The sequence below is a fragment of the Ruegeria sp. AG1 genome (genome assembly GCF_056541705.1).
The window spans coordinates 115,344-164,352 of the sequence record NZ_JBQFYU010000013.1; the positions used below are offsets into that span (position 1 = coordinate 115,344).

Here is a 49,009-nt window from a genome sequence, read left to right on the forward strand (position 1 = left end):
GGGACAGCTGTTCCTCGGGAACCACAACTTCGATCTTGCCCGCTTCTTCGTCCAGAACCACCTTGGAAACCTCGGCGGGCTGCAGCGCGTTCACCAGGAAGGTCGGCTGATCTTCGTTCCACGGAATGATGTCGATCTTTTCGCCCTGCAACTCGTTCACAACGGCCTGCACGCGGCTACCGCGCATACCAACGCAGGCACCCACAGGGTCAATCGAGCCATCATACGAGATCACGGCGATCTTGGCGCGCGAGCCGGGGTCACGGGCCACGGCCTTGACCTCGATGATGCCGTCATAGATTTCCGGCACTTCCATCTTGAACAGCTCGGCCATGAATTCCGGCGCGGTGCGCGACAGGAAGATCTGGTGGCCACGAACCTCGCGGCGAACTTCTTTGATGTATGCACGCACACGGTCATTCGGGCGATAGCTTTCGCGGCCGATCTTGTCATTGCGGCGCAGAACCGCCTCGGCACCGCCCAGATCGACGATGACGTTGCCAAATTCTTCACGCTTGACCGCGCCGTTGATGATGGTGCCCGCGCGATCCTTGAATTCTTCGTACTGACGATCACGTTCGGCCTCGCGGACCTTCTGCAGGATCACCTGCTTGGCGGACTGAGCCGCGATACGGCCCATCTCAACCGGAGGAACTTCCTCAACAAAGACGTCGCCAACCTCGGGCGATTCCATGTACTGACGTGCCTGCTCGACGGTCATCTCGGCCTGGTAGTTTTCCAGTTCGTCTTCCTCGACCACGGTGCGAACGCGCGTAAAGGTCGCCTTGCCGGTCTTGCGGTCGATGGAGACACGAATGTCCATTTCCGCGCCGTAACGGCTCTTGGCCGCACGGGCGAGCGACTCCTCCATCGCTTCGACAACCAGACCGGGGTCGATCATCTTTTCGCGGGCCACGGCCTCGGCGGTCTGCAGCAGCTCCAGCTGGTTGGCTGAGGTGATTGCCATCAGTTCGTCTCCTCTTCGGACCCTTCGGTCTCAATCTCGTCGAAAGCGTTTTCGTTCAGGGCACCGGCGTCTTTGCGCTGGCGCAGCATTTCCTTGATCAGGTCATCGGTCAGGACCAGCTTGGCGTCGCTCAGCCAGTCGAATTGCAGACCGATAGTGATCGTCTCAGACCCCTCGGGGATGTTGATCAGAACCTCATCCCCTTCGATCCCGGCCAATTCACCCTTAAAGCGGCGGCGACCGTCGATCAGCTCGGCAGTTTCGATCTTGGCCTCATACCCTTCGAAATTCTCAAAGTCCTTGAGACGGGTCAGAGGGCGGTCAATACCGGGGCTCGAGACCTCTAGCGTATAGGCGTCAAGGATCGGGTCCTCGACATCCAGCGTGGCGCTGACGGCGTTTGAAATCTCAGCGCAGTCATCCACTTCGATACCGCCATCGGGCTTGTCGGCCATGATCTGCAGCGTGGTTTGCTTGCCGCTCATCAAACGGACGCGGACGAGTTCATACCCCAGATCTTCGATCACGGGGGTGATGATCTCGGCAAGTCGCCGGTCAATGGCCGCTTTGGCTATCAGGTCGTTTGTCATCAGGTTCTCTACCCTATCGATCGGGCACAAAAAAACGGGCGCGCGGCCCGTCGAATTTTCCGGTGGAGCCTTGGACCAGAAGTCCAACGCGCCGCTGTTGCAACTGCATATACGCAGGAGTTCCCGAGTCTGCAACCCCCGGCGCAATTCGTGATCGGATTTACGCCAACCACCACCGTTCTGCGATACGACCATCATCCAGCGTCGCTTTGCCGATCTGCCTCGGCATCCCGACCTGAGCCGCCACCGCCAGTGCCATATCCGATTCGCTCGGGTAGTAGCGCAGCCCCCGCTGGGACTTAAGTTCGCCCCTTTCGGGCAGGGCGGCAATGTCCACATACCCGTCGCGCAAAGCTTCGGCCCGAACACGCGCATCGGGGATCACGATGATTTCGACCGTATCGACCCAACCGGCCTGACCGTCCTTGTAATGGCCGGCAACTTTGCGGCCCAGGAAATGACGCCCATCCTCGGCCCGCTCAACCCGGTAGCATCCGGTCCCGTTGGCCGCATGCAAAGGCGTAACCGCCTGCCCATCGCGGGTTACGACAAACCGGCTGTCGGCCAGCAGGAAAGGAAGACCGGGATCGGCCTCGGCCAGTTCCAGCCGCACGTGATCAGCGGCCAAGGCCTCGGCCTGACCAAGTTCGGCCAGAACGGCCACAACATCATCAGCACGCAGCACCGTTCCATCGTGGAACGAGACGTCTTGGCACAGATCAAACCGCCAGACGCGCGCGTTGTCTTCGGTCTGCCACCCTGTCGCCAACTCTCCGCGCAACGTGCCATCCGGTGCAATCTCGGTCAGGGTATCGAACACCGCCCCACGGGCCAGCTCCTCCAAACTGTCATCGCGCGGAACCGCCAGCCGCAGCGCGCCACCTTTCTTCGGAGTATCGGCCAAAGACGCCCCCGTGGCCGCAAGCAACGCAGCGGCGGCACCCGAGGCGAACAGAGCACGGCGGTCCATCCGGGTCATGCCACCCCCTCGGCCACGCGGTCCATGATTCGAACCAGTTCGGCACTTATTCCGGGTTCCGACAGGGCATGGCCCGCATGGCGGACCATCTTCAGTTCAGCATTGGGCCAGCGCTCGGCCAGGGACCACGCCGCCTGAGGCGGACAGATCATGTCATAGCGCCCCTGCACGATATGTCCGGGGATATGCGCGATGCGATCCATCTGATCCAGAATCTGCCCATCCTTTTGTAGAAAGGCATTGTTGATGAAATAGTGATTCTCGAGCCGCGCAAAGGCCCGCGCGTATTCACCGGGGCTTTCGCCCGTCGATCCGTTCGAATGGATCGACGCCAGAGCGTTCTCCCACGCCGACCAAGCGCGCCCGTAAAGGACTTCGGTTGCCCGGTCGCCCGAGAACAGGCGCTTGTTGTATGCCGCAATCGTATCCGACAGCTCTTCCTCGGACAGCAGGGCGGTGAATTTGGCCCACTGCTCGGGCCAGAACTTGCCCGCGCCGCCGCCGTAGAACCAATCCAGCTCTGCCTGTGTGGCCAGAAACACCCCGCGCAGAACCAGACGGCTGACCCGATCCGGATGCGCCTGCGCGTAGATCAACGCCAGAGTCGCGCCCCAACTGCCGCCAAATACCGTCCATTCGTCGATATCTAACAGCGACCTCAGCCGCTCAATATCCTCGACCAGATGCCACGTCGTGTTGTCCTCGACCGAGGCATGAGGCCGCGATTTCCCGCAGCCGCGCTGATCGAACAGAATCACCCGGAAGACACGTGGGTCAAAGTACCGCCGCATCGCAGGGCTGCAGCCACCGCCCGGCCCCCCATGCAGCACAACCACCGGCACCCCGTCGGGATTGCCGCTTTGCTCCATATAAATCTGGTGCCCATCGCCCACACTGACCAACCGCTGATCAAATGGATCGATCGGCGGGTAGAGATATTGCACTGCGCGCTTTTGGTCCGGGTACTTGTCCATTATGGCCCTATATAGTCCTTAAGACGTAAAAGAGCACACGGAGACAGGAATGCAAGCGCATCCGAACACGGTCGACCCATCCGAGATCGCTAAATTCGAGGCGATGGCAGCGGAATGGTGGGACCCGCATGGGAAATTCAAACCTCTGCACATGCTGAATCCGTGCCGTCTGGACTATATCACGCAGCAAATTGCGGGTGAGTTTGACCGCGACCTAACCGCGCCTATGCCGTTCGAGGGCCTGCGCCTTCTGGATATCGGCTGCGGTGGAGGGCTGCTGAGCGAACCCATGGCCCGCCTTGGGGCCGAGGTCGTGGGGGCCGACGCCGCAGCAGGCAACCTGCCCGTCGCCCGCATCCATGCCGAACAATCGGGGCTTGAGATCGACTACCGCCACACCACCGCCGAGGACATGGCCGCCGCGGGCGAGCAGTTCGACGTGGTGTTGAACATGGAAGTGGTCGAACACGTCGCCGACCCGTTAAGCTACCTGACCGCCACACAACAATTGCTGAAACCCGGCGGGTTACAGGTGTGTTCGACCATCAACCGCAACCCAAAATCCTATGCGATGGCCATCTTCGGGGCCGAAGTCGTCATGCGCTGGCTGCCACGCGGCACCCATGAGTGGAACAAGTTCATCACCCCCGATGAGCTGTTCGACCTGCTGCGCCAATCCGGGCTGGAGCCGGTGGACCGCAAAGGGTTCGTGTTCAACCCGATCCTCTGGAGCTGGTCGATCTCGGACCGGGATTTGAGCGTGAATTACGTGACCGCGAGTGTGAAGCCAGGGTAGTCTCAGCACAAATATGCGACCGATCAGCAACTGGACAATTGGATGGTTCCTTCCGCTCTATGATCGAAATCCGCTTGTAGGAAGCGTTTTGGGCTTAGCGTGCATATTTTTTGCGCTCATTGCGATTGGTGTGTTCATGCTTGCGATCAAAGAGAACGCCGGAACTCCAATTCCGACAACCGGGCTGGTATAGGCGCATATTGTCATCATGCTGTTGAAACCAATGTCGATGGTTATATGCCTAGCGTGCGAATTCCTATGGCGGAATTTTGGCGTATATTCTCTTCTGAGAGTTAAAGGTTGCCCCATTCGCGAAAGATATGAACCTGCAGACTTGAGCAAGGTCCTCTCGCGCCCTCAAGAATCCATTACTGGTGCAGAGTGGCATTTCTCACCGCTACTCCCCCTCCAACTGCAACCGCAAATCCCTCAATACGGGCAGCGTGCTGCGGACGCGCTCCAACCCCAGCTCTCCAACCACGCGGTTGATCAGCGGAGCAATCGAGGAAATCGCCTGATCGCGCGCGCGGCGGCCAGCGGGGCTGATCGCGACCATCTTGCGGCGGGCGTCGTCCCAGTCGGGACGGATGTGGATGTAGCCGGCCCATTCCAGCTTGGCCAAAGTGTTGGTCATTGCGCCTCGGGTCACGTGGAAGGTGCTGGCGAGTTGCGCGGGCGTCCGTTCTCCTCCGGCATAGGCCAGATGGTTCAGCACCGAGAAATGCGAGATTTCCATGCCCTTGGGCAGCACCCGGCTCAGCCGGTTACGCAATAGCTGGTCGGCGGTCAGGATCTCGCTGAAAAGCGTGACCGCAAGGGCATTGGTGTCGTCTGTCATGGTCCGGTTCTGGTTCAGGGGCCGTCAAAAGCCCGCACATGGGTCAATGAGGGCACGCGACGGCGCGCCTCGGACACAGAACTATCATTCAATTCGAAAAAGTGAATGCCCGGATCGGTCCCTGCGTCGATCAGAACCTCTCCCCAAGGGGCGACGACCATGCTGTGACCGTGGGTGTGGCGGGTTTTGCCCCGCGTTTTGGGATGGGCGCCGGTTTGCGCGGGGGCCAGAACCCAGCAGCCGGTCTCAATCGCGCGTGCGCGCAGCAGCGATTCCCAATGCGCGGCCCCTGTGACAGGCGAAAACGCCGCCGGGACGGTCAAAATCCGCGCCCCGGCCTGCGCCAAAGCGGCATGCAGATGCGGAAAGCGGATGTCATAGCAGATGGTCAGGCCGACCTTGCCGAAATCTGTCTCGGCGATGACGGCCTTGTCGCCGGGGCGGTAATTGGCCGATTCGCGGAAGGTTTCGGTCTCGGTCACCTGCACATCGAACATGTGGATCTTGTCATAGCGCGCCACGATCTGCCCTTTGGGGTCGATCATGAAGCACCGATTGGCAAAGCGGCCATCCGCATCATGGGTCTTGATCCCCAATGATCCGATCAGCAGCCAAACACCCAACTCAGCCGCCTGCGCCCGCAAACCGGCCAGAGTGGTGTCGTCTTCCTCATGCTGCAACACCTCGCGCTGCCGGGTGGTGCTGTTAGACACGCAATTCGTGACCTCGGGGGTCAGGATGAACTGCGCGCCCTGCTCGGCGGCCTCGGCCATCATGGCACGCACCATTTGCAGATTCGCAGCCGGATCGTCCGACGAGGTGATTTGCAGCAGAGCAGTCTTCATCACGCCGCCAGAAGACGGTCCAGCTTGCCTTGGCGATCCAGCTCATAGAGGTCATCACAGCCGCCCACGTGATCGGGGCCGATGAAGATCTGCGGCACGGTGCGTTTGCCGCCGGCACGTTTGATCATCTCAGGCTTGCGCTTGGGGTGCATCAGCACATCGATTTCCTTGAACTCGACCCCCTTTTGCTTCAGCAGGCGCTTGGCCGCGTGGCAGAAGCCGCACAGAGGCGATGTGTAGATTTCAACAGGTTTCATAAATCCGTCCCTTCGGGTTTCACACAATCTTGTGCGAATTAGGCATCCTTGGCAACGCGCGCCAGCACCAACACGAAAATATGATTTGCCCCCGCGGCAAGACATGCGCGCGTACAGGCTGCGAGCGTCGCACCCGATGTCATCACGTCATCCACCAAAAGGATATTGCGCCCTTTGATGCGCTGATCCCGTTTGGGATGCGTCGCAATGACCCCATCCAGTGCCTCGGCCCGTTGAGCGGCGGTCTTGCCGTCCAGAACCGGGGTGCGCGCCGTTCGCACCAGCAGGTCTGGGCAGATTTCTAACCCTGTCTCGCGCCCCAGATGCTGTGCCAGAAGCGCCGATTGGTTGTATCGCCGTTTCACCAGACGGGACCAGTGCAGCGGAACCGGAGCGATCAACATGTCGGGCTTCAGAACCTCTCGGCCCGCCTGCGCCATCCAGCGCGCGGCGGGTTTGGCCAGTTCGGGGCGGTCGCCATGTTTCAAGGCCAGGATCATAGATTTCGCCCGCCCCTTATACAGCAACGCCGCGCGCCCGTCCTGCCACGGACGCGGCGTTTTACGGCAATCGTCGCAGTCGATCCGAAAGCCGTCCCTTTCGCCGGGGACGGGCATGCCGCAACTGTCGCAGACCGTGCCGCCGATGAACGGCGTGTCCCGCCAACATGTGGCACACAGGCCAAAGTCGGATTCGGTCAGCTCTCCGCAACTCATGCAACGTGGGGGATAGATCAGGTGCAACGCTGTTTGAACTCGGGGCCAAATGCGATACCTGCGGGGTATGAAAATGCCTGCGTCCAATGCACCCTCTCTGTTCGACCGAGCCACCCTGCGCCACCGCCGCGCGCGGGCTAAGGATGAGGCCCTGTTCCTGCACCGCGCCGCTGTCGACGAGGTGCAGGATCGGCTGAGCATGGTTAACAGAACCTTTACAGCGCCCGCGATTGTGACCCCGTTTGCGCATATCTGGCAGGATGCCCTGACCGGCGCGACACTCGTGGCGGATGAGGAAACGCTGGAGCTTACGCCCGGCACGCATGATCTGGTGGTCCACGCGATGGCCCTGCATTGGGCCAATGACCCGGTCGGCCAGCTAATCCAATGTCACCGCGCCTTACGCCCAGACGGGTTGCTTCTGACCGTCTGTCTGGGCGGAGAAACCCTACATCAGCTGCGCGCCGCCCTGGGGCAGGCCGAGATTGAGGTGACCGGTGGCCTCAGCCCCCGAATCGCTCCGATGGGAGAGCTGCGGGATCTAGGCGCTCTGCTGCAACGCACGGGGTTGGCGCTGCCGGTGGCGGATGCGGTGCCTATGACGGCGGAATATCGTGACCTGACCCATCTGATGCAGGACCTGCGCGCAATGGCCGAGACCAACGTGCTGACCAACCGATTGAAAACCGCGACCCGCCGCAAAGTGTTCGAACGCGCGCAGAGCATCTACGCAGAACATTTCGCAACGCCTCAAGGCCGCCTCCCCGCCACGTTCGAGCTGATCTGCCTGACCGGCTGGTCGCCCGACGATAGCCAACCCAAACCGCTGCGCCCCGGATCCGCCCGGATGCGCCTTGCCGAAGCCCTTGGTACAGATGAAGGTAAACTGTCCGATTGACGACCGGACATTTCCCCTTATCTCAGGCCAGACCTAGAAAATGCAGGAAGACCAAAATGTTTGACGCCACACGCCCCGTGCATGCACCAGCCGACCACCCCAAGGTTAAATTGGGGCGCGTGGGCATCCTGCTGGCCAACCTAGGCACGCCCGATCACTACAGCTATTGGCCAATGCGCCGCTATTTGAACGAGTTCCTCTCGGACCGCCGAGTGATCGACTATCCGGCGTGGAAATGGCAGCCGATTCTGCAGGCGATCATCCTGACCAAGCGTCCCTTCAGCTCGGGTGAGGCTTACAAGTCCATTTGGAATCACGACAAGGGCGAAAGCCCGCTGATGACGATCACTAAGGAACAGACCGCCAAGCTGCGCGGTGCGATGCAGGCTCGCTATGGCGATCAGGTGATGGTCGATTTCTGCATGCGCTACGGCAATCCGTCTACCAAATCCAAGGTCCGGAATATGGTGGCGGAAGGCTGCGACCGCATCCTGTTCTTCCCGCTCTATCCGCACTATGCCGGGGCCACGACGGCAACGGCCAACGATCAGTTCTTCCGTTGCCTGATGGAGGAACCGTGGCAACCTGCCAGCCGTACGGTGCCCGCCTATTACGACGAACCCACCTATATCGAGGCATTGGCCCAATCCGTCGAAAGCGCCTATGCCAAGATGGAGACCAAGCCTGATGTTCTGGTCTGTTCCTACCATGGGATGCCTGAACGATATCTGCAACAGGGCGATCCCTATCACTGCCAATGCGTCAAGACCTCACGATTGCTGAAAGAGCGGCTTGGCTGGTCGGACGATCAGCTGGTTTCAACCTTTCAATCGCGCTTTGGCCCTGAGGAATGGTTGAAGCCCTATACAGTCGACCACGTGGCCGATCTGGCGAAGCAAGGCAAAAAGAACATCGCCGTGATTGCGCCGGCCTTCTCGGCCGATTGCATCGAGACGTTGGAAGAGATCAACGAAGAGATCAAGGAAAGCTTTGAAGAGGCTGGCGGTGAACACTTCACCTATATCCCCTGCCTCAATGACCATGATTCGCATATCGCCGCTTTGGGCAAGATCATCGAAGACAATCTGAACGGCTGGCTGGACTAACCAGCCCCGACAATTGGTCATGAAAAAAGGCGGTGGAAAGCTCCACCGCCTTTTCTCTGGATATTGCTCGTCGAATTAGCTTGCTGCAACAGCTGCGGCAACTACAACCAGCAGGATCAGCGGCAGGATGATGCCCTGCGATGTGCCCTGGGTTTCTTCAACAACAACAGGTGCCTCAACAACCGGCTCTTCCAGGTTACCGGCATAAGCGGTCGAAGCAGCAGCGGTCAGTGCAGCGGCGAGAACGAGTTTTTTCATATTAACCTCCAGAATCTGCACGGCTCCAGTCCGCGGAACCGCACATCTAAGACTTACCTCGTGATATTTTTCTAATCAGCAAAGCGGCTGGAATGCAATTGCAACTTGCCGATTAATCGAGTCGGTGAGCGAAAATGTCGTCAAATTAGCAACACTTGCGTGCCGACCTTCGCCATTGAGAACAGCTCGGCGATGTCTTCGTTGAACAGGCCGATGCAGCCATTCGAAGATTTCCGCCCGATCTTGCGCGTGTCATGTGTACCGTGGATGCGGTAATACTTCCATCCCAGGTACAAAGCGTGCGTTCCCAATGGATTATCGGGGCCGGGCGGGATGTAATCGGGCCATTCGGGGTTTCGTCTCTTCATCGACGGCGTCGGAGACCAGCTTGGCCCCTCAACCTTGCGAATGACGCTGGTGCGCCCGCGACGGGTCATCTCCTCGGTCAAAGGAACCGAAGAGGGGTATAGTTTGTATACAGATTGATCATTTGACCAATAATGCAGCGCTCGTGACGTGGTATCGACCAGAATGGCCCCGTTTCTGGTGTTCGAGAAATAAGGCCGCCAGTCCTGAGCGCGGAAACCTGAGACATTACGCCGGACCGGCGCTTCGGGTTCAGGTGCAGGTCGCAGCGGGTCGCCCGGGATGTACTGCGCGATCGCAGGCGAGGCCAGCAGAGACGAAGCTCCGGCCAGAAACCCCCGGCGGGTCGAAAGAGGAATGTGCTTTTTAACCATGACAAAAGGTCCTTCGTTATGGCGAAATGGAAAATCTGGCCCATTTTATTGCCAGAATGCTTCAGTCGCAAACCAAACCGGCAGAATCATGCAGGGTATGGTCATTGTGCGTTTGCTCAAGACAGCCTAGCGCGTTATGCCCGTTAGCGACACAATAATCAGGTCGATCATGACGCGTATCTTTTCTTTTCTGTTGATTTGCCTTGTCGCCTTGGCGGCATGTACCGACACGGGGACCACGGCGCTGGGTGCCGACGGTCGCCCCTTGCCCTCAGTTTACAAAATCCGTGGCAACCCCGAGAAGCTGCAGTTCCGCATGCTCGATTCGGTGAATGCATTGCGGCAAGCGCAGGGCTTGCAGTCCGTACAGCTGAACTCTCAGTTGAACGCGGCGGCCGCGACGCATTCCAAGGATATGGCCCGGCAGAATCGCCCCTGGCACTTCGGATCGGATGGCTCTTCCCCGATCGACCGTGCGGCGCGTGTTGGATATTTCGGGACATTCCTGGGCGAGGCGATCTCGGAAACCTATGAGACGGAAACCGAGACACTGGCCGCCTGGATGCAAGAACCCGGCCCCCGTTCCGTGATCCTGGACCCAAAGGCGACGCAGATGGGCTTTGCTTGGCATCAGGAAAACGGCGGTAAGATCTGGTGGACACTGGAAATGGGAACCGGCGGCTGACGCTTAGCTCTTTCCAACAACAAAAAAGCCCGCGGTGTTCGCGGGCTTTTTTTTTAACTACGCCTTAGGCGGCTTGCATGGACTGCGCTTCGGTCAGGATCGCATATAGCTTGACCGGATCGGGGTTCGCCCGCAGCTTGGCGCAAACCGAGCTGTCGCGCAGGGTGCGCGACACCAGTGCCAAAGCCTTGAGGTGATCCACGCCCGCCTCTTCGGGCGCAAACAGCGCAAAGGCGATATCCACCGGCTGGCGGTCAACTGCACTAAAGTCGATCGGCTTTTCAAGCATCACAAAAACGCCCGAGACCGACTCGATCCCGCCCAACCGCGCATGTGGCAATGCCACGCCATGACCCACACCCGTGGGGCCGAGGCTTTCGCGCTCCAGCAGGCAATCCACGACGACCTGGGTATCCAGGTCCAAAGCACCGGCAGCGACGTCGCCGATTTCCTGAAACAGCCGCTTCTTACTAGACGCGGCAGATAACACACGTACTGCTTCGGGCTTGAGAATGCTCGAAAGCTCCATGATCATGCTCCATAGCGGCCTTTGCGTGCTAAGGCCGATCTCTCTCAACTTGCCTGTTTAAGGATCAATCCAGCCGATATTGCCGTCATCGCGGCGATACACGACATTCAACCCATCCTTGTTCTCATTCCGGAACACTAACACCGGCGCTCCGGCAAGTTCCATTTGCATTACGGCCTCACCAACGCTGAGCGATGGGATCTTTGTTTCCATCTCAGCCACAATCATGGGCTGTAGCGATTCGGGTTCATCTGCCGTGTTCGATTCGTCAGAGGCGAGGATATAAGAGGACGCCCCAAAGAGTTCAACAGGCTCAGAACGATCCTTGTGATGGTCCTTCAGGCGGCGCTTGTAGCGGCGCAACTGTGTTTCCATCTTGTCACAGCATGCCTCGAACGCTGCATAGATCTCGGTTGCGTGGGCCTTGGCCTGAGCGGTCAGGCCGGTGGATAAATGTACTGTAGTTTCGCATACATATTCATGCGCCGAACGGGAAAAGACGACATTGGCGTCGGTCGGGCGCTGGGCGTATTTGCCAACAACTTCGCCCAGTTCGGTCTGCACGTGGGTCTGCAGGGCCGCACCGATGTCGATCTGTTTTCCGCTGATTTGGTAACGCATGTGATCTCCTTCACAATTCACACCCATTCTGACGTTGCGTCACGCAACATGCTTGTTTTTATCGGGTGGGGGATATCGACATTTTGATCGGTTGCTGCCGTCCCAGCCCTTCAGTGAAGGGGTATCGAGATCCAGACTGGAACCGAATAAATGCCATACCCCAATTGAGACAAGAGGCGGCGGAAGAGTCAATCAAAACAGAGGTGTATATACGCGATTTCCGCGAAGCGTCCGGCGAAGAATCGCCCAACCCTATGAAATACGGAAGTTTTCACCCAGATAAACCCGGCGCACGTTTTCGTTCTCAACCACTTCGTCAGGTGTACCTGACATCAGGACCTGCCCGTCATGCAGGATATAGGCGCGATCCACGATCTCGAGCGTTTCGCGTACGTTGTGATCGGTGATCAACACGCCGATCCCACGCTTCTTCAGATCAGCCACCAGATGCCTGATATCCCCCACACTGATCGGGTCAACGCCCGCAAAGGGTTCGTCGAGCAGCAGATATTTCGGATCGGCGGCCAGACAGCGCGCGATCTCTACCCGGCGCCGCTCACCACCGGACAGGGCAAGCGCGGGCGCGCGGCGCAGGTGTTCGATCGAGAAATCCGACAGCAGCTCCTCCAACCGCTCTTTCCGGCGATGGGCGTGCTTGACGGTGATATCCAGAACCGAGGCGATATTGTCCTCGACGCTCATGCCGCGAAAAATCGACATCTCCTGCGGAAGATAGCCGATCCCAAGACGAGCGCGGCGATACATCGGCAGCGTCGTGACATTCTGCCCGTCTATCGTGACCTTACCGGCTTCGGGGAAAACCAGCCCGGCGACGGAGTAAAAGGTCGTCGTCTTACCCGACCCATTCGGACCCAGCAGTGCGACTACTTCGGACCGGTCGAGCGTCATGGACACATCCCGGATCACAGTTTTTTTCCGATAGGATTTGCGCAGTTTCTCGATGCGCAGGCCTGCGCTTCCTTCCGCGACAGACAAGGTTGGGGCAGCCATCAGTTTCCGCCACCCTGCTGAAGAATGGTTTTGACGCGGCCCGTCATCGTTGCGGTGCCCGAGGTCAGGTTCGCAACCATCTGGTCGCCGCTGATCGTGCTGGGCCCCTGTGTCAGCAGCACGTTGCCCTTCATCACGATCACACCTGTGTCTATGGTGTATTCCGCCTGATCCCCTTCGGCGGCATCCGGAGGGCTGACCAGAACGACATTCTCGGTCGCTTCCATCCGTTCGATGGATGAGCGATCCTGACTGTAGATCACCAGAACCCGCTCAGCCGACAGGCGCATTTCCCCCTGAATCACGATCACATTGCCGAGAAACTCGGCCGATCCATCCTCTTGATTGACGTTCAGTGAGTCCGAGGTCACCTCGACCGGCAGGCTGGGGTCGGCCTTGACCGAACCGAATGCAACCTGCGCTTCCTGTCCGATGGCAGAAACCGGGCCCATCAACAGAGCCATGCAAACAAAGAGAAATCGAAAATAGATCACAGGTTATCTTTCTGCTTTTGTTGGCTCATATACCAACTTCACGCCGTCTGTAAAAAGAATATGGACCGGTCCGTCCTTTTTTTCAGTGCCAAATTGCATACGACCGGCAGAGAATGTGCCGATGACGCCGGTGCCATCGACCTGACCGGGAGTGTCGCCACGTATTTCTTCCAGCGATGTATTCAGCAGATCGGTCGTGACCTGAATGCCGTCCGAGGTGGTAATCACCACATCGCCAACAAAGGTCGCCGTCCCCTTGTCGGGCCGGATCAGGCCAGAGTTGGAATCCAGTTTGATCTCACCGCCGTTCAGCATCCCGAACCGCCCGCGAAACTGCGATGCCGTCGGCTCTTCGCCCTCGGACCCTTGGACCACCCTGGTCGACTCAATCTGGACCTCTTCGCCCTTTTTGGTAGTGCCGCGGTAGTTGGGTTGCGTAATAACCTGCCCAGCCAGGCGATCTTCGATATCCTCCTGCGAGAAGGGCACCGAGACATCAGTCTCGATGCTGCGCGACAGAAGGAAAACGGTGGACAGCAAGACAATAGCCGTCAGAGGCAACAGCACCTTGAGGAACTGAACCATGCGGGAATAGCGGTCCACCGTATCACTCCCTAACCCAGACCGACGCGCAGGCAATCGTGGATATGCAACAGACCCTGCGCCTGCCCATCCGCGTCGGGATCAACCACGAACAGCGATGTAATCTTGCGGTCATTCATGATGCCCACGGCCTCTTCCGCCATGGCGTTGGGTGCGATGGTCAGGGGATCGCGGGTCATGACCTCATCCGTGGTCTTGTTCAAAAGCCCGTCCATATTGCGGCGCAAGTCGCCATCCGTGACGATGCCCAACAAACGACCCGCATCATCTGCTACACCCACCACGCCAAAGCTCTTCTGGCTCATGACCAGCAGCGCCTCGCTCATGGAGGTGCCGGACTGCACCACGGGCAGATCGGCATGCATGAGGTCGCGCACGGTAGAGAGTTGCGCGCCCAGTTTGCCGCCAGGGTGAAAAGCGCGGAAATCCTCGGGCTTGAAATCGCGGTGTTTCATCAGCGCTATCGCCAGCGCGTCGCCCATGGCCAACGTCAGCGTGGTCGAGATCGAGGGCACCATGCCGAACCCGCAGGCCTCACCCATGGACGGGATCAGCAGATGCACGTCAGCCTGTTTCATCAGCGTGCTTTCCGGCTTGCTGGACAGGCCGATCAGCGGAATGCCAAAGCGGCGCGTAAAGGCCAGAAGGTTGACCAGTTCCGGCGCCTCGCCGGAATTCGAGATCGCCAGAACCACATCATCCTTGGACACCATGCCCAAATCACCGTGGCTCGCCTCGGCTGGGTGGACGAAATAGGCGGGCGTGCCGGTCGAGGCCAATGTGGCCGCGATCTTGTGGCCGATATGGCCCGACTTGCCGATGCCGCTGATGATGATGCGACCGGTGGCCTGCAGGATCAGCTGCACCGCTTCGGCGAAATCCTCGTTCAGGCTTTCGGCCAGCGCGTCCAGCGCGCGGGCCTCATCGGTAACAACCTGACGGGCGGTTTTCAGGAATGCGTCGGTATCGGTCATGAGTGCGCAAAAATATCAGTTTCGGGCCAGCCTGCGAGGTCGAGTTTCGCACGCATCGGCAGGAAGTCAAAACAGGCCTGCGCCATCTCGGTCCGGTCTTCGCGAGCCAGCCGTTTGTTCAGCTCATCCCGCAGACGATGCAAGTACAACACGTCCGAAGCCGCATATTCCAGCTGGGCCTCAGACAGAGTCTCGGCGCCCCAATCGCTCATCTGCTGTTGCTTCGAGATATCGACGCCGATCAACTCCTGACACAGGTTTTTCAGCCCGTGGCGGTCGGTATAGGTGCGCACAAGGCGGCTGGCGATCTTGGTGCAATAGACCGGTGCAGCCAATGCCCCAAAGGCGTGGTGCATCGCGGCGATGTCGAAACGTCCGAAATGGAACAGCTTCAGCACATCTGCGTCTTCTAGCATCGCGCAAAGGTTCGGAGCCTCGGTTTGCCCCTTTTCAACCTGAACGATATGGCTGTCGCCGTCGCCGCCGGACATCTGGATCACGCACAAGCGATCCCGATGCGGATTCAGTCCCATGGTTTCACAGTCGATGGCCACGATCGGCCCAAGGTCCAGCCCGTCAGGCAGGTCGTTTTTATACAGGTGGTTTGCCACAGAGGTTTCCTTTGTGCGGTCTCGACCCCGAGATAGGCGGTTTATAGGGCAAACTCAACGCTGAGCCTGTAGCCGGGCATTCTGTCGCTGGATGGGCTTGCTATTATCCCCATGGGGGGGATATGGATATATCATGACCAATCACACGCATGAATCGCACCCGCAAATCACCGCCCGCCTGAAGAGGGCGCATGGGCATCTGGCGAAAGTCATTGCCATGCTCGAAGATCAAGCGCCCTGCTCCGACGTTGCCCAGCAGCTTTTTGCGGTCGAAAAAGCAATCACCAATGCCAAGCGGGTTCTGATCCACGATCACATCGACCATTGCCTGACATCCGAGGACGGATCGGCCATCGAGGATTTCAAAACCATCACAAAGTACCTCTGACCCATGCTGAGCATCCTGCAAAACCGCACATATCGCCACCTTCTGGCAGCTCAGGTCGTTGCGTTGACGGGGACCGGGCTGGCGACGATCGCGTTGGGCCTGCTGGCCTATGATCTGGCGGGCGAGGCTGCAGGGATGGTGTTGGGTACGGCTCTGACCATCAAGATGGTCGCCTATGTGGGGATCGCGCCATTGGCGGCGGCGTTTGCAGAGCAGCTCGACCGGCGCAAAATGCTGGTGGTGCTGGATCTGATCCGGGCTGCGGTCGCACTGTGCCTGCCTTTCGTATCCGAGGTCTGGCAGGTCTATGTGCTGATCTTCGTCCTGCAATCGGCCTCGGCCGGGTTCACCCCCGCTTTTCAGGCCACGATTCCCGACGTCCTGACGGATGAGCAGGACTACACGCGCGCGCTGTCCTTGTCGCGCCTTGCCTATGATCTGGAAAGCCTGCTCAGCCCGATGCTGGCGGCCGCGTTACTGGTCTTTGTCAGCTTTGATACGCTGTTTTGGGGAACCGGAGCTGGGTTTATTGCCTCTGCGCTGCTGGTGGTCTCCGTAGTTCTGCCCTCGCCCAAACCCACAGAGCGACGCGGAATATACGACCGGACAACGCGCGGCATCCGTATCTATCTATCGACAACACGTTTGCGCGGCCTTCTGGCACTCAGTTGGTCTGCAGCCGCGCTGAGCTCTATGGTGATCGTCAATACGGTGGTCCTAGTGCGTGCGGATCTGGGTCTGTCCGAAAGCGCCGTGGCCATTGCTTTGGCCGGATTCGGCGGCGGCTCGATGATTGCGGCCTTCGTGCTTCCCTCTCTGCTGGATCGGTTCAAGGACCGCCGGGTCATGCTGACCGGGGCGACATTTGGCGCGCTGGCCATGGCCGGAGCAGCCATGACATCCGGAGCACTCTCCCTACCGCTGCTTACGGCCTTCTGGGCCTGCGTGGGCTTCGGCTATTCAATGACCCTGACCCCCTCGGGCCGATTGCTGACCCGTTCCGCCGCGCCCGAGGATCGGCCCGCCGTCTTCGCCGCCCAGTTCACGCTGTCACATGCCTGCTGGCTGGTCCTCTATCCGCTATCAGGGTGGCTGATGACCCGTTTCGGCGCAACCGTAGTCATGACCACCACGACCTGCGTATCTGTCTTGGGGATCGCTGCCGCACTGTTCATCTGGCCGCGATCCGACAAAGCCCCCTCGGCGCAGAAGCCTTGAGCCTGCGGGCGCTTCTGCTCTACACCAAAGCGACCCTGCCGGAGGCCCCATGGATCAGCTCGACCGCCGCATCATCACCGCGCTGCAGCACAATGCCCGTGAATCGACCACGAATATCGCGGCTAGGTTAGGCGTGGCCCGAACCACCGTGCACGAGCGGATCAAGCGCATGGAAGAGCGTGGCGTGATCGCAGGCTATTCTGTTCAATTGCACGCCACCGACGATACCCCGCGCGTGCAGGTGATCGTGATGCTTGAAGTCCAACAAAAGGAAACCACCCGCATCATCAAACGGCTTGAGGCCTATCCCGAGGTCAAACGCTGCCTGTCGATCAATGGCGAATTTGACCTGCTACTGTCTGCCGAGGCCCCCCGGATCGAGGATCTGGATATTCTGGTCGATGAACTGGCCAAAATCCCCGGTGTTCTGCGCACCAATACCAGCGTCGTGTTCGGCCGTCGGATCGACCGAAAATGATGGGGCGATAACCCTCTGTAAACCGATGACTGGCTAGCTTGGCCCGGAATGACCCGAATCCCGGACCGGCAGAATGCCCCATCGTTTCGTCTCAATTGTCTTTGTGCTAACGCTTGCGCTGATCGCGCAGGCCGGGCGTGCCGTGCCGGATGCCCGAACGGGTGATATCTGCGATCAGGCCGCACGCCGCGCGGCACTGTCCGAAGGCGTGCCACTGGACATCCTGCGCGCCATTTCACGGGTCGAGACAGGACGCACCCATGACGGGCGGCTTCGACCCTGGCCCTGGACCATCAATGTCGAAGGGCAGGGCTATTGGTTCACCTCCGAGGTTGAGGCAAAAAACTATGTTTTCCGAATTTTCAAAGCCGGCAAGCGCAGCTTTGACATCGGGTGTTTTCAGATCAACTACCGCTGGCACGGCAAGGCCTTCCGCTCGATTGACGCGATGTTCGACCCGCAGGAGAACGCCACCTACGCCGCAAAGTTTCTCAAAGACCTCTATGTCGAGCTTGGATCCTGGCCCGCCGCCGCCGGGGCCTATCATTCGCGCACGCCATCTTTGGCCGAGGCCTATCGCGGTCGGTTCCAGACCGTCCTGGCCCAGCTGGACGGGTCCGTTCCGCCACAAACTCACGTCGCGTCGCGGGACCCATTCACCGGCGCCGCAGCCCCGCTGATCCCGGCGCAACCGGTTGAATCCAATGGCGGGTCTCTTGGGTCTCTGGTTCCGGCGGCGGGTGCTGCCACCGCCTTCATCGCATTCAACTAGGAGGTCAGCGTGCCCACCATAAACGCCCGGTCCCTGTTCTCGCCCACCGTCCTGTTGGCACTGGCGCTGATGACCGTCATCGTGATGATGATCCTGCCGATGCCCGCCTGGGTGTTGGATGTGGGTCTGGCCGCCTCCTTTGCGCTGGCTATTCTTATTTTCACCCTGACGCTGTTCATCGAACGCCCGCTGGATTTCTCATCCTTCCCGACAATCCTGCTGGCCTCGCTGATGCTGCGGCTGTCGCTGAACGTCTCATCGACCAAACTGATCATCGGTCAGGGCCATACCGGGCCAAATGCGGCGGGCAACGTGATCGAAGGCTTTGCCAATTTCGTGATGGGCGGCAGTATCTTTCTGGGCCTCGTGGTGTTCTGCGTCCTGCTGATCGTGAACTTCATGGTGATCACCAAGGGCGCCGCGCGGATGGCCGAGGTCGGCGCGCGCTTTGCTTTGGACGGGATGCCGGGCAAACAGCTGGCCATCGACAGCGACATGTCCGCCGGGGCCATCGACCACCAGCAAGCCAAAGAGCGGCGCGAACGCGAACAGCAAGAGACGACCTTCTTCGGCTCACTCGACGGTGCGTCTAAATTCGTCAAAGGCGATGCGGTTGCCGGGCTGTTGATCACGCTGTTGAACCTTGTGATGGGGCTGGTCATGGGTGTAATCGTGCATGGCATGCCGGTCACATCCGCCTTTGAAACCTACGCCATTCTGACTGTGGGCGATGGTCTGGTCTCGCAAATCCCGGCGGTGATCATCTCGATCGCTTCGGCGCTATTGCTCGCGCGCGGCGGCACACAGGGCGCGACCGACAATGCCATCTTCTCGCAACTTGGCAAACACCCGGCCGCGCTGGGCACGGTGGCTGTGTTGATGGTTCTTTTCGCGCTCGTCCCCGGCCTGCCCTTCCTGCCCTTCATTCTGGGCGCTGGCGTGTTGGGATACGCGGCCTACAGGGTCCATCAAAAGCAAAAGGCCGAGGCGCTTCAAGCCCGGACCCCAGCCCCCGAAGCGGAAACCCCTGTTTCGCAAGCAATCGGAGATATCCTGGATCTGGACGACGTACATTTGGAGTTCGCGCCCGACCTTGTCAGCATGGTGCTGAACCCCGGAACCGGGCTGGACGCGCGCATTGCGAATATGCGGACCTATGTGGCCTCGACCTTTGGCCTCATCCTGCCCGAGATTCGCCTGACCGACCGCGCTGATCTGCCCACCGGCACCTATGTCATCAAGGTGCAAGGCGTCGAACAGGCGCGCGGCGTCCTGAACCCTGATCTGGTGTTGGCGCTGGTGCAGGACGGGCATGAGTTTCTGCCCGACGGCAATGACGTGACCGAGCCTGTCTACGGCGCCCCTGCTCGTTGGATTCTGCCGAAAGATCAAGAGGATGCCGCCCTGAACGGGGCCACCATCGTCTCACCGCCCGAGATTCTGGCGACCCATCTTCTGGAGATCATCAAGCAGAACTTCTCACGCCTGCTGACATTGAAATCCCTGCGACGTCTGTTGTCCGAAATGACCCGCCTCAGCGACCCCGTCCGAGCCGAGGCGAACCGCAAGCTGCTGGATGAGCTGATCCCCGACAAGGTGCCGATCGACACGCTGCACGCGGTTCTGAGGTTGCTGCTGGATGAGCGTGTCTCGATCCGCAACATGGCCCTGATCCTTGAAAGCGTGGCCGAAGCGCGCCTGACCACCACCCAGCCCGAAGGCATTTGCGAACTGGTCCGCCAGCGGCTGGGCTTTCAGCTGGTGGCCGAGATGAAGCGTGAGGATGGCTCAATCCCGCTGATCCAACTGGCCCCCGAATGGGAAGATACGTTTGGCAGCTACCAGATCGACGGCCCCGCCGCCGGGCTGGACGTTGCGTTGCCCCCCAATCTGTTCAACAAGCTGGCCGACGGTGTGGTGGACAGCGTCGCACAATCCGCCGATCACGGGTTGTTTCCAGCCGTTGTGACCTCAACCCGCCGGCGTCGCCTGTTGCGCTCGATCATGCAGGCGCGCGGGGTGTCCAATCCGGTTCTCTCCTTCGAAGAAATCGGGCTCGAGGCACGCCCCGCCCTGGTCGGAACCGTACCCGCATGATCGCCCTGCCGCCCGAGCTGTTGGGGCAACTCAGCACGGGGCTGTGGCATGTTTTTGCCGTTTTTTTGAGGGTGTCCGCGTTGGTCACCCTCTTGCCCGCTTTTGGCGAACGCAGCATCCCGGTCCGGGTCAAGCTGGCGGTCGCGTTGGCCTTTACCCTGATCGTGTTGCCTGCGGTGCCTTCCCCGCAATCCAGTCCGGGTCTGCTACCGATGGCACGTCTGGTTGGCACCGAGGTTCTGATCGGCATGGTATTGGGCATGGGGTTGCGCCTCTTTGTACTGGCCCTGCAGACCGCCGGGTCCATTGCGGCGCAATCGACATCGCTGTCTCAGCTTCTGGGAGGCGCGGCCGCCGACCCGGCCCCTGCGTTGGGGATGTTTCTAACCTTGGCCGGGCTGGCCCTTGCAGTGCTATTGGGGCTGCACATCCGGGTTGCCGAGTTCCTGCTCCACAGCTACGCGATGTTCCCGATGGGGCAGGCCCTTTCTGCCCCCGACCTATCACAATGGGGCGTCAGGCAGGTCGCCCACAGCTTTGGGTTGGCATTTGCGCTGGCCACTCCGTTCGTGATCGCCTCCTTGATCTACAACCTCGCCCTCGGGGTCATCAACAGGGCGATGCCGCAGTTGATGGTTGCCTTTGTCGGTGCCCCCGCGATCACCTTTGCCGGGCTGTTCCTACTGTTTGCCGGAGCACCTCTGATCCTGTCCGTTTGGGCGGACGCGTTGTTTTCATTCACCCTCAACCCGCTGGAGTCCGGTCGATGAGTACCGATGACGACAGTGAAAAGTCCTTTGACCCGACGCCTCAGAAGCTGCAGAAAGCGCGCGAAAAAGGTGAGGTTGCAAAGTCCAACGATCTGTCCGTTGTTGCCGCCTATACCGGGTTGCTGATCGCGCTCCTGACGGTCGGCAAGTTCACGGTCGATCAAATGGGATCGCTGTTTGTGGTTCTGATCGACCAGTCGGATGACATCGCGCAGCTTGTTACATCGGGGCCTGCAACGGCACCGGTCGCCGGAATGCTGAAAGCTGCGCTATTGCCGGTGGCCCTTCTGTTTGCGCTTCCGACGACGGCGGTTCTGCTGAGCCTCATCGCCCAGCGTGCGTTGATTTTTGCACCCACCAAGTTGCAACCCAAGCTCTCGCGGATTTCACTCCTATCCAACGCCAAGAACAAATTCGGGCGGGGCGGGCTGTTCGAATTCGCCAAGAGCTTTGCCAAACTGGTAATCTACGGCACCTGTCTGACCCTGTTTCTAAAGGCCAACCTGACCGAGATCGTTTCCGCCAGCGCGGCCCCGGCCCATAGCTCGATCTTGCTGATGATGAACCTGCTGTTTCGCTTTCTGTTCATTGTAATCGCCATCGCGCTTGCGATCGGGGTCGTCGACTACGTTTGGCAATATGCTGAACACATGCGCAAAAACCGGATGTCGCGCAAGGAAATCCAGGATGAGACGAAGGACGCCGAAGGCGACCCGCATGTCAAACAACAGCGCCGCGCGCGGGCGCAGGAAATTGCGACCAATCCGATGATGGCTGATGTGCCGAAAGCCGACGTCGTGATCGTGAACCCGACCCACTACGCGGTCGCTTTGAAATGGTCCCGGGCAGCTGGGGCGGCCCCAGTCTGTGTAGCCAAGGGTGTCGACGAGGTAGCCGCCGCAATCCGGTCGACTGCGGGCGAGGCTGGCGTTCCCATCCGATCGGACCCGCCAACCGCCCGCGCGCTTCATGCAACCGTCGAGATCGGGCAGGAGATCGCCGAAGAACACTATCGCCCGGTCGCTGCTGCGATCCGTTTTGCCGAAGCCATGCGAAAGCGCGCGAAAGGACGGATTGGATGAAACGTCACGAACTGCCCGCCCTGAAATCAGTCACCGAAGCGGTCTATCAAAGCGAATATCAAAAGCTGCGCCCCGTGTTGGAGGCCGAAGCGCGTGTGCAGGCGCAGTTGGCGCGTCTTGACGCTCAGGTTGTGCAAACCCGACAAGACAGTGCGGTGACCGATGGGTATCAGATCACCGGAACCGATGTCTTGTGGAACGGGTGGGAGGCCTCGAAACGGCGGCAATTGAACATGGAATTGGCGCGATGCCGGGCACAGAAACTTGCAGCCATGCAGCAACTGCGTCAGGCCTTTGGGCGAAAACAAGCGGTTGAACGCCTGAATGACACCCTCAAGGCCGAACAGAAGCGCGCGCGGTCACGGCCTAAACCGTGACGGCCTCAGGTATCCTGGCGACTGACACTCATGATCAGGACCTTCGAGACATCGTCACCCAGATCCTTCTTCGCCACCTCAAGCAGAGATTTTCGCAAGGTGCCGAGGTTGTCGGAATGCGTGAAAGCACCGTCGAACCCTCCGGTATTGGCGTGATCGAACAGCACTTGCAGAAAACCGTCCCGCAGCTTTGGTTCGATCGCGTAGAAGGTTTCGGTGATGGCCGAGTTTGCCTCAAGGCTCAGGGACATGGTGACGAGGGCTGAGATCTCCTCATCCTCCACGATCGGCACAACAAATTGCTTGGTGAGCTTCAGGTATTCAAAGCCTCCACCTTCACCCTTTTTCCCCTTGTCTTTGTCATTGCTCTTGGACTTGGCGGGTTTTGCCTTTGTTTCCTTTTCAACCTTTTCAGTCCCCTCGGCTTCTTTCTTCGTTTCACCGGAGCCAAGGAAGGTCCCGGCGCCGATGCCGGCACCCGTGCCAACGACCAGAAAAATCACGGGGAGCAGTTTCTTGATCATAGGAGCCCCTTAGAACGGCAAAAGGGTATCGAGGATCTGCTGGCCGTAGCGCGGCTGTTGCACATCCGTGATCTGCCCGCGACCACCATAGGACACACGCGCCGAGGCGATCTTGTCATAGGTGATCTCATTCTTGCGCGAGATGTCCTGCGGGCGCACATAGCCTGCCACCAGCAGCTCTCGCAGTTCGAAATTCACGCGCAGTTCTTGCGCGCCCGAGATCGACAGAACTCCGTTCGGCAGCACGTCAATCACCGTCGCGGCCACGCGCAGGGTCAGTTTCTCATTCCGTCGCACCGATCCGCGACCGGAACTTGAGGCCTCGGATTCGATCCCGACGGCCTCATCGAACGAAGCCCCTTCGGGCAGTTTGTCTTGTGCCCTTTGCGGCAATCCGAATAGGTTCGGCACTGACAGATTTTCAGATCCTGACCGCGACCTGTTGGTGTTGTTGGAGATCTCAGCCTCTTCGTCCAGCTCAATCACGACGGTCAGGATATCGCCTTTCTTGATGGCCCTCTGGTCACCAAGCAGCGATTGCTGCCCCCCACTCCAAAGCGACGACCGATCCACCGTTCGCTGCGGTTGAGTATGCAAGGGCAGGCCGGGCCACAGCATCGCCACCTGTTCCGGCGAATCTTCGGTCGGGGTGAAGCTGGGCGGTTTGCCCAGGTGATCCAACCGCCCGCAGGCAGAAATCGTAAGTACCGCAAGAAGAAGGGGTTTTGACAATCCAGACATCATTTTACCTCGATTTGACCATCAGACCGTATCCGGCCCGTCACTGTTGTCCGCGAGGACAGGTTCATAACGCGAATTCGGTCCCCCACCGCGCCCCGGCCCAGCGCGCGGCCTTCGGTTGTGATCGACAGCGGTTGGCTGCTGAACAACAGAACGACCAGATCATTGCGATCCACAAGCGCGGGCGGACCGACATCCGCCGCGCGAATGGGGCGGCCAGGATAAAGCGCGACACGGGCCTCCTGCCCGATCAGTGCATTCGGATCGGTCACAGCCCCCGGCAGGTCGCGCGGCTTTGTCTCAAGATCCGCATGCGAGATGATCTCTTTCGCGCGGATCGTCCGGGTCGGCACCACAATCTCGCCAAGGGCCCCAACCGGCGCCATCAGGGTCAGGCCAAGCAATAACACTCGCATCAGCGCACCTGCGTCGTTGCGCTCATCATCTGATCGACGGCGGTGATGACCTTGGCGTTCATTTCATAGCCCCGCTGGGCCTCGATCAGTTCCGTCACCTCGCGCACAGCATCGACCGAGCTGTCCTCAAGATACCCTTGCCGCAACGTGCCCAATCCGTCCTCTCCCGGTACGCCCTGTACCGGTGCGCCGGAAGCCTCGGTCTCTTTGAACAGGTTGCTGCCAATGGCCTCCAGACCCTTGGCGTTTGAGAAACTGGTCAAGGTGAACTCGCCCAATCGTTGGCCTTCGGGGGCATCGTCGAAATAGGCATAGACCTCACCCGACGCGTTGATCGAAATGGACCGAGCGTCATCTGGGATTGTGATCTCGGGTGAGACGGCGAACCCGTCTGATGTCACGATCAGCCCTTCAGCCGAGCGTTTAAGGCTGCCATCGCGCGTAAAGGCGGCCTGACCGTTGGGCAGCGTCACCTCAAGATAGCCGCGCCCTTCGATGGCCACGTCCAGATCATTGCCCGTCGCCGACACGGCCCCTTGTGCCAGCTGCACCGTCACAGCGGCAGGGCGAACGCCCAGACCCAACTGAATACCCGTTGGTAGCACCGTCCCATCGGACGCATTGACCGCCCCGGCCCGCGCCATCTGTTGGTAGTGCAGATCCGCGAACTCGGCCCGGCGCGCATTGTATCCGGTAGTGTTCATATTCGCGAGGTTGTTCGAGATCGTCTCGACCCGCATTTGCTGCGCGGTCATACCTGTCGCTGCGATTTTCAATGCCCGCATGGGATGTCTCCTTTCTTAGCGCATCAGCGCCTTGAGCGCGCCGCGTACCCGTTCATGTTCGGTTTCGAGAAAGCTCTGACCCAATTCGTAGGAGCGCTGGATTTCGATCAGCCGGGTCACCTGAGCGATGGCGTTGACATTCGACCCTTCGAGAAAACGGTGCAGGACAACAGGCTCATCAACGGGGTCAATATTGCCCGTGGTACTGAACCGCGTATTGCCCTCACGCACCAGATCCTTGAGGTCTTCGACGCGGTAGACCCCGATTTGACCCAGCAATTGCCCCTCGACGCTGAGCGTCCCGTCACTGCCCACATCAATCGAGGCCGCATCGGGCGGGATAAAAACTGGCGAGCCATTGCTGTCCAACACCCGCGCGCCATCCGGGGCGACCAAATCGCCCTCGGCATTGGGAGAGAAGCTACCCGCACGGGTCAGGCGGTTGCCTTCGGGTGTTTTCACCATGAAGAAGCCATCGCCTTCGATAGCAAAGTCGAACTGCCCTCCGGTTTCGGTCAGGACCCCTTGCTGCTGAGAGGTATTGCGCGCCTCGGCCCGGCTCATGGACAGGGACGGATTACCCGGCATGTCGCGGACAAATTCCGAGAACACCAGCCCCTGCGCACGGTAGCCGGTGGTGTTGGCATTGGCTATGTTATTCGCCACCAGCCGCATTTCATTCATCAGCCCGGATTGGCGGGACAAGGTGACATAGGCGGTATCCATCAGCGACCTCCTGCGATCAGCGGAACCAGGGTTCCCGTGAAAAACGTGACAAGTGTCTGGGTCATGAACCCCATCGAAATCCAGAACACGACAACGATGGCGATCAGTTTGGGCACGAAGGTCAGCGTCATCTCCTGCACCGAGGTGAGGGCCTGAAACAGACCCACGATCAGGCCCGAGATCAGCGCCACCGTCAGGATCGGGACCGAGGTGATCACCGCGACCCAAAGCGCCTGACGGACGATATCGTAGAAAAGACCTTCACTCAGCATGGCTCAGACCGGCATTCTCAGGATTTCCTGATAGGCCTCGACCACCTTGTTGCGGACGATCACGGCCGTTTCGACCGCAAGTTCAGTCTGGGCCAGAGCCTGCACCAGCGCATGCGGGTCGGCCTGCCCGGTCATCGCAGCCTGCGACATCTGCTCGCTTTGCTTGAGGGTTGTGGCAAAGTCCTGAAGCGTTGAACGCAGGCCCTGTGCCATGCCTTCGTGATCGGGACTGGCCTGCGTTGCAGGTCGCGCCACAGTGTAGTTTTGTGCGGCGGTCAGGGATCGGATATCCATTCTGGCTCTCCTTTATTTTCTAAGCAATTCCATAAGGGACGACGACATCTGCCGCGTCTGATCGAACATTTTCAGATTGGCCTCATAGCTTCGCTGCGCTTCACGCGCGTCGGCGATCTCGATCATCAGATCGACATTCGAGCCGAGGTAGTGTCCGCTTTCATCCGCAAGTGGGTGACTTGGGTCGTGAATACGAGACAGGTCTCGGCGATCCAGCTGCACGCGGCCCGCCTGCACCATCGCCTTGCCATCCTGCTGGACGGTCTCAAACGGGACGGTTTTGCGCCGGTATCCGGGCGTATCCGCGTTCGAGATATTCTCGGACACGTGCCGCAACCGGGCCGCCTGCGCGCGCAACGCGCTGGCCGAGGCAGACAGGGAATGGGAAAAATCGCTCATATCAACCGCTCCTTACCCGCGGCCCAGACTGGTGCGCAAAATGCCAATGGATGAGCGATAGATCGCTAAGGCGCGGTCATGCTGGCGCTTGACCTCAATCGCTTTGAGCATCTCACCTTCCAGCGACACGCCATTGCCATTGGGATCGCCGTGCGGCTCAGCCTCATACTCAGCCCAGCTTTGCCCGGTTAGGTTGCTGCCGTTCAGATGACCCTGCCGGGTGGCGGTCATTTCGGTCTTGGCTGATGTGTTTTCGAATGCGGTTTTAAAGGCCTCGATATCGCGGGGCTGGTAGTCCGGCGTATCAGCGTTGGCCATGTTGCGCGCAATGACGGCCTGCCGTTGTCCGGCATGGGTTGCCATTGCGTACGCTGTCTTAAAGACGTTCAGGTCATAGAACATCGGGGCTTCTCCCTCGATCAATTTCAATCAAGGCTTAACCCCGATTCCTTTAGAAAATGTTTTCAGAACCCAGTTGGAGAACCCACAATGCCCGATCTCGATCCGATGCTTCTGAAACACGAATTCGACAGGCTGTCCGCAGTGCGCCATCTGGGCCTTGTGTCCGGCGTGGCGCATGGGGTGATCGAGGTCAGCGGCCTGACGGAACACGCGCGAATAGGTGACCTGTTGACGCTGCACCGCCGCGTGGGCCCTGATCTTGAGGGCGAAGTTCTGCATGTGGGGGCCGAGCATATCCACATGATTCCCGGCTCTGCGCCCGATGGCGTCAGCCTTGGCGACCGTGTGAGCCTGAAAGCCTCGCCCGAGTTTGCGCCGGGGATGCATTGGTTGGGTCGGGTCATTGACCCGTTTGGCCGGGCGCTGGACGGAAAACCGTTGCTGCCAGGTGCGCAGGCGCGGGACATTGTGCAACCTCCTCCGCCCGCCGTGGAGCGCAAACCGCTGGGTGAGCGGATGGCCACGGGCCTGGCAGTGCTCAACACCATGCTGCCGATCGTGCAGGGCCAGCGCGTTGGCCTTTTCGCTGGCTCGGGTGTGGGTAAATCGACGCTGCTGGCGACTCTGGCCCGGTCGATGCAGGCGGATGCGGTTGTCGTGGCTCTGGTCGGGGAACGCGGGCGCGAGGTGAATGAATTCGTGACCCATGCGCTAGGGCCCGAGGCGATGAAACGCGCAGTTGTGGTGGCGGCGACCTCGGATCAGTCCGCTCTGGCCCGTCGCCGCTGCGCGTGGTCGGCGATGTCGGTGGCCGAGTATCTGCGCGATCAGGGCCTCAATGTGTTGTTTCTGGCCGATTCGGTTACCCGCTTCGCCGAGGCGCATCGTGAAATCGCTTTGGCGATGGGGGAATCCCCCTCACTGCGTGGGTTCCCTCCGTCGGTGACCCCTTTGATCGCCAATCTGTGTGAGCGCGCCGGTCCGGGCACACAGGCGCAGGGCGACATCACTGCCGTTTTCAGCGTTCTGGTCGCTGGCTCCGATATGGACGAACCCGTTGCGGATATCTTGCGTGGCGTTCTGGACGGCCATATCGTCCTGAGCCGCGACATCGCCGAGCGCGGGCGATTCCCCGCGATCGACCTCAGCCGATCGGTGTCGCGCAGCCTGCCTGCCGCCGCGACCGAGGCCCAGAACCAGATGATCTCGGAAACCCGGGAACTGGTGGGCAGCTATGAGCAGTCCGAGGTGATGATCCGGGCCGGTCTCTATGCTGAGGGTTCGGACCCGCTGCTGGATCAGGCCGTGCGTGTTCATGATGAGCTGGACAGCTTCTTCGGCAAAACCGATCCGGAGGGTATTGAGAACAGCTTCAACCGGTTGTCCCTGATCCTGCGCAGGGCGTCGGCGGGTTTGCCGCGATGAGGCGAAATCCGAAGCATTTTAAGTGTTAAGCCCCCCTTAAGACCTGCACTGCTACGCCTGTAACTGGGTGATAAAAAGGTGGTGGAGATGGGTGCGCAAACCAATGCGGCGCCAATCATCATCAAGAAGAAGCGTGTATCAGGTGGCGATGGCCATCACGGTGGCGCGTGGAAGGTCGCATATGCGGACTTCGTCACGGCCATGATGGCCTTCTTCATGTTGATGTGGCTGCTGAACGCAACGACCGAGAAACAACGCAAAGGGCTGGCGGATTACTTCTCGCCAACGATTCCGGTGAACCCGGTCTCGGGTGGGGGCGATGGAGCCTTTGGCGGCAACAACATGTTTTCCGAGAAAACGATGGTGATGGACGGATCGGGTGCAAGCGCCCGTTTCCCGACCGATGCCCGAAAGGCGCGCGGCTCCACCGGGGTGGATGCCGACGGCGCAGGTAAGGGAACGACCGAGGATTTCTCGACACTCGAGGCGCAGCTTTTGGGGCGCACGGGTGAGAGTATGGTATCGGACAAAGTGCTGAAGCACATCGTCACGCGAGTCACCGACGAAGGGTTGGTGGTCGAACTGTTCGACACCGAGGATCAGCCTCTGTTCGAATCGGGAACAGACAAGCCGACCACGATGATGCGCGCGCTTGCTCTGCTGGTGGCCCGATCATCGGATCTGGTGCGCAATGACGTCGCCGTCGAAGGGCATGTCAGCGCGTCTCCGGTGGTTCTGGCCGACAACCCGGCCTGGGATCTGTCCACCGCGCGCGCGCAGATTGTCCGGCAGCTTCTTGAGGATAAAGGCTTTTCAGAACAGAGGCTTGACCGGGTGACCGGGCACGCGGACCGAGAGATGTCGAACAGCAATCCCATGGCCGTGCGCAACAACCGGATCGAGGTGATCTTTCTGCGAAATCGCTAAAGGATAGGTGGCATTTTACCTGTTAGCGCGCTGTTAAGGCCCAGCGCGTTACCTGTTGCATCAACGATTGACGCAACAGAAGGGCGTGCCAATGACCATTTCCTCTTCGCTGAATGCCGGTGTGGCGGCGTTGAAGGCCAATGCCAACAGGCTGGCTACGATTTCAGACAACATCGCCAACTCTTCGACCTTCGGCTACAAGCGGGTGGAGACGGATTTTCATTCCATGGTCACCTCGGGCCAGGGGGGCAGCTATTCCGCTGGTGGTGTGCGCACCACAAGTCAGCGGTTGATTGATCAACGCGGCTCGCTGGTCACTACGAACAACTCGACCGATTTGGCCGTGCGCGGTCGGGGCATGCTGCCGGTGCGGCCAAGCTCGCAGATTGCGGGTGGCTCGAATGAGATGCTGCTGACCACCACCGGATCATTTCGCACAAATGATCAGGGCTATCTGGTCACCGAATCGGGTCTGGTGCTTCTGGGATGGCGCGCGAACCCGGATGGCTCGATCCCTGCTGTGCCACGGGATACGCCAGCGGCGCTCGAGCCCATTCAGCTGAGTGTGAACCAGCTGTCCGGTGCCCCGACAACACAGATGAACCTGCGCATGAACCTGCCCGCGACCGCCACAGATGCGGGCGCGCCAGGTGATTCGCAGCCCCTATCCGTTGAATACTTCGACAACCTTGGCAAATCCGAAAGCGTCGATATCGAGCTGGTGCCAACGGTTCCGGCCACAGGCTCCAGCAATGAATGGACCATGATCATGCGCGATTCAGCGTCAGGCGGGGCGGTGATCGGTGAATACACTCTGACCTTCACCGACAGCCGGACCGCAGGCGGTACGCTTGCCACGGTCACTCCGGTAACAGGTGGCGCGTATGATCCGGCAACCGGCAGCGCGGTGGTGAACGTCGCGGGCGGCCCGATGGAGATCAATATCGGTGAGATCGGTGATGCGGACGGAATCACGCAACTTTCGGACACCTTCGCCCCCGTCTCGATCACGCGCGACGGGTCAGCGGTGGGAACGATGACCAGTGTTCAAGTCGATGAAAACGGGTATGTCTACGCCCTCTACGACACCGGTGTCAGCCGCCGCATGTTCCAGATCCCTCTGGCAGATGTGCCAAACCCCAACGGCCTGACCGCGCTTGACAGCCAGACCTACGCACCGTCGCGCGAAAGCGGCACCTTCTTCCTCTGGAACGCGGGCGAGGGTCCGACGGGGGACCTCGTCTCCTTCGCGCGCGAGGAATCCACCACGGATGTCGCGACCGAGCTGACCTCGATGATCAAGACACAGCGCGCCTATTCCTCAAGCGCCAAGGTGATCCAGACCGTCGATGAGATGCTGCAGGAAACCACCAATATCAAACGCTGACTTTGACCCTCGGAAAGGACCCGTCGGATGAACCTGTCGACAGCTTTGAACAACGCCATGACCGGCCTGACCGCCACCAGCCGGGGTGCGTCGGTCGTTTCCGGAAACATTGCCAACGTCCTGACGCCCGGCTACGCGAAACGCTCATTGGAGCTGACCACCAGCCTGATTTCAGGCAATGGCGTCCGCACCGCAGGCATCATTCGGCATCAGGACCCGGTTCTGACGGCCAATCGCCGCGCCACCGACGCCGATCTGTCGCACCAATCCGCTGTGGCCGACTTTCACACTCAACTGGAAAGGGTCGTGGGCACGCCGGAGGACGCGGCATTTCTCTCCAATCGTCTGGCCGAGTTCGAAAGCAGTCTGATCACCGCCGCCAGCCTGCCTGACTCGGTCGAGCGTTTGGATCAAGTGGCCCGCAGTGGCAGCGACGTGGTCGCCAGTCTGAATCGGGCATCGGAAGGATTGCGCCAGTTGCGCTCGGATGCGGACCGGACGATCGGCTCGCAGATCGCCAGCCTGAACCAGACCCTCAAGGATATCGAGGATCTGAACGCCAGAATTCCCGCGATCCGGAACTCGGGCGGTGACATCAATGCCTTTCTGGATCAGCGGCAGGTTCTGATCGACCAGGTCAATGAGCTGATTCCGGTCAATGTCGTCCCGCGCGACAATGACCGTGTTTCTCTTTACTCCGATGGCGGGCTGATCCTGCTTGAAGGCAAAGCGGCTGAGTTTTCCTTCACCACCACAGGCGACACTCAGCCCCATATGAACGTGGGCAACGGCCTGCTGTCGGGGCTGGAGATGAACGGAAACCCGGTCCGGACCAGCGGTGATTCCGCTCAGATCCGTGGTGGTGCGCTGGCGGCCCAATTTGAAATCCGCGACCAACTTGCCCCCGAAGTGCAAACCCAGCTCGACACAGTTGCGCGCGATCTTGTGGAACGGTTTGAAACACCCGGGTTGGATCCAACGGCATTGGCCACCGATCCGGGTTTGTTCACAGACGGCGGCAACCGTCTGGATTTGACAATGCTGACTGGGCTTGCCTCTCGCATCAACCTCAACGCGGTCGTCGACCCGGATTCCGGCGGAGACAGCTGGAGGCTGCGCGCTGGTCTCGGCGCTGCTGCCCCGAATGACCCCGGAGATTCGACCCAGCTGCACGCGTTCAGCGCCGCTCTGATCGAAGCCCGCCCGGTCGCAGGGGCGATCTTTGGCACCGGAAATATGCGCGCCTCTGAGATCGCCGAGGCGATGATGTCGCGCGTCGGCGCAGATGCCCATGTTGCCGAACAACGCAAAACATTCGCCACCGGCGCCCAGAAACAGATGCAACAGCTAGAGGCGGAACAGGGCGTTGACACCGATCAGGAACTGCAACAGTTGATGCAAATCGAACAGGCCTATGCGGCCAATGCGCGTCTCATCTCGGTCGTGGATGAACTGATGGACACCCTATTGAGGCTATAAACATGACGCTGACATCCATAGGTGATCTTGCCCGAGGTCTGACCTTGCAGACCCGGTCCACCCAGATCAAGCAACAGATTGAAACGCTTTCGTATGAAATGTCGACCGGCAAGGTGCAGGACGTCTCGGGCCATCTGGGCGGCGACTATTCGCATCTCCTCGATTTGGACCGCAGCCTGACGCGTTTGGATGCGTTTGGCATCGCCACGTCCGAGGCCAAGCTGTTCTCGGACGCCATGCAACAAAGCCTTGGCGTTTTCAGTGACTCAACGGGCGAGATGACGGCAACTTTGCTGGCCTTTGGCACGGCAAACCACGCTGTGACGCATGAACAAGCCTCGGTCCAGGCCCGCAATGAGCTGGACACGATGATGTCCGCGCTGAAAACCCGGATTGGCGGCCGCAGCCTGTTTTCGGGCACCGCGACGGATGTCTCGCCGCTGCCCTCGGCCGAGACCTTGCTGACCGCGCTTGAGGCTGAGTTGACGGGCTTGGTGACTGTAACCGACATTCGCAACGCAGCCGAGGCTTGGTTCAATGACCCCGCAGGTTTTGACGCGGTCATCTACCAAGGGTCGAACGCCGCGCTGCCATCGATGCAGATTGCCGAAAATGAACGCATTACTCTCGATATCACGGCGACGGACCCTGCGCTGAAGGCGGCGCTCAGGGATGTTGCTATCGCCGCGCTGGTTGCCGACGATGCCTTGGCGGTGCCGAACGATCAGCGCACCGGGTTGTTCAAGCAGTTGGGCGTTGCCCTGGCGAATGCGCAGGATGACACGGTCATTTTGCGGGCCGAGGTCGGCGCCGCCGAAGCGCGTATCGAACAGGCGACGAGCCGCAATGCCGCCGCACGCACCAGTCTGGAATACACCCGCAACGCCCTAATCCAGGCCGATCCCTATGAAACGGCCACCAAGCTTCAGGCCGTGCAGTTCCAATTGGAAAGCCTCTATTCCGTCACCGTTCGCAATGCGAACCTGTCACTGGTGAACTTCCTGAGATGAGGGTTCTTGTTTTTCTTCTGGCTCTGATGCCAAGCCTTGCGTTTGCCGGCGCAATCCGTCTGAAAGATCTGGTTGATTTCGACGGGGTGCGCGGCAACGACTTGGTCGGGTACGGCCTTGTCGTAGGCCTGAATGGAACTGGCGACGGGTTGCGGAATTCCCCCTTCACCGAAGAGATAATGTCCAACATCCTCGAACGGCTGGGCGTGAATGTGAATGGTGAAGATTTTCGCCCCAAGAACGTTGCCGCCGTCCTTGTGACGGCCAGTCTTCCCCCGTTTTCACGGGTCGGAGGGCAAATCGACGTCACTGTCTCGGCCATCGGGGATTCAAGTAGCCTGTTGGGCGGCACGCTGATCATGACCCCTTTGAATGCGGCGGACGGGCAAATCTACGCTGTTGCCCAAGGCACAGTGCTGGCGGGTGGTGCATCGGCTGAAGGTGAGGCCGCGACCGTCGTCCGGGGCGTTCCGACCTCGGGCGTGATCCCATCCGGCGCGCGGGTCGAGCGCGAGATCGACTTTGACTTGTCCAACCTGACCCAAATGCGGTTGGCCCTGCGTGAGCCCGATTTCACAACAGCGGGCCGGATCGAAACGGCTATCAACCGTGAATTCAACCGTGCAGTGGCCATCATGCGCGATTCCGGAACCGTTGAGCTGAACATCGCGGCCACGCAGTCCGTGTCGACAGCGCACGCTATCGGTCGGATCGAAAACATCCTGGTTGAACCTGAAACCAAGGCCCGCGTTGTGGTCGATCAGCGCTCGGGCACGATTGTCATGGGGCAAGAGGTTCGGATCTCTCGGGTCGCGGTTTCCCAAGGCAACCTGACTTTGACGGTGGAAGAGGCTCCGATCGCCGTACAACCCAACCCGTTCGCTGACGGAGAGACCGTCGTGGTGCCTAGAACCTTCGCCGGCATCGAAGAAGAGGAAGGCACCGGTCTGGCCGAAATCCCAGAAGCCACTACCCTATCTGAGGTCGTGGCAGGGCTGAATGCCCTGGGGGTTTCGCCGCGCGACATGATCGACATTCTGAAAACGATCAAAGCCGCGGGGGCCCTGCACGCCGAATTCATCGTTCGATAGTGGTACCCTTCACGCGCCGGGCCTCTATTTGGATTTCCAACTATCCAGCCAACGGCGGAACCGACTGCGCCGTTCATCGATGGCGTCGCCTGCGGCATAGATTCCATCTTCCATCGATTCGAGCATCGGGTCGATCCGCGCCTGACGGAACCGGCGCCAGCGCACCCAAAGCGCCCAGACAATGGCAGCAAAGACAGTCAGGAAGGCAATGTTGAACCATGGGATGATCCGCGCGTCTGGACCTTCGACCGGATTGATAAAGACGGCGTTGGGAAAGATCGACATGAACTCATTGCGCCAGCCATAGTGGGTTACAACAACCCAGTCGGGATTGTTCTTGTCCGAAATCGCGTCATTGGCCTCAGTATAGAGGTTGGCGGTGTCGAACTTGAAATAGAACGGCCAGCCCCAACCGGTATCCTCGTTCCGGTAGACGATGGGCTTCCCGTTGGCACGGACGGCCTGGATAAACTGCACGTCGCGGTTCGACAGGCTGGTGGATTGGTCTTCGGGCTCGGACCAGAAAATACGTGTCCAGTCGTTCAGGTCTTGCCGCTCTTCATAGGTGTTGACGATGCGCACAACATCATGCTGCGGCAGCGAATATTGCAGGATCACAGCGACACTGCCCCAGAAGATGATAATGAATGCCCATTTCACATAGGCCATGCCGTAACCCTCACATATAATTCACGATGTAGATCAACGCGCCGATTGCCACCCAAGGGACAATATACACCGCCAGGATCAGTTTGCGCCGGAACGAATTGTCATAGACGTGCAGCCCGCGTTCCACAAAGGCCTCTTTATTTCCCTGTTTGCCCTTCTCATCCCACCACTTCTCAAGCTTGCGACGGCGGACGCCGCGCGAATAGAGCGACAGCGCGAAATAGGCAATTGTCTGCAGAACCAGCAGGACCAGAAACAGGCGCATCGCTCCGAACATATCAACTCCTCCCGACTGCGCCCCAAGGGCCGACCCGCGCGATGATTGTATCGCTGACACGATCTTCTCCGCTCATATCCGGTTCATGACCGAACAGAGCCGCGCGGGCGCCGGATTTATCCACTTGATACTCGCGGGCCAGAAACTCGGCAACATAGGCCTTTTTGGCCTCGGGCCATGTGACATAGGTTTTGTAGAACAGCTCTTTGTGGCAGATGAACATCTGGCGAGGATCCAGAGGAGCCAGTTCGGACAGCAACATATTCACCAAATCGCGGTACGGCGTATCCGCGGCGCGCAACGTGTAGAAATACGCCGGATGGTCCGAGGTGATCCGCGGCCAAGGCCCCCCATCCGTCGCCCAGCGCAAGAGTTGGGCGAGACCGTGATATGCCTCGGGCAAGCGATCCGAGTGGTTTCGCGCCAACCGCCTCATATCGCGGCGATCCAGCCCCATCAGATCAACATTAGTATCTGCGGCGGCGGCAACGGTCAGGAAATCCATCTTTTGCTGAAGGATCGCCGCCGCATCCACGCCGCGCGCCTTCACTATGGGTTCGACCAGATCATTATAGTCTAGGAATTTGGCAATCTGGTTCCTTTGGGACGGGTCAAACGTGTATTTGATTTTCAGATCGTCGGGCTTTTCGCCCATGCAGATCGCCGCCGGGTGATCCACATCCGGGAACAGGTACAGCCCGCCGAAATGCGCCGTCCAGAAGTTGCGCTGCTCAAACGCCGTGTGGCGGAGGTGGACCGGGTTGCGGGTGACGTCTCCGGTTTCTTTCGCCGTTTCGATCATCCGGGCGATCAGCACGTCATCGAACCACGCATCCTCGGCGGTTTTGAACTGTTCGACCATGCCCGCCAGCTGCTCGGCCTTGCGCAGGGTGCCGCCTGCTGTATCGGCCTCAATCTCGATTTTGCGCAGGTTCAGCAGATCATCGGGCGTGGTGAGTTTGAAGACCGAGTTCACCAGCTCTCCGGCCACCGCGTCGGTGGCGGTCAGGGCGAACAATTGCGCCTCGTTCAACTCGATAAACTCACGCAGAATATCGCGCGAGGTCGAGAATTTGACGTTCAGCAAAGGCGCGCGTTTCTGCTCGGTCGTCAGCAGGATGAACTGCCGGTTAACCCCATTGGGGTTGAGGTAGAGCGGGTCGTCCAGCTCAATCCCCACCTCCGGCGAATAGCCCGAGATATCCACGTGGAAATCCGTCAGAGCCGTGGTCTTCCCCGCCAGATGCTGCAACGCGCGGTTATACCGCTCGACCAAGGCCGGGCTGGAGATGTGGACGAGGTTGCCGAACATCAGGCCTTTTTCGATGAGGCGGATCATTTTCGCCTCCTATGTGACGGAGCATAATCTCGCCGCAACAGGAGAGACATTGCTGAAGGCGGGCGGTTGCCTGACCCCGAGATCTTTGCCGCGATCTCTTTTCCATCCATCCTAAACTCTGCAAGCCGGTCCTGAACTCGCCCTATTGCACCGATGTTTAGGTTAACCCTAAGGATCGTTCCGGGAAACGATGTAGAGAAGTTCGCCTTGGTCTTTGGAGTCATGCAAATAGCAGTGTTGCCGCTGCAAATTACGAAGTTGCCGCCGTTTCTTGCCAATCGGTTAGTCATGTAAAGACCATACCCAGAATTGAACCAATTATCCGACCTTCTTGGTTCGTGGGTTCTACCCGAGACGCTGGGAAGTAAAGAACACTCGAGTGCTTGTTTATCTGAATTAAATCTAAAGTTTGGGTTCCGTCCCAGCCCCCTTCTTACTCCAATTCCAAAATCACATGCCGCGAACTCTACTTTGTTGCTCGTAGGCCAATACTGGGCGCAGTAGTAAATCTTATCTGTCTCACCATGCTCAAAGCTATTCCGAAATACTTCTCGCAAAGAGTATCCAAGTACATCGAATAGATCACGATTCTCATTTTGGTCGTGAGCCAAAACGAGGGCAATCCGATCCACCGAACGCTGCAGCAAGTCTTGCATTTCTTCATATTCGTCAGTCGGCTTTTCAACCAACTCTTGTTCCCGTAGTTCAGTAATCGGAAGATATCGAGAATTTCCCGGGGCCTGCCCCATCGAATTCCCATGATCGAATCCGCACATGCTAAAGAAGCCCATGTGCGATAGATATGAGTGGTTATTCCAGTTATCGAACACGACCGTCAGGTTCTCGCAACGATCTTTCAGGTGTTTAATCTTCGCACCCAAAATCAACATCGTGAATGGTGAGCAAAACGCTTTGTCGGGCATTTCGATAACTAAGCGATCATGGCCGCTGTAGTAGTCCAACTCTTTGGCAAATCCGAAGATTGAACCTAAGTCTGTTTTTTCGGGAAAGCTAATTCTTGCGTTAGGCATCCTTCCCCTCCAGATACCGCCGCTTGGCCTCTTCCATCCGGCCCATCTCGCGGACGGCGTTTTCTATGGCGACCTCGTCGCTCCTGTCGGCATAGCGGAACTCGCTGTCGGCGTAGCGGTTGATCTCCTGCATCACCATTTCCACAGTGATCGGCTGGTGCAGGTCCTCGATCATGGCCTTCTTGGTGTCGTAGTCGCGGAACAGGAACAGGTCGGGGTTCTCCATCCATTCATCGGGCAGTTCGAAATCCATCGCGCGGACCTTGACCGCGTCGGTGATGTTCTTGATCGCGCGGCCCGTGAAGCGCTCATCCGCCTGTTGGATCGCCTTGAGGTAGGTGCCCAGCTTGGCAATTGTGTCCATCTGGCCGATCTCGCCAGAAACCCGGTCGTAGACCTGCAGCAAAGCGTCCTCATGCGGGCGGGAGTGGCTTTCGAAACTGGCGGCGACGGCCTTTTTGATTTCCTGCGCCGCATAGGCGTCGTGTTCACCCAGCGGGATGTCGTGGTTGCGACCCATCAGCAGGTGCAGGATGTCGATGTAATCCTCGCGTGTCTGCGGCCCGTCTACCAGGAACCGAGCTCCAGCCCGCTGGCGCAGGGCATCGTCCACATTCTCGGGGTAGTTCGAGAACATGCCAAAGGTGCAGTTGCCGCGCACGACGGTGTTGGCACCCGCAAAGCTCTCCATCAGCACGGCGGTAATTTCCAACTGCCCGGCCGAGGACTGCCGGTCGCCGCGTTTGCCCGCCAGTTGGTCGATATCGTCGATGGTGCCGAAGCCGATGACCGAGGGGTCGATAATCGTGTTGATAAAGGCTTTTGCGTTCTGGCCGGACTTGCCCTGATAGCTGTCGATATTGTCAGTGCTCAGGTTCTGATAGCGGAACGGATAGCCCGCGTTCTGGCAATAGTCATTGATCAGCCCGGCCATCATCTGGATCAGGGTGGTCTTGCCGGTGCCCGGTTTGCCATCGCCCATAAAGGTGAAGATGAACCCGCCAAGCTCGGCAAACGGATTCAGGCGGCGGTCGAAGTCATAGGCCATCAGCATCTTGGCCAGCTTCATCGCCTGATACTTCGCGATATGGTTGCCGACCACCTCATTCGGTTTCTTGAACGTCATGGTCAGGGTGGTGGATTTGGCCTTAGAGGCCGGCTCAAACCCCCGGATCGTCAGATCGTCGGCCTCGATATGCCAGGCCGCGTTTTGGAAAGGGGCCAGATGGCCAGCGGATTGCGCGCGCAGGGCGACCTTGTCCATCAGTTGTTCAGCATAGGCGCTGATGGCGGCGATCAGACGCGCGTCGTCGGGGGCGTGTTTGGCCAACACCTGATCCAGCTCCCACAAGGCTCCGTGCAGGGCAAGCTGGCCATTGTCGGTCAGAACCTCTTCGATCTCACCGAGGTCAATGGTGGTTTCGCCCAGATGGGACGACATCAGATAAGCCAGCGCGTTGCCCAGTACATGAGAGTTGACCAGTGCCTCAGCCGTCAGCAATTCCGAAAACTCAGTCCTACGCGCAACAGGCAAGTCCCCCGCCAGATTTGCCCGCTTCAAATCCGCCAAAGGAGTCTGCTCCGCATAAGCCTCGGCCACGGCCAGAGCGATGGCAATCGCGCGCCGAATGGCCTGCTGCGCGGTGGCCTGAGGGGGTGAGACCAGCGTATCACCATCATCCGACGCCTCGATCCGCTCCACCAGATGCACCCCATCCGCCCGCACAGTGCGCCGCGTCACAAGCCCGGGCGTCGTGGATCGAAACCGCCGCCCCGTCGACACGCCCGATGACCGCTCAACCGCCACTTCAACGGGTTTCGCAATCCGCGGCGCGTGTTCAAACCCATTCAACAAGGCCGTCGCCGCCGGGTAATGCTTGCGAATATCGTCTTCCCGCAATTCCATCTGATCTGACGTCAAACTCATTTCAAAATCGCCTTTGCTGTCTTCAATATCTCAACACCTGCCCGGTTTTGCTGACCACGAACTTGCGCACATCGCCAAAACCCGGCGGGTTGCGCTCGGCCAGTACCTGAAACGGACGCTGAGGCAGGATGATCGAGCGCTGCGTGCGCGTCGCCCCGGTCTCGGCCCCTTGCCCGCCGAACGGGTCCAGCGCAAAAACCTCACGCTCGACGGTCGAGAACCACCCAGCGCGTTCCTCGATCACCTCTTCGCTTTCCAGTTCTTCGGTGGTCCAGGCCAGCGCCCAGTCCTGACCTTGCGGAGACTGCGCATCCTCCAGCACCTGCCGCAGAGGTCCAGATTGCTCGGTATAGGCCGAGGAATACATCGGCCCCACATGGATGCGGCGCAGGTGTTTGGGGTGCAGGTCGTCGAAATCCTGATCAAAGCCCTTAGCGATGGTGACCAGTTTCAAACCGCCCAGTGATTGAGCCATCAGATGTGCCTGTACCTCGGGCCAGCGGCGTTGGTCCTTGGGCAGGGCGGTTTTGCCGCTATCCTCCAGTTGCATCAGATAGATGACCGGCAGGTTGATCTGGCTGTCATAGACGGCCCAGTGGATCATAAACTTGCGCCGCTCGCCCTCATTCCCGATCCAGTGGCATTCGGGATCGTTGCGGGCCCAGAACAGCTGGCCTTTCAGCAATTCCTCGTAATAGAGCCTTTGGGACAGCGCGAATTGCAGCTTGGTTGGGATTTCCTGATCGCCAATGATCGTCCGCACCATGTCGGTTTTCAGATCATCTTCCGAGGGCATATTCGCCAGATGCACCTGAGCCTGCTGCGCGTCGTTGGCCATAGTCAGCAACTCGGCCGCCACCGGGAACCCGCTGTCGCGCTTGTCCATCGCAAGGCTGCCAAAGAACCGCCCTGTATCACGCCCGACCAGTAGGTATTTCATGGAGAGCGCGCGGAATGTGTAAAGCAACCCCGAGAGGTAGCGCGACACGATCCGCACCTCTTGCTTGCTGATCGCGCCCTCAGCCTCCATCGTTGCAGCCACGCGCAGGAGGTGGACGGTGATCACCTCGAATTTGCGAAAATACCGGCGCGAAGCGAAAGTGTCGGTCAAGCCGACATGGTCTTGGGTGGGGTCACTCAAAAAGAGAACCTCCTTTGGGCTGACTACTGAAAAAAGCCAGTCTTTTATGAGAACTAGTCTTCATTCCTCGTCAACCAACCGAATTTGAAATGAACAATCTGCACGAGAGGAATAACCGGCATCCATGGCTTGAAGCCCACGGCTAGGTAGATGAGCCATAGAACGAAGACCAGACCCAGCCAGCTTGCCACCCAACTGGACAAGTTGTTGGGTTTGCCGAAAGTTGACCAGTTGACGTCCGAAAAGCGCAACATTCATCCGCCATACAAATTCTTGTCATGCTTCTCGACAATCGACGCGAACCGGCGGGCAAAGCGCTCATCCGCCTTGGCCTTTTTCTCCAGCACGTCGCGGGCAAAGACCATGTGGTCCTCATGCGCCTCAAGCATGTCGGCCATTTTCTGGTTGGTCGCGGTGCCAATGGCGGCCATGGCGGTTTGCGCCTCTTGATCCGTCTTCACACCGATCTCATTGATGCGGTGGGCCACGTCCTGCTGCTGCGCGGTTTTCAACGATTTGGTCAGAGCGTCATACAGCACCACGCGCTGTTGCGTGTCTGTCTGCAGCTTGTTGATCAGCACCATCTGCGTCGCCGCCTGGTTCTGCAGTGAGTCGACCCAGGTCTTCCCCTTTTCGATATAGCGCTCCAGCGTCTGTGACTTGGCCAGCTTGACCTGTTCTTCTTGAACCTTGGCGTTGTATTGCTTGTTCAGCTCGGCCAGCTCGGTTTCCAGCTGAGTACGCGCGGCGGCGTCCTGTTCGACGCTGATCTTGTTCTCCAAGGTGATGATCGTCGGGTCCATGCCCTGAATCTCGGCCCGCAGCGCCTCGAGCTCTGCAACGGTGGCTTCACGGTCGTCCAGCGTGACGGTCAGGTTGTCCTCAACCTTAACGCGCTGTTCTTCAAGCACGGATAGTTGCCCTTCCAGCAGTTTGACGATCACGTCGGATTTGGCGATCAGGTCCTGCAGTTTGTCGTCGATATTGGCCGTGCGCATGCGCTCTTGCCGCATCGACTCGGATTTGCCTTTCGAGAAGATGCCAACAAACGACTCCCACCCGGTTTTCGAGCGCATCTCATCGAAATCCTTGGAAAACGCACTGGTGACATCGTCCAGCCCCATGATCAACTCAGCGATATTGGCGTTCATCACCTCGGTATGGGCATGCACATCCTCAAGCGTGGCGTTTTCGATGTCGATATCCGCCTCAGCCGTACCGATCTTGGCGCGTGCAGCCTCGATCCGTGAAGTCAGGCCTTCGATCTGCGATTGCGACTCACGCACCTTGGACTGAGTCTCTTTGATCAATGCCTCAAATTGCTGGTTCGACATCTATGCTATCCCTTTTTCTTTATATTTCTATATAGATAGGTAATGTAACGCTCATTTACATCTCCTATCGCTCGGAAATTTCAAAAACTGTCGCAAACTCCCAAGAGAAATGAAAGCCATATGGCACCGGCGGGGGGCCAAAGTCGCTTCGCAGTGGAAAAGAGGCACAACTGGGTTCATCGCCGCACGACAATGGACATAGACAAAGCGCATGACACCTGCTTGGGTGCGCGCAACGCAAATATTGCCGGAGGCTGACCCATGCTGGACGCAACGACCGATCTGAAATCCCTGCTCAAGAATCCCGACCTTCTGGTGACCAAAGCCTATATCGGCGGCCAATGGGTGGATGGTGACAACGGCACGTTCGCAGTGACCAACCCCGCACGCGGGGACGTGATTGCCGAAGTTGCCGATGTCAGCCGCGCGCAGGTCGCAGGCGCCATCGCACAGGCCGAAGCCGCGCAAAAGGAATGGGCCAAGCTGACCGGTAAGGAACGCGCCGCCATCCTGCGCCGCTGGTTCGACCTGATGATGGAAAACGCCGAGGATCTGGGCAAGATCCTGACCGCCGAGCAAGGCAAGCCGCTGGCCGAGGCTGTTGGCGAAATCGGCTATGGGGCCTCTTTCATCGAGTTCTTCGGGGAAGAAGCCAAGCGGGTCTATGGCGAGACCATCCCCGGCCATCAGCGCGACAAGCGGATCATGGTGATGAAACAGCCGATCGGCGTGGCGGCTTCGATCACGCCTTGGAACTTCCCCAACGCGATGATCACCCGCAAGGCTGGCCCGGCACTGGCTGCGGGCTGCGCCTTTGTCGCGCGCCCGGCGACAGAGACCCCTCTGTCAGCCCTGGTTCTGGCGCTGCTGGCAGAGCAGGCGGGCGTGCCCGCGGGTGTTTTCAACGTCGTGCCGTCGACTCAGGCCAGCGAGACCGGCAAGGAGTTCTGCGAGAACCCGGGCGTGCGCAAGTTGACCTTTACTGGCTCGACCGAGGTGGGACGCATCCTGCTGCGTCAGGCGGCCGATCAGGTCATGAAATGCTCGATGGAGCTGGGCGGCAACGCGCCCTTTATCGTGTTCGACGATGCCGATCTGGATGCAGCGGTCGAAGGCGCGATGCTGTGCAAGTTCCGCAATAACGGTCAGACCTGTGTCTGCGCCAATCGCATTTACGTGCAGGCCGGCGTCTACGATGCCTTTGCCGCCAAGCTGAAAGCTGCGGTTGAGGCGCTCAACGTCGGCGACGGACTGAGCGCTGGCACAACCACCGGCCCCTTGATCAACGACGACGCGGTGGCCAAAGTCGAAGAGCATATCAAGGATGTCACCGACAAGGGCGGCGCGGTTCTCACCGGCGGCCTGCCTCATGATCTGGGCGGCACTTTCTTCCAACCTACCATCGTGACCGGCGTGACTCAGGACATGATGGTGGCGCAGGACGAAACCTTTGGCCCACTGGCGCCCTTGTTCAAGTTCGAGGACGAAGATGACGTCATCGCCATGGCCAATGATACGATCTTCGGTCTGGCCTCGTATTTCTATGCCAAGGACCTGAGCCGCGTCTACAAAGTGGCCGAGGCGCTGGAATATGGCATCGTTGGCGTGAACACCGGCATCATCTCGACCGAGCTGGGCCCTTTCGGCGGCGTCAAGCAATCCGGCCTTGGTCGCGAAGGCAGCCATCATGGCATGGAAGACTATATGGAAATGAAATACGTCTGCCTGTCGGTCTGATCTTGAAGACTACCTCTCTCATCGCGTAGAGAGGGGCAACTGATATGACAGGGCCTTGCCTGCCTGATGTCTCTCCATTCCCTAAAACAGAGCAAAGATGCGCGGATGTAGACGGGCCGACAGCCAGTCGCGCGTCTCACCAACTCACGCGTCCGGAATATTCCCCTTGGCCGGGATGAATATTGAGAAACAGGTGCAGCCGCTGGAGGGTATTTAATTCATGCTTCTGCGTGTTTCATCGTGTATCGAAACTTTTCCAGTGTTATTCTTTTCAACAATTTGGCTGTTTCAAGTTGTTCCAATTTGCTCCTCTGCAAATTTTTTATTGGGGGGGTTGATAGAGAGGTGCCCCTTGAACCATGGCAAGTTGGGCCTGTTTGATCACGCAACCAGCCGCGTATTACATTAACTGGTGGTGATATGCCCGCGAAACTTGGAATTTTACCACTCCCGGAAGACCAGCTAGATAGGAGTACGCCGGAAGTTATGGCGTCGAAAAAGCGTAAAGGCATCCTAGTGGGCATTGGCGAGGAACTTGTCGCGATGGACAAAACAAACCGACCCACCCTTGTTCAATTCTCGCCGATGCGCACACAACCCGTTCAAGCTTCACACCGCGACCAAACGACCGGGCACGTACGGTTCGCGCAGCCAATGATGGGGACGCAATAAAGGGTCGTGTGCAATATCCAAGCCCCGTACAATGCGGGGCCGGCTGCAATGCTAAAGTGGTAGTGCTTAGAGCGCCCCAACCCTACCAAGAAAGCCGCCTGTCTATGTTATTCGCCACCGTTAATAGCGCCCAGCCAAAGCCGCAACGATCGAGGATGACGCAGCAATCACGCAATTGAGTTGGAAAATGGTTAGGTCAGCATCGGCTATAAGCGCAACGTGGCCATACCCAAAGTCTCTGTAAACGCCGCGAACAAGTTGGTTTCATTTTCCCCAGTAAAACCAATGGCCGTTCCCGCAAAAGGTACACCAATGACTGAACAAGTAATTTTACGTATTTGCGGTGGTGTTCCAACACACGGTCTTTGAACAAGCACGTCGCGGTTGAAAAAATTTTGTATATTGAAGGGCGAAATCCTCGCACTTACTCACAAAACCGCAAAGCGCGCGCGATTTCTCTGGTCTCAGAAGCTTGGCTGAGTTCATCGACAATTTTGAGAGACTCGTGTGGGCTCATATTGAAACGCCGGGCGAGAAACCTTGCAGCTTGGCATTCAATGCGCTCGGCTACGTTGGCACCCATGTTGATTGACGCTGCCTGCAGACAGGCTCGTGTGAATAAAAATTGCGCGGTTAGAGGGGAGAATTCGTACAGTGCTTCAGTATCCCCCACGACCAAACCCGCACCATTCCGTTCTGTACCGTACGGCGGCACAACGCCTGCGGAATAGTCAAAGCTAATGACGTTGCCCCGCTCATCAAGGCAATAGCCCTTCTCCCAAATCGCATCCTGGAGCTGTGCGTCAGATTGGTTAGCGAACCCAAGGCCAATTACTGTGGAAAGCAAGGCAACCAGGAAATAGGACGGAATGTTACTCATGAATTACCTCCGTTATCCAGTTCTGCCACGGACCAAACTCATTTGAAATTGGCGGAGGCGTGTCAGGGTAGTCTTTGCTCAAGGCATCGGCATTCGTAGTTAGAGTACGAGCGAAATCCTCGGATAGCAAAACCTGATCTGCGACGTTCACGGACTCTAGTGCCAGGAGTAAATCATCAATGTCAATCAATGCGAGTACTTCGGCAGCCCTAGAGCGTATTGGCCAGCTGAGTTCCGGCTTAGCAACAAAATCGCTCAGATGTAGTGCAACAATCCGAGTCTGTTCTTCGTTCATAGCATTTCGGAGCTTCTTAAGTGTCGCAACAACTGAATCCAGAAGAAGTTGATCCTTCGGATTGTCGAAATTCAACAGAAGCGGAATTAAAAACTCAACTAGCGCAGTGCGATCCTCTGGCTTCAAACCTACAAGGGGCCATCCTGATAGAAAATCTACCAATTCCCGTTTCTTCTCAGGTGACAAGTCGGCTTTTAGCACGCTCTGAAACGGAGCTGGCTCTCCGTACTCGTAGAGCAGGTAGGAAAGTCCAACAAGTTGCGAGTATCGTTCCTGATACAGCTCCAATAACTTTGCTTCTAATTCAGGCTGTCTAAGGATCAAAGACCTCAAAATATCCAGGTTAGCGTTGTTTGGGGACGTCAGTGTTTCGCGAGCCATTGCTTCAAGTAGAATCTCAAGTGCCTTCTCAGGATCCAGTTTTGACAAAAGCTGCTTCGCAAATTCATTAACGTTGCAATCATGGTCGCCGCCAGTAACGTCTTCTAAGCACGCCTTTCTGTGCGTCAACTCGGTAATCAGTTCCTCGTGCCCTTCAAGCTCAGAAGCCAACACCAGCATCAATTCGAAGACATCGTCACCGGCGTATTGCAGAGCGGTTAAGATCAGCAACCTCCTGTCCTCCGCTTCGGTGTATAGGTGCCAAAGATTAAGAAATGCGAGTCGCTTGTTTGTCCCCTCTTTCCTGTCTAGGAGCAGCTCGTAATGCTTTGCGACAGTTTCGGCGCGAGAGATTGCTTGGCCACTCCTCTCTAGCCGCGCGTTCAGATCCTGAAGTCTCTCGTCGGTTCGCGATTGAATTTCTGCCAGCTTTTCGTCTTTTTCTGACTGGATACGGGCTGTCTGATAAGTCGCAATACCTCCGAAAAGAGCGCCCGTCAGTGATATCACTGCAACTAGTATGGAGACGCGAGCGGTGTTCCGGGCGCTTTTAAACTTGCTTTCAACAGCATTGTCGAGCGCGTCGGCAAGCTCCTTGGAAATGTCAGTTGCATCCGTCACTGTAGTTTGCTTTCTCCGTATTGAGTTCAAGGACGGTTGTCATGATACCAGCTTTGGCATCGCTTTCAGCTTTTTCTGCCGCAACAAACAGTTCAGCTGCCTGCTCGACAGTCAACTGTCCATATGCATTTGAGCATTCGGGGTATTGCACAGTTGGAGCTGCACTTTCACGTTCGCTCTCATCAAGCGCATCGAAGGCTGCCTGAGATTCTGCAATTGCATCTAATACGTTCTCAAAGCATTTTTTTTCAGCGGTAGCTTTTGTTAGCTCAGCAACAAAATTTTCTTGCTGAGCTTGCTTGGTATCGATTGCGGCTTGTATTTCTTCACACGTCCGAAGCTGCGCTTGCAGGCCGTTATTCAGCATCAGTGTCAATACTGTCGCCCAAGCAACGAGAGCTTTCACTTGTGCCTTTGAGGACATTTGCCAACCCAAATAGATAAAACAAATTCAAAGTATCGGGGATAATAGCATGAAATTCCCTAAAACGAAATTTTGAACGGCGCTCTTTTTTGGCCGCAACCCTATCTTCAAACAGGAGACAACTTCACTGCTCCCGCACCTGATGATCCCGGGCATTGAGGCAGCCAGATGAAGGCTAACTATCGGCTGCGGGCTTCACCTTGTCGGCCGAGAAAAAAGGGGCGCGCCCAACCACAAGCGCGTCCCAGACCAACAGGGAGAAGAAAACTCGCGTTCTCAAATACACCAACGCTAGTTCGTCAATGAAAGTAGATTGGCCGATACTGTTGGGGTAGTCTGTGACGCGGGTTACATATCGAGCAATTTCTGGATTGGTTCTGCCGAACTTGTCCAACCCCATCGACGAGCGAACAGGTAGATGCTCGACTAACCTGTGCCTGAAGGCGGTGCCACATTCGAAGCCGCTTCAACTTGCCTTAGTGCATTTGGTACGAACAGCTCACTAAACCCGGCAATGAAACCAAACAGCAAATACGTCCATGGTTTCAGTGCGGGCTCTATAGATGCTAGCAGCCAATCACCTGAAATCAGGAATATGGCGACGCCCGCCGCAATAACCCCGATGGGGATACGGATGAAACCCGTATAAACCATCTCCCACAGGGAAACGGAGTGATCCACCCGTATGCTGCTTACGGATCCGGAGACGGAAAAAAACGCACCAATTGCACCCAAAGCTAGAATATCCAGTGCGTGGACGTTGAACGAATCTGATGAGCTGGCCACCAATAGATTTGAAAACGGCCCTGAAAATCGCAGAGCAACCCAAAGTATCAATATCGCGAAAAGTGCGAACAAATTCCCCTGCACATAACGCATCCGGTTCTTGCTGTCGCGAAGCTTTGTAATGTGGTTGCGAACGTGATTGAGAAGCTCTTTTGCAACTTTCTGGTTGCCCTCGTAGGCCATTTCCATAGCCCGCGCCATCATCTCAGTCGCCCTTCTACGGAGAGAATTTGAGCTTCCAGTATCGAGACTGCCAGACCTACATATGCTATCGACTAAGTCACAAATATAGGCCAATTCGCCTGCAACGCTACTAAGGTTTGCACGGAGCTCTTTTGCGCACTCGTAGTCCTCGGGAAATTTCGTTCGCAACCAAATATGATCCAAGCGGCGCCCTTTTGCGCCACCAAAGACGCCACTCTTGGACGTGCCCCCCGCATCATTGGCAACAGTGTCAGACCCGTCAGTCACTTCCTGCACAACCGAATAGATTATGAATCGGTCAGTTCCAATCAAGACACGGTCTACAGTGTCACAAAGAGGATCTTTCTCGCCTTTTCGTATACGTTCAGTTTTCGCGATTTGGCACTTATCAACTTTGCAAATACTACTATCGGCTGCTTCCTGGGGCAGCCCAGAATGCTCGTTCATTGGAATTTTCCTATCGTATTCTTTGAACTCAAATCTGATGTGTCTTGTACCACAATCTGCGGTTTTTGCACAGTAGCGGCGTTCCACGATAGCGAAAGGTGGTACACTGCTTTGGTCTTTTTGCGGCTGCTGTTGAGTCGTTTCGTAGCTCGTCTATCAAAAAGGCCTCAGTGGCCTTGCGTGTCCGTCATCGAATGATTTGGAACACGAGCGTTTGATTGGCTTAGGAGGATCAGGCTCGCCGTAGTTTCAATCTACGCCGCGTTCTGATGATGCAGCAAGCGGCGTTTCT

The 49,009-nt window shown here is 58.3% G+C and carries 56 protein-coding genes (1 of these 56 running past the window's edge); 19 read left to right on the forward strand and 37 right to left on the reverse strand.

Annotated elements, in window-relative coordinates:
- The 4 genes from nusA to pip all read right to left on the reverse strand — a co-directional run.
- Positions 1-967, reverse strand: partial view of a transcription termination factor NusA gene (nusA, locus tag ACR0B5_RS18980; RefSeq protein WP_480542587.1) — the 5' portion only. It extends 644 nt beyond the left edge of the window; the window shows 967 of its 1,611 coding nt (coding positions 1-967); the start codon lies at positions 965-967; the stop codon falls past the left edge of the window.
- Positions 967-1,557, reverse strand: coding sequence for a ribosome maturation factor RimP (rimP, locus tag ACR0B5_RS18985; protein WP_170379971.1), 591 nt, complete (start codon positions 1,555-1,557; stop codon positions 967-969). The genes nusA and rimP overlap by 1 nt, the downstream gene beginning before the upstream one ends.
- 160 nt (positions 1,558-1,717) lie before the next feature.
- On the reverse strand, positions 1,718-2,536 hold the full coding sequence (locus ACR0B5_RS18990) for an ABC transporter substrate-binding protein (protein WP_480542589.1): 819 nt from the start codon (positions 2,534-2,536) through the stop codon (positions 1,718-1,720).
- Positions 2,533-3,510: a prolyl aminopeptidase gene (pip, locus tag ACR0B5_RS18995; RefSeq protein ID WP_480542591.1), complete on the reverse strand. Its 978-nt coding sequence runs from the start codon at positions 3,508-3,510 to the stop codon at positions 2,533-2,535. Before pip ends, ACR0B5_RS18990 begins: the two co-directional genes overlap by 4 nt.
- A 49-nt stretch (positions 3,511-3,559) precedes the next feature.
- Here pip and ubiG point away from each other — a divergent pair, with 49 nt between their 5' ends.
- Entirely contained in the window at positions 3,560-4,306 is a 747-nt protein-coding gene (gene ubiG / locus ACR0B5_RS19000) for a bifunctional 2-polyprenyl-6-hydroxyphenol methylase/3-demethylubiquinol 3-O-methyltransferase UbiG (protein ID WP_480542593.1), read from the forward strand.
- Between the two features lie 397 nt (positions 4,307-4,703).
- Here the strand turns inward: ubiG and ACR0B5_RS19005 are convergent, their stop codons facing one another.
- Genes ACR0B5_RS19005 through ACR0B5_RS19020 form a run of 4 tightly spaced genes read right to left on the reverse strand, consistent with a single transcriptional unit; the run spans position 4,704 to position 7,049 of the window.
- On the reverse strand, positions 4,704-5,144 hold the full coding sequence (locus ACR0B5_RS19005; protein ID WP_170379967.1) for a MarR family winged helix-turn-helix transcriptional regulator: 441 nt from the start codon (positions 5,142-5,144) through the stop codon (positions 4,704-4,706).
- 14 nt (positions 5,145-5,158) lie between these two features.
- Positions 5,159-5,989 carry a carbon-nitrogen hydrolase family protein gene (locus ACR0B5_RS19010; RefSeq protein WP_480542595.1) on the reverse strand — a complete coding sequence of 277 codons (831 nt, stop codon included), beginning with the start codon at positions 5,987-5,989 and terminating at the stop codon, positions 5,159-5,161.
- The gene (grxC, locus tag ACR0B5_RS19015) at positions 5,989-6,246 is read right to left on the reverse strand and encodes a glutaredoxin 3 (protein WP_170379965.1); all 258 of its coding nucleotides are present in this window, start codon (positions 6,244-6,246) and stop codon (positions 5,989-5,991) included. The genes ACR0B5_RS19010 and grxC overlap by 1 nt, the downstream gene beginning before the upstream one ends.
- 38 nt (positions 6,247-6,284) lie before the next feature.
- Positions 6,285-7,049, reverse strand: a complete 765-nt coding sequence (locus ACR0B5_RS19020; protein ID WP_480542597.1) for a double zinc ribbon domain-containing protein — start codon at positions 7,047-7,049, stop codon at positions 6,285-6,287.
- Between ACR0B5_RS19020 and ACR0B5_RS19025 the strand changes: the two genes are divergently transcribed.
- Both ACR0B5_RS19025 and hemH read left to right on the forward strand, forming a co-directional pair.
- Positions 7,030-7,860 (forward strand): class I SAM-dependent methyltransferase, encoded by an 831-nt coding sequence (locus ACR0B5_RS19025; RefSeq protein ID WP_480542599.1) that lies wholly within the window; start codon positions 7,030-7,032, stop codon positions 7,858-7,860. The genes ACR0B5_RS19020 and ACR0B5_RS19025 overlap by 20 nt on opposite strands.
- Before the next feature lie 56 nt (positions 7,861-7,916).
- On the forward strand, positions 7,917-8,966 hold the full coding sequence (gene hemH, locus ACR0B5_RS19030) for a ferrochelatase (protein ID WP_480542601.1): 1,050 nt from the start codon (positions 7,917-7,919) through the stop codon (positions 8,964-8,966).
- A 75-nt stretch (positions 8,967-9,041) separates the two neighbouring features.
- Here hemH and ACR0B5_RS19035 read toward each other — a convergent pair whose 3' ends face one another.
- A complete protein-coding gene (locus ACR0B5_RS19035) occupies positions 9,042-9,224 on the reverse strand; it encodes a hypothetical protein (protein WP_170379961.1) in 183 nt (60 codons plus the stop codon).
- 140 nt (positions 9,225-9,364) lie between these two features.
- Positions 9,365-9,964, reverse strand: a complete 600-nt coding sequence (locus ACR0B5_RS19040) for a L,D-transpeptidase (protein ID WP_480542603.1) — start codon at positions 9,962-9,964, stop codon at positions 9,365-9,367.
- Between the two features lie 169 nt (positions 9,965-10,133).
- On the opposite strand from ACR0B5_RS19040, the gene dalA reads away from it, so the two are divergent.
- Positions 10,134-10,649: a divisome-associated lipoprotein DalA gene (gene dalA / locus ACR0B5_RS19045; RefSeq protein WP_170550315.1), complete on the forward strand. Its 516-nt coding sequence runs from the start codon at positions 10,134-10,136 to the stop codon at positions 10,647-10,649.
- A gap of 64 nt (positions 10,650-10,713) precedes the next feature.
- On the opposite strand, the gene ACR0B5_RS19050 is transcribed toward dalA, so the two are convergent.
- From ACR0B5_RS19050 to ACR0B5_RS19080, 7 genes are all read right to left on the reverse strand, one after another.
- Complete coding sequence (locus ACR0B5_RS19050; protein WP_480542605.1) at positions 10,714-11,178, reverse strand: PTS sugar transporter subunit IIA; 465 nt, start codon at positions 11,176-11,178, stop codon at positions 10,714-10,716.
- A 57-nt stretch (positions 11,179-11,235) separates the two neighbouring features.
- Complete coding sequence (gene hpf / locus ACR0B5_RS19055) at positions 11,236-11,799, reverse strand: ribosome hibernation-promoting factor, HPF/YfiA family (RefSeq protein ID WP_170379957.1); 564 nt, start codon at positions 11,797-11,799, stop codon at positions 11,236-11,238.
- A 252-nt stretch (positions 11,800-12,051) separates the two neighbouring features.
- Positions 12,052-12,810, reverse strand: a complete 759-nt coding sequence (lptB, locus tag ACR0B5_RS19060; RefSeq protein WP_170379956.1) for an LPS export ABC transporter ATP-binding protein — start codon at positions 12,808-12,810, stop codon at positions 12,052-12,054.
- The gene (locus tag ACR0B5_RS19065; RefSeq protein WP_480542607.1) at positions 12,810-13,274 is read right to left on the reverse strand and encodes an LptA/OstA family protein; all 465 of its coding nucleotides are present in this window, start codon (positions 13,272-13,274) and stop codon (positions 12,810-12,812) included. Before ACR0B5_RS19065 ends, lptB begins: the two co-directional genes overlap by 1 nt.
- 33 nt (positions 13,275-13,307) lie before the next feature.
- Complete coding sequence (locus ACR0B5_RS19070; RefSeq protein WP_170379954.1) at positions 13,308-13,907, reverse strand: LPS export ABC transporter periplasmic protein LptC; 600 nt, start codon at positions 13,905-13,907, stop codon at positions 13,308-13,310.
- An 11-nt stretch (positions 13,908-13,918) separates the two neighbouring features.
- The gene (locus tag ACR0B5_RS19075) at positions 13,919-14,881 is read right to left on the reverse strand and encodes a KpsF/GutQ family sugar-phosphate isomerase (protein WP_480542609.1); all 963 of its coding nucleotides are present in this window, start codon (positions 14,879-14,881) and stop codon (positions 13,919-13,921) included.
- A complete protein-coding gene (locus ACR0B5_RS19080; RefSeq protein ID WP_480542611.1) occupies positions 14,878-15,492 on the reverse strand; it encodes a ribonuclease D in 615 nt (204 codons plus the stop codon). Before ACR0B5_RS19080 ends, ACR0B5_RS19075 begins: the two co-directional genes overlap by 4 nt.
- Positions 15,493-15,625: 133 nt before the next feature.
- On the opposite strand from ACR0B5_RS19080, the gene ACR0B5_RS19085 reads away from it, so the two are divergent.
- The 8 genes from ACR0B5_RS19085 (at position 15,626) to ACR0B5_RS19120 (ending at position 22,674) form a co-directional block, all read left to right on the forward strand.
- Entirely contained in the window at positions 15,626-15,880 is a 255-nt protein-coding gene (locus ACR0B5_RS19085; RefSeq protein ID WP_480542613.1) for a metal-sensing transcriptional repressor, read from the forward strand.
- 3 nt (positions 15,881-15,883) lie between these two features.
- Positions 15,884-17,098, forward strand: a complete 1,215-nt coding sequence (locus tag ACR0B5_RS19090) for an MFS transporter (protein WP_480542615.1) — start codon at positions 15,884-15,886, stop codon at positions 17,096-17,098.
- Between the two features lie 49 nt (positions 17,099-17,147).
- Positions 17,148-17,576: an Lrp/AsnC family transcriptional regulator gene (locus ACR0B5_RS19095; RefSeq protein ID WP_170463010.1), complete on the forward strand. Its 429-nt coding sequence runs from the start codon at positions 17,148-17,150 to the stop codon at positions 17,574-17,576.
- 73 nt (positions 17,577-17,649) lie between these two features.
- Positions 17,650-18,348, forward strand: coding sequence for a lytic transglycosylase domain-containing protein (locus tag ACR0B5_RS19100; RefSeq protein ID WP_480542617.1), 699 nt, complete (start codon positions 17,650-17,652; stop codon positions 18,346-18,348).
- A 69-nt stretch (positions 18,349-18,417) separates the two neighbouring features.
- A complete protein-coding gene (gene flhA / locus ACR0B5_RS19105) occupies positions 18,418-20,445 on the forward strand; it encodes a flagellar biosynthesis protein FlhA (RefSeq protein WP_480542678.1) in 2,028 nt (675 codons plus the stop codon).
- Positions 20,442-21,215 carry a flagellar biosynthetic protein FliR gene (locus ACR0B5_RS19110; RefSeq protein WP_480542619.1) on the forward strand — a complete coding sequence of 258 codons (774 nt, stop codon included), beginning with the start codon at positions 20,442-20,444 and terminating at the stop codon, positions 21,213-21,215. The genes flhA and ACR0B5_RS19110 overlap by 4 nt, the downstream gene beginning before the upstream one ends.
- Positions 21,212-22,297, forward strand: a complete 1,086-nt coding sequence (gene flhB / locus ACR0B5_RS19115; protein ID WP_480542621.1) for a flagellar type III secretion system protein FlhB — start codon at positions 21,212-21,214, stop codon at positions 22,295-22,297. Before ACR0B5_RS19110 ends, flhB begins: the two co-directional genes overlap by 4 nt.
- Positions 22,294-22,674, forward strand: coding sequence for a hypothetical protein (locus tag ACR0B5_RS19120; protein ID WP_480542623.1), 381 nt, complete (start codon positions 22,294-22,296; stop codon positions 22,672-22,674). Before flhB ends, ACR0B5_RS19120 begins: the two co-directional genes overlap by 4 nt.
- A 5-nt stretch (positions 22,675-22,679) precedes the next feature.
- On the opposite strand, the gene ACR0B5_RS19125 is transcribed toward ACR0B5_RS19120, so the two are convergent.
- From ACR0B5_RS19125 to ACR0B5_RS19165, 9 genes are read right to left on the reverse strand one after another with little or no spacing between them, the layout of a single operon-like run.
- Positions 22,680-23,198, reverse strand: coding sequence for a flagellar basal body-associated protein FliL (locus tag ACR0B5_RS19125; RefSeq protein ID WP_480542625.1), 519 nt, complete (start codon positions 23,196-23,198; stop codon positions 22,680-22,682).
- Between the two features lie 9 nt (positions 23,199-23,207).
- Positions 23,208-23,939, reverse strand: a complete 732-nt coding sequence (gene flgH, locus ACR0B5_RS19130; protein WP_170643525.1) for a flagellar basal body L-ring protein FlgH — start codon at positions 23,937-23,939, stop codon at positions 23,208-23,210.
- On the reverse strand, positions 23,939-24,355 hold the full coding sequence (gene flgA, locus ACR0B5_RS19135) for a flagellar basal body P-ring formation chaperone FlgA (RefSeq protein ID WP_480542628.1): 417 nt from the start codon (positions 24,353-24,355) through the stop codon (positions 23,939-23,941). Before flgA ends, flgH begins: the two co-directional genes overlap by 1 nt.
- Complete coding sequence (gene flgG / locus ACR0B5_RS19140; RefSeq protein ID WP_170470935.1) at positions 24,355-25,140, reverse strand: flagellar basal-body rod protein FlgG; 786 nt, start codon at positions 25,138-25,140, stop codon at positions 24,355-24,357. Before flgG ends, flgA begins: the two co-directional genes overlap by 1 nt.
- A gap of 15 nt (positions 25,141-25,155) precedes the next feature.
- Positions 25,156-25,866: a flagellar hook-basal body complex protein gene (locus ACR0B5_RS19145; protein ID WP_480542630.1), complete on the reverse strand. Its 711-nt coding sequence runs from the start codon at positions 25,864-25,866 to the stop codon at positions 25,156-25,158.
- Positions 25,866-26,138: a flagellar biosynthetic protein FliQ gene (locus tag ACR0B5_RS19150; RefSeq protein ID WP_170379938.1), complete on the reverse strand. Its 273-nt coding sequence runs from the start codon at positions 26,136-26,138 to the stop codon at positions 25,866-25,868. Before ACR0B5_RS19150 ends, ACR0B5_RS19145 begins: the two co-directional genes overlap by 1 nt.
- A 3-nt stretch (positions 26,139-26,141) precedes the next feature.
- The gene (fliE, locus tag ACR0B5_RS19155; RefSeq protein WP_480542632.1) at positions 26,142-26,432 is read right to left on the reverse strand and encodes a flagellar hook-basal body complex protein FliE; all 291 of its coding nucleotides are present in this window, start codon (positions 26,430-26,432) and stop codon (positions 26,142-26,144) included.
- 12 nt (positions 26,433-26,444) lie between these two features.
- Positions 26,445-26,831, reverse strand: coding sequence for a flagellar basal body rod protein FlgC (gene flgC / locus ACR0B5_RS19160; protein ID WP_170479807.1), 387 nt, complete (start codon positions 26,829-26,831; stop codon positions 26,445-26,447).
- A 12-nt stretch (positions 26,832-26,843) separates the two neighbouring features.
- Positions 26,844-27,233 (reverse strand): FlgB family protein, encoded by a 390-nt coding sequence (locus ACR0B5_RS19165; RefSeq protein ID WP_480542634.1) that lies wholly within the window; start codon positions 27,231-27,233, stop codon positions 26,844-26,846.
- 87 nt (positions 27,234-27,320) lie between these two features.
- On the opposite strand from ACR0B5_RS19165, the gene ACR0B5_RS19170 reads away from it, so the two are divergent.
- The 6 genes from ACR0B5_RS19170 to ACR0B5_RS19195 all read left to right on the forward strand — a co-directional run bounded on the left by ACR0B5_RS19170 (position 27,321) and on the right by ACR0B5_RS19195 (position 34,552).
- Positions 27,321-28,658: a FliI/YscN family ATPase gene (locus tag ACR0B5_RS19170; RefSeq protein ID WP_480542636.1), complete on the forward strand. Its 1,338-nt coding sequence runs from the start codon at positions 27,321-27,323 to the stop codon at positions 28,656-28,658.
- An 87-nt stretch (positions 28,659-28,745) separates the two neighbouring features.
- Entirely contained in the window at positions 28,746-29,585 is an 840-nt protein-coding gene (locus tag ACR0B5_RS19175; RefSeq protein WP_480542638.1) for a flagellar motor protein MotB, read from the forward strand.
- 91 nt (positions 29,586-29,676) lie between these two features.
- On the forward strand, positions 29,677-30,972 hold the full coding sequence (locus ACR0B5_RS19180) for a flagellar hook protein FlgE (protein WP_480542640.1): 1,296 nt from the start codon (positions 29,677-29,679) through the stop codon (positions 30,970-30,972).
- Positions 30,973-30,999: 27 nt separating this feature from the next.
- Complete coding sequence (gene flgK / locus ACR0B5_RS19185) at positions 31,000-32,451, forward strand: flagellar hook-associated protein FlgK (protein WP_480542642.1); 1,452 nt, start codon at positions 31,000-31,002, stop codon at positions 32,449-32,451.
- A 2-nt stretch (positions 32,452-32,453) separates the two neighbouring features.
- Complete coding sequence (locus tag ACR0B5_RS19190; protein WP_480542644.1) at positions 32,454-33,461, forward strand: flagellin; 1,008 nt, start codon at positions 32,454-32,456, stop codon at positions 33,459-33,461.
- Complete coding sequence (locus ACR0B5_RS19195) at positions 33,458-34,552, forward strand: flagellar basal body P-ring protein FlgI (RefSeq protein ID WP_480542646.1); 1,095 nt, start codon at positions 33,458-33,460, stop codon at positions 34,550-34,552. The genes ACR0B5_RS19190 and ACR0B5_RS19195 overlap by 4 nt, the downstream gene beginning before the upstream one ends.
- A 24-nt stretch (positions 34,553-34,576) precedes the next feature.
- On the opposite strand, the gene ACR0B5_RS19200 is transcribed toward ACR0B5_RS19195, so the two are convergent.
- From ACR0B5_RS19200 to ACR0B5_RS19230, 7 genes are all read right to left on the reverse strand, one after another.
- Positions 34,577-35,221, reverse strand: coding sequence for a DUF1523 family protein (locus ACR0B5_RS19200; protein WP_480542648.1), 645 nt, complete (start codon positions 35,219-35,221; stop codon positions 34,577-34,579).
- 10 nt (positions 35,222-35,231) lie between these two features.
- A complete protein-coding gene (locus tag ACR0B5_RS19205) occupies positions 35,232-35,498 on the reverse strand; it encodes a hypothetical protein (RefSeq protein ID WP_480542650.1) in 267 nt (88 codons plus the stop codon).
- A gap of 1 nt (position 35,499) precedes the next feature.
- Positions 35,500-36,837: a DUF6638 family protein gene (locus tag ACR0B5_RS19210; protein WP_480542652.1), complete on the reverse strand. Its 1,338-nt coding sequence runs from the start codon at positions 36,835-36,837 to the stop codon at positions 35,500-35,502.
- Positions 36,834-37,868: a hypothetical protein gene (locus ACR0B5_RS19215; RefSeq protein WP_480542654.1), complete on the reverse strand. Its 1,035-nt coding sequence runs from the start codon at positions 37,866-37,868 to the stop codon at positions 36,834-36,836. Before ACR0B5_RS19215 ends, ACR0B5_RS19210 begins: the two co-directional genes overlap by 4 nt.
- Entirely contained in the window at positions 37,861-39,795 is a 1,935-nt protein-coding gene (locus ACR0B5_RS19220) for an AAA family ATPase (RefSeq protein WP_480542656.1), read from the reverse strand. The genes ACR0B5_RS19215 and ACR0B5_RS19220 overlap by 8 nt, the downstream gene beginning before the upstream one ends.
- Before the next feature lie 22 nt (positions 39,796-39,817).
- Positions 39,818-40,936, reverse strand: a complete 1,119-nt coding sequence (locus ACR0B5_RS19225) for a hypothetical protein (RefSeq protein WP_480542658.1) — start codon at positions 40,934-40,936, stop codon at positions 39,818-39,820.
- 254 nt (positions 40,937-41,190) lie between these two features.
- Positions 41,191-42,270, reverse strand: coding sequence for a hypothetical protein (locus tag ACR0B5_RS19230; RefSeq protein WP_480542660.1), 1,080 nt, complete (start codon positions 42,268-42,270; stop codon positions 41,191-41,193).
- Positions 42,271-42,531: 261 nt separating this feature from the next.
- Between ACR0B5_RS19230 and ACR0B5_RS19235 the strand changes: the two genes are divergently transcribed.
- Positions 42,532-44,007: an NAD-dependent succinate-semialdehyde dehydrogenase gene (locus tag ACR0B5_RS19235; RefSeq protein WP_475217250.1), complete on the forward strand. Its 1,476-nt coding sequence runs from the start codon at positions 42,532-42,534 to the stop codon at positions 44,005-44,007.
- Between the two features lie 1,096 nt (positions 44,008-45,103).
- Here the strand turns inward: ACR0B5_RS19235 and ACR0B5_RS19240 are convergent.
- The 4 genes from ACR0B5_RS19240 to ACR0B5_RS19255 form a co-directional block, all read right to left on the reverse strand.
- Positions 45,104-45,559 (reverse strand): hypothetical protein, encoded by a 456-nt coding sequence (locus ACR0B5_RS19240; protein WP_480542662.1) that lies wholly within the window; start codon positions 45,557-45,559, stop codon positions 45,104-45,106.
- Positions 45,552-46,856, reverse strand: coding sequence for a hypothetical protein (locus tag ACR0B5_RS19245; RefSeq protein ID WP_480542664.1), 1,305 nt, complete (start codon positions 46,854-46,856; stop codon positions 45,552-45,554). Before ACR0B5_RS19245 ends, ACR0B5_RS19240 begins: the two co-directional genes overlap by 8 nt.
- Complete coding sequence (locus ACR0B5_RS19250) at positions 46,840-47,262, reverse strand: hypothetical protein (RefSeq protein ID WP_480542666.1); 423 nt, start codon at positions 47,260-47,262, stop codon at positions 46,840-46,842. The genes ACR0B5_RS19245 and ACR0B5_RS19250 overlap by 17 nt, the downstream gene beginning before the upstream one ends.
- Before the next feature lie 444 nt (positions 47,263-47,706).
- Entirely contained in the window at positions 47,707-48,717 is a 1,011-nt protein-coding gene (locus ACR0B5_RS19255) for a hypothetical protein (protein ID WP_480542668.1), read from the reverse strand.
- Between the last annotated feature and the right edge of the window lie 292 nt (positions 48,718-49,009).

Coding starts and splice junctions, on each gene's coding strand:
- ACR0B5_RS19065 (WP_480542607.1), bottom strand. CDS start 13,274: ATGGCTCTGTTGATGGGCCCGGTTTCTGCCATCGGACAGGAAGCGCAG.
- flgK (WP_480542642.1), top strand. CDS start 31,000: ATGAACCTGTCGACAGCTTTGAACAACGCCATGACCGGCCTGACCGCC.
- flhA (WP_480542678.1), top strand. CDS start 18,418: ATGACCGTCATCGTGATGATGATCCTGCCGATGCCCGCCTGGGTGTTG.
- ACR0B5_RS19110 (WP_480542619.1), top strand. CDS start 20,442: ATGATCGCCCTGCCGCCCGAGCTGTTGGGGCAACTCAGCACGGGGCTG.
- ACR0B5_RS19050 (WP_480542605.1), bottom strand. CDS start 11,178: ATGGAGCTTTCGAGCATTCTCAAGCCCGAAGCAGTACGTGTGTTATCT.
- flgC (WP_170479807.1), bottom strand. CDS start 26,831: ATGAGCGATTTTTCCCATTCCCTGTCTGCCTCGGCCAGCGCGTTGCGC.
- ACR0B5_RS19235 (WP_475217250.1), top strand. CDS start 42,532: ATGCTGGACGCAACGACCGATCTGAAATCCCTGCTCAAGAATCCCGAC.
- flgA (WP_480542628.1), bottom strand. CDS start 24,355: ATGCGAGTGTTATTGCTTGGCCTGACCCTGATGGCGCCGGTTGGGGCC.
- ACR0B5_RS19170 (WP_480542636.1), top strand. CDS start 27,321: ATGCCCGATCTCGATCCGATGCTTCTGAAACACGAATTCGACAGGCTG.
- fliE (WP_480542632.1), bottom strand. CDS start 26,432: ATGGATATCCGATCCCTGACCGCCGCACAAAACTACACTGTGGCGCGA.
- ACR0B5_RS19095 (WP_170463010.1), top strand. CDS start 17,148: ATGGATCAGCTCGACCGCCGCATCATCACCGCGCTGCAGCACAATGCC.
- ACR0B5_RS19165 (WP_480542634.1), bottom strand. CDS start 27,233: ATGTTCTATGACCTGAACGTCTTTAAGACAGCGTACGCAATGGCAACC.
- flgH (WP_170643525.1), bottom strand. CDS start 23,939: ATGTCTGGATTGTCAAAACCCCTTCTTCTTGCGGTACTTACGATTTCT.
- ACR0B5_RS19090 (WP_480542615.1), top strand. CDS start 15,884: ATGCTGAGCATCCTGCAAAACCGCACATATCGCCACCTTCTGGCAGCT.
- flhB (WP_480542621.1), top strand. CDS start 21,212: ATGAGTACCGATGACGACAGTGAAAAGTCCTTTGACCCGACGCCTCAG.
- ACR0B5_RS19120 (WP_480542623.1), top strand. CDS start 22,294: ATGAAACGTCACGAACTGCCCGCCCTGAAATCAGTCACCGAAGCGGTC.
- ACR0B5_RS19085 (WP_480542613.1), top strand. CDS start 15,626: ATGACCAATCACACGCATGAATCGCACCCGCAAATCACCGCCCGCCTG.
- ACR0B5_RS19210 (WP_480542652.1), bottom strand. CDS start 36,837: ATGATCCGCCTCATCGAAAAAGGCCTGATGTTCGGCAACCTCGTCCAC.
- ACR0B5_RS19195 (WP_480542646.1), top strand. CDS start 33,458: ATGAGGGTTCTTGTTTTTCTTCTGGCTCTGATGCCAAGCCTTGCGTTT.
- ACR0B5_RS19220 (WP_480542656.1), bottom strand. CDS start 39,795: ATGAGTTTGACGTCAGATCAGATGGAATTGCGGGAAGACGATATTCGC.
- pip (WP_480542591.1), bottom strand. CDS start 3,510: ATGGACAAGTACCCGGACCAAAAGCGCGCAGTGCAATATCTCTACCCG.
- ACR0B5_RS19215 (WP_480542654.1), bottom strand. CDS start 37,868: ATGCCTAACGCAAGAATTAGCTTTCCCGAAAAAACAGACTTAGGTTCA.
- flgG (WP_170470935.1), bottom strand. CDS start 25,140: ATGCGGGCATTGAAAATCGCAGCGACAGGTATGACCGCGCAGCAAATG.
- ACR0B5_RS19180 (WP_480542640.1), top strand. CDS start 29,677: ATGACCATTTCCTCTTCGCTGAATGCCGGTGTGGCGGCGTTGAAGGCC.
- hpf (WP_170379957.1), bottom strand. CDS start 11,799: ATGCGTTACCAAATCAGCGGAAAACAGATCGACATCGGTGCGGCCCTG.
- grxC (WP_170379965.1), bottom strand. CDS start 6,246: ATGAAACCTGTTGAAATCTACACATCGCCTCTGTGCGGCTTCTGCCAC.
- ACR0B5_RS19255 (WP_480542668.1), bottom strand. CDS start 48,717: ATGAACGAGCATTCTGGGCTGCCCCAGGAAGCAGCCGATAGTAGTATT.
- rimP (WP_170379971.1), bottom strand. CDS start 1,557: ATGACAAACGACCTGATAGCCAAAGCGGCCATTGACCGGCGACTTGCC.
- ACR0B5_RS19205 (WP_480542650.1), bottom strand. CDS start 35,498: ATGTTCGGAGCGATGCGCCTGTTTCTGGTCCTGCTGGTTCTGCAGACA.
- lptB (WP_170379956.1), bottom strand. CDS start 12,810: ATGGCTGCCCCAACCTTGTCTGTCGCGGAAGGAAGCGCAGGCCTGCGC.
- ACR0B5_RS19200 (WP_480542648.1), bottom strand. CDS start 35,221: ATGGCCTATGTGAAATGGGCATTCATTATCATCTTCTGGGGCAGTGTC.
- hemH (WP_480542601.1), top strand. CDS start 7,917: ATGTTTGACGCCACACGCCCCGTGCATGCACCAGCCGACCACCCCAAG.
- ACR0B5_RS19150 (WP_170379938.1), bottom strand. CDS start 26,138: ATGCTGAGTGAAGGTCTTTTCTACGATATCGTCCGTCAGGCGCTTTGG.
- ACR0B5_RS19075 (WP_480542609.1), bottom strand. CDS start 14,881: ATGACCGATACCGACGCATTCCTGAAAACCGCCCGTCAGGTTGTTACC.
- ACR0B5_RS19145 (WP_480542630.1), bottom strand. CDS start 25,866: ATGGATACCGCCTATGTCACCTTGTCCCGCCAATCCGGGCTGATGAAT.
- ACR0B5_RS19175 (WP_480542638.1), top strand. CDS start 28,746: ATGGGTGCGCAAACCAATGCGGCGCCAATCATCATCAAGAAGAAGCGT.
- ACR0B5_RS19100 (WP_480542617.1), top strand. CDS start 17,650: ATGCCCCATCGTTTCGTCTCAATTGTCTTTGTGCTAACGCTTGCGCTG.
- ACR0B5_RS19040 (WP_480542603.1), bottom strand. CDS start 9,964: ATGGTTAAAAAGCACATTCCTCTTTCGACCCGCCGGGGGTTTCTGGCC.
- ACR0B5_RS19190 (WP_480542644.1), top strand. CDS start 32,454: ATGACGCTGACATCCATAGGTGATCTTGCCCGAGGTCTGACCTTGCAG.
- ACR0B5_RS19010 (WP_480542595.1), bottom strand. CDS start 5,989: ATGAAGACTGCTCTGCTGCAAATCACCTCGTCGGACGATCCGGCTGCG.
- ACR0B5_RS19240 (WP_480542662.1), bottom strand. CDS start 45,559: ATGAGTAACATTCCGTCCTATTTCCTGGTTGCCTTGCTTTCCACAGTA.
- ACR0B5_RS19025 (WP_480542599.1), top strand. CDS start 7,030: ATGAAAATGCCTGCGTCCAATGCACCCTCTCTGTTCGACCGAGCCACC.
- ACR0B5_RS19125 (WP_480542625.1), bottom strand. CDS start 23,198: ATGATCAAGAAACTGCTCCCCGTGATTTTTCTGGTCGTTGGCACGGGT.
- ACR0B5_RS19035 (WP_170379961.1), bottom strand. CDS start 9,224: ATGAAAAAACTCGTTCTCGCCGCTGCACTGACCGCTGCTGCTTCGACC.
- dalA (WP_170550315.1), top strand. CDS start 10,134: ATGACGCGTATCTTTTCTTTTCTGTTGATTTGCCTTGTCGCCTTGGCG.
- ACR0B5_RS18990 (WP_480542589.1), bottom strand. CDS start 2,536: ATGACCCGGATGGACCGCCGTGCTCTGTTCGCCTCGGGTGCCGCCGCT.
- ACR0B5_RS19005 (WP_170379967.1), bottom strand. CDS start 5,144: ATGACAGACGACACCAATGCCCTTGCGGTCACGCTTTTCAGCGAGATC.
- ACR0B5_RS19230 (WP_480542660.1), bottom strand. CDS start 42,270: ATGTCGAACCAGCAATTTGAGGCATTGATCAAAGAGACTCAGTCCAAG.
- ubiG (WP_480542593.1), top strand. CDS start 3,560: ATGCAAGCGCATCCGAACACGGTCGACCCATCCGAGATCGCTAAATTC.